At 66.2% G+C, this 54,452-nt stretch carries 62 protein-coding genes (1 of these 62 running past the window's edge); 17 read left to right on the top strand and 45 right to left on the bottom strand.

From position 1 onward, the window contains the following. The 13 genes from F615_RS18055 to F615_RS0108760 all read right to left on the bottom strand — a co-directional run. Positions 1-253: ParB/Srx family N-terminal domain-containing protein (locus tag F615_RS18055; protein ID WP_169452423.1), on the bottom strand; the 253-nt coding region annotated here is incomplete at its 3' end. 359 nt (positions 254-612) lie between these two features. Then, the gene (locus F615_RS0108705; protein ID WP_019560795.1) at positions 613-996 is read right to left on the bottom strand and encodes a DUF6362 family protein; all 384 of its coding nucleotides are present in this window, start codon (positions 994-996) and stop codon (positions 613-615) included. After that, on the bottom strand, positions 989-1,210 hold the full coding sequence (locus F615_RS0108710) for a hypothetical protein (RefSeq protein ID WP_019560796.1): 222 nt from the start codon (positions 1,208-1,210) through the stop codon (positions 989-991). The genes F615_RS0108705 and F615_RS0108710 overlap by 8 nt, the downstream gene beginning before the upstream one ends. Position 1,211: 1 nt before the next feature. Next, positions 1,212-1,688 (bottom strand): crossover junction endodeoxyribonuclease RuvC, encoded by a 477-nt coding sequence (locus F615_RS0108715; RefSeq protein ID WP_019560797.1) that lies wholly within the window; start codon positions 1,686-1,688, stop codon positions 1,212-1,214. Between the two features lie 129 nt (positions 1,689-1,817). Then, the gene (locus F615_RS0108720) at positions 1,818-4,088 is read right to left on the bottom strand and encodes a phage/plasmid primase, P4 family (RefSeq protein ID WP_019560798.1); all 2,271 of its coding nucleotides are present in this window, start codon (positions 4,086-4,088) and stop codon (positions 1,818-1,820) included. Next, complete coding sequence (locus tag F615_RS0108725) at positions 4,085-4,336, bottom strand: hypothetical protein (protein WP_019560799.1); 252 nt, start codon at positions 4,334-4,336, stop codon at positions 4,085-4,087. The genes F615_RS0108720 and F615_RS0108725 overlap by 4 nt, the downstream gene beginning before the upstream one ends. After that, on the bottom strand, positions 4,333-5,076 hold the full coding sequence (locus F615_RS0108730) for a hypothetical protein (RefSeq protein ID WP_019560800.1): 744 nt from the start codon (positions 5,074-5,076) through the stop codon (positions 4,333-4,335). The genes F615_RS0108725 and F615_RS0108730 overlap by 4 nt, the downstream gene beginning before the upstream one ends. Then, the gene (locus F615_RS0108735; protein ID WP_019560801.1) at positions 5,073-5,576 is read right to left on the bottom strand and encodes a DUF6511 domain-containing protein; all 504 of its coding nucleotides are present in this window, start codon (positions 5,574-5,576) and stop codon (positions 5,073-5,075) included. The genes F615_RS0108730 and F615_RS0108735 overlap by 4 nt, the downstream gene beginning before the upstream one ends. Next, a complete protein-coding gene (locus tag F615_RS0108740) occupies positions 5,573-6,430 on the bottom strand; it encodes a P63C domain-containing protein (RefSeq protein WP_026330166.1) in 858 nt (285 codons plus the stop codon). Before F615_RS0108740 ends, F615_RS0108735 begins: the two co-directional genes overlap by 4 nt. Before the next feature lie 11 nt (positions 6,431-6,441). Further along, on the bottom strand, positions 6,442-7,062 hold the full coding sequence (locus F615_RS0108745; protein ID WP_019560803.1) for a hypothetical protein: 621 nt from the start codon (positions 7,060-7,062) through the stop codon (positions 6,442-6,444). Positions 7,063-7,065: 3 nt separating this feature from the next. Further along, a complete protein-coding gene (locus F615_RS0108750) occupies positions 7,066-7,896 on the bottom strand; it encodes an ATP-binding protein (protein WP_019560804.1) in 831 nt (276 codons plus the stop codon). An 80-nt stretch (positions 7,897-7,976) separates the two neighbouring features. Further along, positions 7,977-8,456, bottom strand: coding sequence for a hypothetical protein (locus F615_RS0108755; protein WP_019560805.1), 480 nt, complete (start codon positions 8,454-8,456; stop codon positions 7,977-7,979). Between the two features lie 11 nt (positions 8,457-8,467). Continuing rightward, positions 8,468-8,731: a MerR family transcriptional regulator gene (locus tag F615_RS0108760; protein ID WP_019560806.1), complete on the bottom strand. Its 264-nt coding sequence runs from the start codon at positions 8,729-8,731 to the stop codon at positions 8,468-8,470. A gap of 225 nt (positions 8,732-8,956) precedes the next feature. Between F615_RS0108760 and F615_RS0108765 the strand changes: the two genes are divergently transcribed. From F615_RS0108765 to F615_RS0108800, 8 genes are all read left to right on the top strand, one after another. After that, on the top strand, positions 8,957-9,418 hold the full coding sequence (locus F615_RS0108765; protein ID WP_019560807.1) for a helix-turn-helix domain-containing protein: 462 nt from the start codon (positions 8,957-8,959) through the stop codon (positions 9,416-9,418). Positions 9,419-9,423: 5 nt separating this feature from the next. Next, positions 9,424-9,996, top strand: a complete 573-nt coding sequence (locus F615_RS0108770; protein ID WP_019560808.1) for a PIN domain-containing protein — start codon at positions 9,424-9,426, stop codon at positions 9,994-9,996. A 28-nt stretch (positions 9,997-10,024) separates the two neighbouring features. Then, a complete protein-coding gene (locus tag F615_RS0108775; RefSeq protein WP_019560809.1) occupies positions 10,025-12,280 on the top strand; it encodes a hypothetical protein in 2,256 nt (751 codons plus the stop codon). Positions 12,281-12,388: 108 nt separating this feature from the next. Beyond that, entirely contained in the window at positions 12,389-12,580 is a 192-nt protein-coding gene (locus tag F615_RS20410; RefSeq protein WP_019560810.1) for a hypothetical protein, read from the top strand. 8 nt (positions 12,581-12,588) lie between these two features. Continuing rightward, entirely contained in the window at positions 12,589-13,032 is a 444-nt protein-coding gene (locus F615_RS0108785) for a DUF2924 domain-containing protein (protein WP_026330167.1), read from the top strand. Further along, entirely contained in the window at positions 13,032-14,402 is a 1,371-nt protein-coding gene (locus F615_RS0108790; RefSeq protein ID WP_019560812.1) for a recombinase family protein, read from the top strand. The genes F615_RS0108785 and F615_RS0108790 overlap by 1 nt, the downstream gene beginning before the upstream one ends. Beyond that, on the top strand, positions 14,399-14,773 hold the full coding sequence (locus F615_RS0108795) for a hypothetical protein (protein ID WP_019560813.1): 375 nt from the start codon (positions 14,399-14,401) through the stop codon (positions 14,771-14,773). Before F615_RS0108790 ends, F615_RS0108795 begins: the two co-directional genes overlap by 4 nt. 8 nt (positions 14,774-14,781) lie before the next feature. After that, positions 14,782-15,252 carry a hypothetical protein gene (locus F615_RS0108800; protein WP_019560814.1) on the top strand — a complete coding sequence of 157 codons (471 nt, stop codon included), beginning with the start codon at positions 14,782-14,784 and terminating at the stop codon, positions 15,250-15,252. A 24-nt stretch (positions 15,253-15,276) separates the two neighbouring features. Here the strand turns inward: F615_RS0108800 and F615_RS0108805 are convergent, their stop codons facing one another. Next, positions 15,277-16,317: a DMT family transporter gene (locus F615_RS0108805; RefSeq protein ID WP_019560815.1), complete on the bottom strand. Its 1,041-nt coding sequence runs from the start codon at positions 16,315-16,317 to the stop codon at positions 15,277-15,279. Positions 16,318-16,623: 306 nt separating this feature from the next. Here F615_RS0108805 and F615_RS18060 point away from each other — a divergent pair, with 306 nt between their 5' ends. Together F615_RS18060 and F615_RS0108815 are read left to right on the top strand one after the other, a co-directional pair. After that, complete coding sequence (locus F615_RS18060) at positions 16,624-17,574, top strand: patatin-like phospholipase family protein (protein ID WP_019560816.1); 951 nt, start codon at positions 16,624-16,626, stop codon at positions 17,572-17,574. A gap of 20 nt (positions 17,575-17,594) precedes the next feature. Continuing rightward, positions 17,595-19,046, top strand: a complete 1,452-nt coding sequence (locus F615_RS0108815; RefSeq protein ID WP_019560817.1) for a GntP family permease — start codon at positions 17,595-17,597, stop codon at positions 19,044-19,046. A gap of 93 nt (positions 19,047-19,139) precedes the next feature. Here the strand turns inward: F615_RS0108815 and F615_RS0108820 are convergent, their stop codons facing one another. The 5 genes from F615_RS0108820 to F615_RS0108840 are packed head-to-tail and all read right to left on the bottom strand — an operon-like array spanning position 19,140 to position 23,258. Further along, positions 19,140-19,748 (bottom strand): SCO family protein, encoded by a 609-nt coding sequence (locus F615_RS0108820; RefSeq protein ID WP_033371139.1) that lies wholly within the window; start codon positions 19,746-19,748, stop codon positions 19,140-19,142. Between the two features lie 8 nt (positions 19,749-19,756). Beyond that, the gene (cyoE, locus tag F615_RS0108825; RefSeq protein WP_019560819.1) at positions 19,757-20,656 is read right to left on the bottom strand and encodes a heme o synthase; all 900 of its coding nucleotides are present in this window, start codon (positions 20,654-20,656) and stop codon (positions 19,757-19,759) included. A gap of 18 nt (positions 20,657-20,674) precedes the next feature. Next, positions 20,675-21,835 carry a COX15/CtaA family protein gene (locus F615_RS0108830; protein ID WP_019560820.1) on the bottom strand — a complete coding sequence of 387 codons (1,161 nt, stop codon included), beginning with the start codon at positions 21,833-21,835 and terminating at the stop codon, positions 20,675-20,677. A 9-nt stretch (positions 21,836-21,844) separates the two neighbouring features. After that, complete coding sequence (locus F615_RS0108835; protein WP_019560821.1) at positions 21,845-22,552, bottom strand: SCO family protein; 708 nt, start codon at positions 22,550-22,552, stop codon at positions 21,845-21,847. Then, positions 22,509-23,258 carry an SURF1 family protein gene (locus F615_RS0108840; protein ID WP_019560822.1) on the bottom strand — a complete coding sequence of 250 codons (750 nt, stop codon included), beginning with the start codon at positions 23,256-23,258 and terminating at the stop codon, positions 22,509-22,511. Before F615_RS0108840 ends, F615_RS0108835 begins: the two co-directional genes overlap by 44 nt. Before the next feature lie 29 nt (positions 23,259-23,287). On the opposite strand from F615_RS0108840, the gene F615_RS0108845 reads away from it, so the two are divergent. Then, positions 23,288-23,509, top strand: coding sequence for a twin transmembrane helix small protein (locus F615_RS0108845; protein WP_019560823.1), 222 nt, complete (start codon positions 23,288-23,290; stop codon positions 23,507-23,509). Between the two features lie 101 nt (positions 23,510-23,610). On the opposite strand, the gene F615_RS0108850 is transcribed toward F615_RS0108845, so the two are convergent. The 8 genes from F615_RS0108850 to F615_RS0108885 all read right to left on the bottom strand — a co-directional run bounded on the left by F615_RS0108850 (position 23,611) and on the right by F615_RS0108885 (position 30,059). Then, a complete protein-coding gene (locus F615_RS0108850) occupies positions 23,611-24,495 on the bottom strand; it encodes a cytochrome c oxidase subunit 3 (protein ID WP_019560824.1) in 885 nt (294 codons plus the stop codon). A gap of 66 nt (positions 24,496-24,561) precedes the next feature. Further along, positions 24,562-24,819, bottom strand: coding sequence for a DUF2970 domain-containing protein (locus F615_RS0108855; protein WP_019560825.1), 258 nt, complete (start codon positions 24,817-24,819; stop codon positions 24,562-24,564). Then, positions 24,816-25,445: a cytochrome c oxidase assembly protein gene (locus F615_RS0108860; RefSeq protein ID WP_019560826.1), complete on the bottom strand. Its 630-nt coding sequence runs from the start codon at positions 25,443-25,445 to the stop codon at positions 24,816-24,818. The genes F615_RS0108855 and F615_RS0108860 overlap by 4 nt, the downstream gene beginning before the upstream one ends. 4 nt (positions 25,446-25,449) lie before the next feature. Then, positions 25,450-25,560: a cytochrome oxidase small assembly protein gene (locus F615_RS20280; RefSeq protein ID WP_019560827.1), complete on the bottom strand. Its 111-nt coding sequence runs from the start codon at positions 25,558-25,560 to the stop codon at positions 25,450-25,452. A gap of 25 nt (positions 25,561-25,585) precedes the next feature. After that, the gene (ctaD, locus tag F615_RS0108870; protein WP_019560828.1) at positions 25,586-27,235 is read right to left on the bottom strand and encodes a cytochrome c oxidase subunit I; all 1,650 of its coding nucleotides are present in this window, start codon (positions 27,233-27,235) and stop codon (positions 25,586-25,588) included. 26 nt (positions 27,236-27,261) lie between these two features. Further along, a complete protein-coding gene (gene coxB / locus F615_RS0108875; RefSeq protein WP_371326090.1) occupies positions 27,262-28,434 on the bottom strand; it encodes a cytochrome c oxidase subunit II in 1,173 nt (390 codons plus the stop codon). 29 nt (positions 28,435-28,463) lie between these two features. Further along, entirely contained in the window at positions 28,464-28,928 is a 465-nt protein-coding gene (locus tag F615_RS0108880) for a DUF2244 domain-containing protein (protein WP_026330171.1), read from the bottom strand. Between the two features lie 219 nt (positions 28,929-29,147). Next, a complete protein-coding gene (locus F615_RS0108885) occupies positions 29,148-30,059 on the bottom strand; it encodes a class I SAM-dependent methyltransferase (protein WP_245558343.1) in 912 nt (303 codons plus the stop codon). Positions 30,060-30,083: 24 nt separating this feature from the next. Between F615_RS0108885 and F615_RS0108890 the strand changes: the two genes are divergently transcribed. After that, on the top strand, positions 30,084-30,809 hold the full coding sequence (locus F615_RS0108890) for a ComF family protein (RefSeq protein ID WP_019560832.1): 726 nt from the start codon (positions 30,084-30,086) through the stop codon (positions 30,807-30,809). Between the two features lie 34 nt (positions 30,810-30,843). Next, positions 30,844-31,314 carry a tRNA (cytidine(34)-2'-O)-methyltransferase gene (locus tag F615_RS0108895; protein WP_019560833.1) on the top strand — a complete coding sequence of 157 codons (471 nt, stop codon included), beginning with the start codon at positions 30,844-30,846 and terminating at the stop codon, positions 31,312-31,314. 13 nt (positions 31,315-31,327) lie between these two features. Here F615_RS0108895 and F615_RS0108900 read toward each other — a convergent pair whose 3' ends face one another. The 5 genes from F615_RS0108900 to F615_RS0108920 form a co-directional block, all read right to left on the bottom strand. Continuing rightward, a complete protein-coding gene (locus tag F615_RS0108900) occupies positions 31,328-32,299 on the bottom strand; it encodes a Bug family tripartite tricarboxylate transporter substrate binding protein (protein ID WP_026330173.1) in 972 nt (323 codons plus the stop codon). 50 nt (positions 32,300-32,349) lie between these two features. Then, positions 32,350-33,342, bottom strand: a complete 993-nt coding sequence (locus F615_RS0108905) for an NAD(P)H-dependent glycerol-3-phosphate dehydrogenase (protein ID WP_026330174.1) — start codon at positions 33,340-33,342, stop codon at positions 32,350-32,352. A gap of 21 nt (positions 33,343-33,363) precedes the next feature. Then, positions 33,364-33,834 (bottom strand): protein-export chaperone SecB, encoded by a 471-nt coding sequence (gene secB, locus F615_RS0108910; RefSeq protein ID WP_019560836.1) that lies wholly within the window; start codon positions 33,832-33,834, stop codon positions 33,364-33,366. 101 nt (positions 33,835-33,935) lie between these two features. Next, on the bottom strand, positions 33,936-34,205 hold the full coding sequence (gene grxC / locus F615_RS0108915) for a glutaredoxin 3 (protein WP_019560837.1): 270 nt from the start codon (positions 34,203-34,205) through the stop codon (positions 33,936-33,938). 10 nt (positions 34,206-34,215) lie between these two features. Beyond that, positions 34,216-34,626 (bottom strand): rhodanese-like domain-containing protein, encoded by a 411-nt coding sequence (locus tag F615_RS0108920; protein ID WP_019560838.1) that lies wholly within the window; start codon positions 34,624-34,626, stop codon positions 34,216-34,218. A 135-nt stretch (positions 34,627-34,761) separates the two neighbouring features. Between F615_RS0108920 and gpmA the strand changes: the two genes are divergently transcribed. Continuing rightward, complete coding sequence (gene gpmA, locus F615_RS0108925; RefSeq protein ID WP_019560839.1) at positions 34,762-35,505, top strand: 2,3-diphosphoglycerate-dependent phosphoglycerate mutase; 744 nt, start codon at positions 34,762-34,764, stop codon at positions 35,503-35,505. A 12-nt stretch (positions 35,506-35,517) separates the two neighbouring features. Here the strand turns inward: gpmA and F615_RS0108930 are convergent, their stop codons facing one another. From F615_RS0108930 to F615_RS0108955, 6 genes are read right to left on the bottom strand one after another with little or no spacing between them, the layout of a single operon-like run. Further along, entirely contained in the window at positions 35,518-36,252 is a 735-nt protein-coding gene (locus tag F615_RS0108930; protein WP_019560840.1) for a lysophospholipid acyltransferase family protein, read from the bottom strand. 2 nt (positions 36,253-36,254) lie between these two features. Continuing rightward, a complete protein-coding gene (locus F615_RS0108935; protein ID WP_019560841.1) occupies positions 36,255-37,574 on the bottom strand; it encodes a dihydroorotase in 1,320 nt (439 codons plus the stop codon). Next, the gene (locus F615_RS0108940) at positions 37,571-38,533 is read right to left on the bottom strand and encodes an aspartate carbamoyltransferase catalytic subunit (RefSeq protein WP_019560842.1); all 963 of its coding nucleotides are present in this window, start codon (positions 38,531-38,533) and stop codon (positions 37,571-37,573) included. Before F615_RS0108940 ends, F615_RS0108935 begins: the two co-directional genes overlap by 4 nt. 20 nt (positions 38,534-38,553) lie before the next feature. Then, on the bottom strand, positions 38,554-39,060 hold the full coding sequence (pyrR, locus tag F615_RS0108945; protein WP_019560843.1) for a bifunctional pyr operon transcriptional regulator/uracil phosphoribosyltransferase PyrR: 507 nt from the start codon (positions 39,058-39,060) through the stop codon (positions 38,554-38,556). Continuing rightward, the gene (gene ruvX, locus F615_RS0108950; RefSeq protein WP_019560844.1) at positions 39,057-39,464 is read right to left on the bottom strand and encodes a Holliday junction resolvase RuvX; all 408 of its coding nucleotides are present in this window, start codon (positions 39,462-39,464) and stop codon (positions 39,057-39,059) included. The genes pyrR and ruvX overlap by 4 nt, the downstream gene beginning before the upstream one ends. Continuing rightward, a complete protein-coding gene (locus F615_RS0108955) occupies positions 39,457-40,038 on the bottom strand; it encodes a YqgE/AlgH family protein (RefSeq protein ID WP_019560845.1) in 582 nt (193 codons plus the stop codon). Before F615_RS0108955 ends, ruvX begins: the two co-directional genes overlap by 8 nt. Before the next feature lie 36 nt (positions 40,039-40,074). Between F615_RS0108955 and F615_RS0108960 the strand changes: the two genes are divergently transcribed. Further along, positions 40,075-41,565 (top strand): cryptochrome/photolyase family protein, encoded by a 1,491-nt coding sequence (locus tag F615_RS0108960; protein ID WP_019560846.1) that lies wholly within the window; start codon positions 40,075-40,077, stop codon positions 41,563-41,565. Here F615_RS0108960 and F615_RS0108965 read toward each other — a convergent pair. From F615_RS0108965 to F615_RS0108995, 7 genes are all read right to left on the bottom strand, one after another. Continuing rightward, complete coding sequence (locus tag F615_RS0108965) at positions 41,562-42,623, bottom strand: GGDEF domain-containing protein (RefSeq protein WP_019560847.1); 1,062 nt, start codon at positions 42,621-42,623, stop codon at positions 41,562-41,564. The genes F615_RS0108960 and F615_RS0108965 overlap by 4 nt on opposite strands. Positions 42,624-42,645: 22 nt before the next feature. Continuing rightward, the gene (locus F615_RS0108970) at positions 42,646-48,771 is read right to left on the bottom strand and encodes a hybrid sensor histidine kinase/response regulator (protein ID WP_019560848.1); all 6,126 of its coding nucleotides are present in this window, start codon (positions 48,769-48,771) and stop codon (positions 42,646-42,648) included. Between the two features lie 17 nt (positions 48,772-48,788). Beyond that, on the bottom strand, positions 48,789-51,098 hold the full coding sequence (locus F615_RS0108975; protein ID WP_019560849.1) for a methyl-accepting chemotaxis protein: 2,310 nt from the start codon (positions 51,096-51,098) through the stop codon (positions 48,789-48,791). A 67-nt stretch (positions 51,099-51,165) separates the two neighbouring features. After that, positions 51,166-51,708, bottom strand: a complete 543-nt coding sequence (locus F615_RS0108980) for a chemotaxis protein CheW (RefSeq protein WP_019560850.1) — start codon at positions 51,706-51,708, stop codon at positions 51,166-51,168. Positions 51,709-51,774: 66 nt separating this feature from the next. Then, positions 51,775-52,140, bottom strand: coding sequence for a response regulator (locus tag F615_RS0108985; protein ID WP_019560851.1), 366 nt, complete (start codon positions 52,138-52,140; stop codon positions 51,775-51,777). A gap of 95 nt (positions 52,141-52,235) precedes the next feature. Then, the gene (locus tag F615_RS0108990) at positions 52,236-52,616 is read right to left on the bottom strand and encodes a response regulator (RefSeq protein ID WP_019560852.1); all 381 of its coding nucleotides are present in this window, start codon (positions 52,614-52,616) and stop codon (positions 52,236-52,238) included. 83 nt (positions 52,617-52,699) lie between these two features. Next, positions 52,700-52,852, bottom strand: coding sequence for a rubredoxin (locus F615_RS0108995; RefSeq protein ID WP_019560853.1), 153 nt, complete (start codon positions 52,850-52,852; stop codon positions 52,700-52,702). A 164-nt stretch (positions 52,853-53,016) separates the two neighbouring features. On the opposite strand from F615_RS0108995, the gene thiD reads away from it, so the two are divergent. Together thiD and hemL are read left to right on the top strand one after the other, a co-directional pair. Further along, complete coding sequence (thiD, locus tag F615_RS0109000) at positions 53,017-53,934, top strand: bifunctional hydroxymethylpyrimidine kinase/phosphomethylpyrimidine kinase (RefSeq protein WP_026330175.1); 918 nt, start codon at positions 53,017-53,019, stop codon at positions 53,932-53,934. Between the two features lie 52 nt (positions 53,935-53,986). Continuing rightward, positions 53,987-54,452: the beginning of a glutamate-1-semialdehyde 2,1-aminomutase gene (gene hemL, locus F615_RS0109005; protein WP_019560855.1), read on the top strand. It continues 836 nt past the right edge of the window; only the first 466 of its 1,302 coding nucleotides appear in the window; it begins with the start codon at positions 53,987-53,989; its stop codon lies off the right edge, out of view.

The raw sequence follows: 54,452 nt of genomic DNA on the forward strand, positions 1-54,452 counted from the left end.
GCTTCTGCGCAGGCGTCAGGTGCGCAAGCTCGATCACCGGCACCTCGGCGAGCCCCAGCTTGCGTGCGGCCAGCAGCCGGCCGTGACCGGCGATCACACCGTGCTCGCCATCGACCAGGATCGGGTTGGTCCAGCCGAACTCGGCGATGCTGGCGGCGATGCGCGCGATCTGCTCGTCGCTGTGCGTGCGCGGATTGCGGGCGTAGGGGATCAGCGTCTCGACCTTGCGGTACGTGACGGCGAGCGTGTCCAGAATCGGTGCCTCGGAAACGAAGAAGCCCGCCGACGGCGGACCGTGGGCGGGCTGGGGGTGTCGGGGAGAAGGTCTCGGGCTGGAGGGCTGCAAACCGCAAACCCTGCAAACCTCGGTTTGCACCCTGACGCTATCGAAGCGCCGCGCTCGCGCCCCCCGCATGGCTCAGTGCCCAGGAAGGACCCGTGGATGGCCGGGCGGCTTCCTCGACCGTCGCCGCTGTCCAGAAGTTAGCGGGAATACTACCCCTGATCGACCTGCTTTGTTGCACTTGGCGGCGCGCACCATTTTGCATCTAACCCAAAACCACGAGCCGATGCGGCACGCATTCATCGGCGTTGTGAAATGCTTTGGACTTCTCACCTATCGCCCGTGGCATTCAGCCGATCGACCACCACCCCCAGCGCCCGCTGCCACCGCCGCCAGGCCGTGGTGCGGTCGCAGCCAAAGCGCGCGCAGACGTCGCGCCAGCGGTGGCGCTCGGCGCGCATCCACACGAGGTGACGCTCCTCCTCCTGCAGCCACTGCACCCAACGCATGGCCTCGAGCATGCGCTCGATGGCCTCTGGCGCGGGCGGGAAGCGCCGGATCGGGGCCTCCGCCCCAAGCGTCTCCCAGGGCATGCGCCGAATCGCCGGCCAGGTGTTGAAGTAGCCCTGCACCCGAACGGGTGGCAGGCGGTGCGCGGTGATGGCCGCCTCCCGGAAGCGCTCGGCCACCTGCTCGATGGTCCACTCAGCCATGGCGCGCCTCCCGGGTTTCATTGCGTGATCCGTACAGCCGCTCGCCGATGCGGCGGATCAGCTCGCGCTCTGCCCAGTCGAGCCGTTCATCGTCCAGCCCGACGACGAGCACGCGCAGCTCGCGCCAGCCCTGGCGCTTGACGGCTTCCACGTCCATCGGCTCGGGCTGCAGGCGTGCCAGCGGGCCACGGTAGCGAGGGGTTGGGATGTGCATCTCAGACCTCCTGCACCGCGTCGTGGCGGTCGATGGCCCAATGCAGCAAGGCCAGCGCATCGGCCTCGTTGTCGTCGGCGGGGGTATGACCGCGGGCGCGGGCGGCGGCCAGCATCGCGTCTTTGCGGGCATTGCCACGGCCTGTGGCGTGCTTCTTGATCGTGCCCACTGGCACGCCCTGGTAGGGGATGCCGTGGTGCTCGCACCAGGCCGTGAGCGTGGCGAGGAACCCGCCGTAGGCGTGCGCGGCGTCGGTCGAAACGTGGCGGCGCACCTCCTCGAAGTACAAAAACTGAATTTCAGAAACCGATTGCTGAATTTCAGCAATCCAGCGGCGGAAGCGCAGGAAGCGCATGCCGCCGCCTTCGAAGCGCTGTGGGCGGAAGCAGACGGCGCCGCTGGTGATGTGGCCGGAGCCGTCGCGCAGCGCCCAGCCGGTGGTGGTGCCCAGGTCCAGGGCCAGGATCGTGGAGATCATCGGTTCATCCTTTCATCGGTGTCCGGTGACCGAAGGTGGCCGACGTGCCGTTAATTGGCTCTCACCTGCGCGCGCGCACGTGTAGAGGAATTACCGGCAAGCCAGTCACCTTCGGTCACCCTTGGGGCTTTAGTCGTCGCGGTATGGGAGCCGTGCGCCGTAGTCCTTCGGCTTGAGGGACAGTCCCGCCAGCCCCTTGGTGCCCCCGTGCAGCCGCGTGCGTTCGAAGCCGCGGTTGGCCAGTTGCTGTGCGAGCCAGCGGCTCGTGCCGACGTACTCGCCCCTGCGGCCGGCCCACTCTTGCCAGCGCTGGAACACGTCGGCCACGGCCACGCGGGCCTGCGGGTGGCGCTGCGCCTCCTCGTCAAGGAAGTCGCCGATCGCGTCCTCCTCCTCGAAATACTCGGCGGTGGCCGACATCACGCTGGCCGGGGGCTGTAACCCTTCGCGCTGCCAGGTCAGACACCCCTCGACCGCCCAGGCCATGATGCCGTCGCGCTCGGCCTGGAGCTTTTCGGTGAGCCGGCCATCGCGCTTGTCGGGCGGAATCGTCACCGTGAACGGGATCAGGTGCAGCCGCCGCTTCATCGCCTCGTCGATGTTGCGGATCGCAGGTTTGTGGTTGCCGACGATGACGGGCTTGAACTGGGGCGTGTAGGTGAAGAAGTCTTTGTGCATGAAGCGCGCGGCGATGCGGTCTCCGCCGGTGATGGCCTTGACCTTGGATTCGGCCCAGCGCCTCCCCTGCTCGGTCTCGATGGCGGAGACGAAGCGCGCCCCGCGCAGGCCCGCGAGGTCCGTGGGATGGCGCTCATGGCGTGTCTCGACGAACGTCTCCATCGAGGCGGTGGCCGCGTAGTCGCCCAGGATCGTGGCCAGGGTGTTGACGAACACGCTCTTGCCGTTGGCGCCGGTGCCGTAGAGGAAGAACAGCGCATGCGCCGCCGTCGAGCCGGTGAGGCAGTAGCCGACCATGCGTTGCAGATACGCTTGGAGTTCGGCGTCGCCGCCGGTCACGTCGGCCAAGAAGGCCCGCCAACGCGGACAGTCGCCGCGTGGCGTGGCGGTGGCGAGCTTGGTCATCCGATCGGCGCGCGCGTGCGGGCGCAGCCGCCCAGTGCGCAGATCGACCACGCCGCCCGGGGTGTTGAGCAGCCAGGGATCGGCATCCCACTCGTCGGCCGTGGAGGCATGCCGCCGGTCGGTGCGCGCCAGCCGCTCCACGCCGCCCACCGTGCTGCTCGCGGCGAGCTTGGCCGCGAGCCGATGCGAGTCGGCCTTGAGCGCGGCCTCGCGGCAGATCGCGCGGATGAGGTGGTGCACCAGCAGCGTCTCGTCCACCTGCCAGCGCCGGCCGTCCCACACCAGCCACTTGCCCCAGGCTGAGCAGTAGCGCCAGTCCTCGGCGTAACGGGCGGTGAAGGTGAGCGCCAGGGCGTCGTCGGTGGCCCAGACGGAGGGCTCTTGTGTGGACTGTCCGCTGGCGGGCTTGATGCTCATCCGTGGGCCCGCGGCGATGAAGGCGGCGACGTCGAAGCCTTCGGCCGCGGCGTCGGCCACATCCCACCCTAGGGGCTTGTCGTCGGGCGGCAGCAGCACGTCGCAGGTGGCGGCGCCGGCGGCGAGTGCGGCCTGCGCGGCGGCCATCGCATAGTCCCAGCCCGGCTTGTCGCGGTCGGGCCAGATCAGCACGGCCTTGTCTTTGAGCGGTGACCAGTCGGTTTTCTCGACCGGGGCGTTGGCACCGTTCATCGCCGTGGTGGCAGTGATGCCGGCGTCGATCAAGGCTTGGGCACACTTCTCGCCTTCGACGAGCACGACCTCAGTGGCATTCTTGATGCCTGGCTGGTTGTAGAGCGGGCGCGGCTCGGGCGGGGCCATCCTGCGGCGGCGCGCGTCCCAGGGACGGAACTCCTTCTTGCGCCCGGGTGGGTCGTAGCGGTAGACGACGGCAATGAGCCGCCCGTCGGCATCGAGGTAGTCCCACTTGGCGGTGGCGGGGCCCAGATCGTCGGTCGGGATTTCCTTCTTGCGGCGCTTGCGCGCCGCTGCGGTGGGGACGCGGCCGACGAGGTCTTCGGCCAGATCGAGGATGCGGGCAAAGTCGCGCTCGGCATCGAGGCCGTGGTGGGCGGCGATGAGGTCGAAGACGTCTCCGCCCTCGCCGGTGGCGCGGTCGGTCCACAGGCCCGCCTTCTCGCCTGCGAGCACCACTTCCAGGCTGTCGCCGGGGCTGCCCAGCACGTCGCCGATGAGGAACTTGCCGCGGCGGGTCCGACCGGCGGGCAACAGGGTGAACAGCAGCGGTTCGAGGCCGGCCAACAAGGCCGCACGGATCTGATCGCGCTCGGCATCGCGGTTGCGCTGCAGCACGGCAGTAGGGTCGTTGAAGTCGATCATTCGCTCCCCTCGACTTCGTCCTTTTGTAGCGCATCCCGCTTGTGCGCAGCCGTGCTGCAGGCCGCCCAAGCCGACAGTTCAGACAGCCGGTAGCGAACGAGACCGCCCAGCAGGTAGTGCGGGATGCGGTAGCGGTTGCGCATCGCCGGATCGGCAAACCAGTAGTACGGCAGCCGCAGCGATGCGGCCGCTTGCTTGGCGTCGATCATCGGTTCGACGCCACCCGTGAATGGCGCGACCTGGCTCATGCAGCCCTCCAACACCGGTCCTGCCAGGGGCACATCCGGCATTCGACGTGGGTGGGATCGGCGAAGCCGCGCTGCAGCAGTTCGCCGGCGTCGGTGGCCGAGATCACTTTGACGGCGCGATCCGACATGCGCTGCGCAAGCCCAGCGTCGAACGGGACCCGCTCGGCGTAGAGCTCCATCGTGTCGGCGTTGACCGCGGTGAACAGCGCCGGGTGCTCGTGCAGGCCAAGGTAGGCCTGGTAGACGGCCACCTGCGCGGCGTAGATGGGCTTGGCCGCGGCCAGGCGGTGCTTTTCGAGCTCCCGCCAGGACTTGGCGCTCAAGGCTTTGTTCTCCCACAGCGCGGGATAGCCAAAACCTGGGCCCAGATCCGGTCCGGCAACGAGGATTCCGTCGACATGCCCCTGCAGCCGCCCGTCCAGCGCCGAGAAGCCAAAGGGCTTGCCCGCGTCGTCGCGCGTGCGCAGATCGAAGCCCGCGGCGCGCAGCCAGGCGGCCATGCAGTCCTCCATCACATGGCCGCGCTCGAAGATGCGCAGCAGGCGGCCGTCGGTCTCGCGGCCCGGATCGACCGGCGCGTCCGCGAACTCGTACTGAAGTTGCCGCTCGCAAGCCGCCCCCAGGCGCGAAGCGCCCAGGTAGGTGCGGCGCGGCTGCGCCGAGCGGGCTTGCTGCAGCCCGGCGTCGATCAGCGCCGTGATCTGGCCCGAGAAGCTCTTGCAGGCGTTGAAGTCCATCATCGCCGCGCCTCCTTCCGTGGCGCTTTGGAGGTCGACTCCGGCTCCTCCCACGGCAGGTCGTCTTCCAGATCCGCGAAGGGATCGGACACGGGGTCTTTGAGCCCGCGCACCGGCGGGTACTTGCTCGCCTCGTGGTGCGCAACCATCGCCTCGGTGTAGCCGGTGACGATGGCGTCGATGACCTCGAGCGCCTCGGCCTCGGAATACGCGCCGAGGGGCTTGTCGAAGCCGATGGCCTCGGCGGCCGCGCCGAAGGCCTTGAGGCACTTTCGCATCGCGGCCCGTTCGACGTCAGACGGATCGATCATCGCGACCTCCCGCTTGTCGATGCGGCCTTCCTGCACCCGCAGCCAATGGCCGTAGAGCGCGTGAAACGCACCCTGGCAGCGCCGCGAGCAAAACACCCAGTCGATCGGATAGCGCCGGGCGTCGCCCACCGGATGGCGAAGGTCCGCGTGGCCGTAGCCACGCGCCTGTCGTTTGCAGACCCAGCATTTCACACCCCCTCCTCGAGCTCATCGAGCAGCAGGCCCAACTGCAGGGCAGCGCCAGCAAAGGCGGCCTCGCAGCGGCGCTTGAAGTCGGGATAGCTCATCGAGCTGCGCGCAATCGCCGTAACCGCGTGAATCTGCGATTCCAAATGCGCGAGTCCCTGATCGGACAGCCACTGGTGGTGCTTCTGCGAGATGCCCTTGCGATTGCGGATCTCATCCAGCAGCTCCTTTGGCAGCACCGGCCCATAGACCCAGCGCAGCGTGATCTGGCCAACGACGTGCGGTGGGTTCTGGTCGTGGCCCTGGTACTTCCAGCCGAACAACCGATAGATGGCGCGGTAGTAGTCCGGGTGGAAGCGGCGCTCCCACGATGCGCAGGACTGGCGCAGCAACTTGGAGATCAGCTCCTGCAGCGCGTGCGGCGCACGGTGGTGCTGGTAGCCCGTGGCCTCGTCGATGAGAGCGACTTCGCCGGTGGTGGCCAGCGCCGAGAGAATCTTTCGGCAGTTGGGGACGATGTGCTGCCGCTTGGCATGCAAACGCCCCTGCAGCGCTGCTTCGATGATGCCGAGCGCGACATCGCTCAGGATGCCAGCCGGGAAGAACGTGCCGATCTGGCCGGACGGCAAGCGCACCTTTGCGTACCCTTTTTTCTCGAATACTGACAATGAGTTAGCGGCGAATTCACGGATCAAGGAACCGATTTGCGTACCCGGGCTTTTGTCCCGCAGACCCAAGGCGCGAGCCAGTTGGCGCTGGACATAGCCGCGCTCGCCGGTGGTTAGCACGACCGCCTCGCAGTCGAGATCGCCAAAACGCACGACGCCGTAGTGGCTGGCCGTGAGCATGGATGCGTTCATAACGGCCTCCCTCACTGTGCCCAGGACGGTTTGCCCGTCACGGGTGCGCGTTGCCCCGCCGATTGGTAGGCGGGCACTGCCTGCGCCGGACTGCCAGAGGTACCGCCGCCTGGATTGCCCTTGGGGGCTACGCCCATGTGCCGCGTGTAGTCCGGGTGGTCGGGCTCGACGGCGCTCTTGACAACGTTCTTCAGTTCCCCGCGGCCGTCCTTCTCGATGTCGATGCGGGCGAGGAACTCGATACCGTCGAGCTCATGGAAGCCCTGGATGCGCCGTGCAGCCACCGCCTGCGGCCCGTTGTCCTGGGGATGGACGTGGCGGGCGCTGTTGAGCACGGCGCGGATGAAGCTGCGGCCCATCTGGCCCCAGGCCGGCCCCTTCGGGGAATGCAGGCCGATGTTGCTCCAGAGCTTGCGGCGGGCGTACTCGCCCTCCAGCACCACGAACTCGGCCGCCAGATACACCGAGCCGGTCTCGAAGCTCTGCGTGGCCCAGCCGCCCGTCCAGCCCTGCGCCGGGTCGTCGTAGCCCCCGGGCTTGAGGGTCATGCGCACATGGGCGAGCGTGCCCTTGGGGATGAGGTCGTAGCTTTGCTGCTGCTGCGCGTCGTTGAAATCGGTCCAGGTGGTCATGGATCACTCCTTGAAGGCGGTGGGGGATGGCGGGATTCGAGAGGCGGCGGCGCACTTGGCGATGAGCGCGGCCAGGTTCGGCGGCTCCAGCAGTTCGAGCTGGCCGCTTCTGTCCTTGGCGGGATAGCCGTACGGGTTGACGGTGTGGCAGACGAAGGCGCGGTAGCTGCTGCCGTCCTCGGCCTTGATCTCGGCCAAGGTGATGACTTCATCGACGATGCCGGGGAGTTCCGCCGCGGTCTTGGCGCCCTCGATCTGCGGCACGAAGGCTTTGCGGTTGAATTCATCCAGACGCTCGTCGAGGATGGCCACGAACACGACGTGCTTGCCGCGCGCGTGCTGCAGGTGGGTCAGCGCCCCGATGAGCTCCGAACCGAGCAGGCCGTAGGCGCCCCGGGTGTCGGGCTTGCCGGTGCGCTCGCTGTAGGCCTGCGGCTGGGTCTTGGCCCAGACGAGCGCCAGGCGTGCGAGCACGGTGATCGAGTCGACGAAGTAGGTGTCGTACTTGGCCAGTTGCCGGGGATCGCCGTAGCGCTCGCACACCGCCCGGTAGTGCGCCTCGGAGTACGGGGCGTCGGCAGGCAGCGCGGGGTTCGGGCCGGCGAGGAACACCACCAGGTCGCGAAACTCCGGCCAGGTGGCTGGCCGCACGCAGTCGCCACGCCAGTCCTTGACGGCCAGATCCCCGGCCTCGAGGTCGACGAACAGGGTCGATCCTTCCGACAGCGTCTTGAGCTGGCTGGTCTTGCCGATGCCGCTCTTGCCCAGCAGCACGAGCTTGACGCCCTGCTTCTCGGCAAGGCGCTGATCGGCGCTGATGATGGGAAGCGCCATCACGCCACCTCTTTCAGTTGCTTGGCGACAGGGGTCGGAATTGAATTCCGAGCCTTTTCCTTCGGTTCGGTGCGCATGGATCACTCCTCCGAGACGAGCGCCAGCCGAAACGCCGGCTTGCCGGGCTTGACGGTGCGCGCGGCCTCGAACTGCGCGCGCAGCGCTGCGGGCCAGGCGTTGAAGCGCGACTCGGATACCGAGTACTCGACGTCGAGGTAGTCCTCGACGCGCTCGCCGGCAGCGGCGATGCGCCGGGCCATCTCCGACAGGCGCGCCTGGTCCCAGGCCACGCGCTTGGGGAGATCGACCGTCACGCGAAGCGGCCCGTCGTTCAGATGCACGACGCCGAAGTCCTTGCCGGCCGCCAGGCGCTCGGCGCGGGCCTGCTCGCCGTAGGCGGCATCCAGCGCAGCGTCGAACTTCGCGCGCGCCTGCTTGAGCCATGCCAGCGCTTCGTCCAGGTGGCGGCTGATCTCGGCCTTTTGCTCGGGCGGCAAGGCCGCGAGCTGGCCGATGGACATCGCCGCGATGTCGGCGGGGTAGAGGGTGAGGTCGTTCATGGCCGCGCTCCTCACTGGTACGCCCGCAGCGAAGTCGAGTAGCGCGCCACGCGCCGCTCATAGGCCTCGATGTCTGCGATCAGGTAGGTGACCCGGGCGCCGACCTTGCAGAAGACTGGGCCCAGTTGCTCCTGCCGCCAGCGCCGCAGGGTGTGGACGGACAGTCGCCAGCGGGCGGCGAGTTCGAACTCGTTGAGCGCGACCGGTGTCGTGCCTTCGGGGGGTGCCGGATAGAAATTCCGGGTGGATCGAACAGATGCAGGGTCTTTCTGCATGGCGGGGCTCCTTTTGTTTGGGAGCCCTCATTGAATGGCCTGGCGCTTTAGGCTTGGGCGAGCGCTTTTTAGGCGTTCACTAGGCGCGGCCCGACCGGTGGCGGGCCGGAAACGCTACTTAAGTCATTGATGTTTATGAATTTCTCCACCGTGTTTCGATTATTGCGATTTCGTTTGTTTCGTATATAATGCCGCTGTCGCATCCGATCCGACCGGGAGAGCCCCATGACGACCCCTGCCATTCCCAAGGCGCTGCCATCGGCCGAGGACATCGCGCTGGCTCGGGAGTCCTCGCGCGTGCTGTCCACCGTCCTGCAGACGCGTGCGCAGATCCAGCAAATCGACTTTCACGACGACAAGGGCGCGGTGCGTTCGGTGACGCTGCCGACATCGGCACTGCGCCTGCTGCTGGACGTGCTGACCGAGATCGGCCAAGGCAACGCGGTCACCCTCATTCCCATCCACGCCGAGCTGACAACGCAAGAAGCGGCCGACCTGCTCAACGTCTCGCGGCCCTTCCTCGTGCAGCTGCTGGAAAAGGGTGAGATCCCGTTCCACAAGATCGGCACGCACCGGCGCGTGCGCTATCAGGACGTGATCGCCTACAAGCACCGGATCGATGCCGAGCGGCGCAAAGCCCTGGATGAACTGGCGGCCCAGGCCCAGGATCTCGGCATGGGGTATTGAGGCGGATGAGCTCGCACTTCACCGTCATTTACGACGCCTGTGTGCTCTATCCGGCGCCGCTGCGCGACCTGCTCATGCACCTGGCGCTGTCGGATCTGTACCGGGCGCGCTGGAGCGACATGATTCACGATGAGTGGACGCGCAACGTCCTGGCCAAGCGCCCCGATCTCACCCAAGACCAGCTCGAGCGGACACGCCGGCTGATGAACGCCCACGTCCGCGACTGCCTGGTCACCGGCTTCGAGTACCTGATTCCCTCGATCGATTTACCCGATCCGGATGACCGGCATGTGGTGGCGGCCGCCATCCACGCCGGCGCCAGCCTGATCGTGACCTTCAACCTGCAGCATTTCCCGGCCGAGGCGCTCAAGCCCTACAACCTGGCGGCTCAGCATCCGGATGATTTCATCGTCGATCTATTGGATCTGCAGCCGGCCCGGGTGCTGGAGGCCGCGGCCCGCCACCGGCGATCACTGAAGAACCCGCCCAAGACGGCGGACGAATATCTGGACACCCTGCTGGCGCAGGGGTTGACGCAAACCGTGGCGGTCATGCGCCCATGGATCATGGCCATGTGAGGGCCTGAGGCGTTTTTCGGGAGGGAGCGTGGGCAAGAAGACCCTGACCAACGTGCACTGCCTGCTGGAGTTGATGGACAAAGCGCCAGCCCATGTGCTGAAGTCCTTCAGTACCTTGCCGGAGTGCCAGGCACTGGCCCGAGGATTCGACTGGTCGCAGGACGCAGCCGGACTGCCACAGGCGCTCGCCGAACACATCAAGCACCTGCGCAAGGAGCAGTGCGCACCGGCCGAGCGCGAGGCACTGCGTGTGCTGCGCCTGTCCACGCCGCGCAGCGCGGCTGTGCTCTCAACGGTGGCCGAGCAGCTCTATGACGAGGACCTGATCGCGTGTTTTCGGGGACAGGACGGCGGCGAGGTCGGGCGTGCGGTCTGGATGCGCACCCACTCGGACGACACGGCCAAGCTGTTCGATACCGCCGAGTCCATCGTCAACACCCGCGACCTGCGCGGCAACAAACGCCTGCACGACGCTTTCGACGTGCCCGGCGAGGCGCCGCCCTTCCTGTGGAACGACGGCATCAAGAAGGCCTTGGAATCCCAGCTGACCTCGGCCATGCGGCTGGCCGAACCCTGCGAGGTCATCCACGTCGCGCTGGAGGAAGACCACAGCGGAACGCCCCACACCACGCACTACCTGGTCGTGCGCTTTGCCGGCGAGCAGGTGGCAGCGGTGGAGATGCGCAACCGCCAGCGCAAGAGCTTCTTCTACTTCCCAGCGCGCGACGCCACCCTCATCTACGCGCCGCACCGCAAGATGCTCGAGGTCTATGCCGCCACCTTGACCACCCGCGCGCCACTGGCCAATGTGCTGTCCAAGCACGGCTTCAAGGCGCCGCTGTCCAACCGGCCGCTGGACCGCTCACGCTACGATCTTTCCCGCTTTGCTCGACCACTCAAGGATGAGAAGCCTCGGCTGGACGGCGCGAAGGTCGAGCGGCTGTACCTGGCGGAAGCCAAGGCACTGCTCGGTCACGCCACGGATGCGGTATCGCTGCATATCGACAGCGGCGCGGAACTGCACGAAGTGATCGCGGCGTGCTGGGGCGACCATCCGTTTTCTCATCCGGGCATGCTGCTGGGCGTGACCTTGGTCGCCGAATTGGTGTTCGAGGGCGAGCTCCATGTCACCCCGTTGGCTATCGTGCTGGCCGACCCTGGGCGTTGCAGCCTCTCGGGCGAGAAGGATGAGCGCCTGCGCCGTGTGGGTTTTCAGCTGCTCGAAGCCCTTGGGGTGCGTCGGCCACTGCATCCCGGCTCCGGCCGGGACGACCCGGCCCTCCTTGCGCAAGTGGCCCGGCTCCTGGAGAACGCGACCAGTCCGATGGATGGCTTCGCGCTGGCCAAGCTCGGCATCGACATCACACGGCTCGAAGACGAGGGCATCCTCATCGAAGGCGACCGCATCACCGAGATGACCATCCCGTTGGACGATGGTCCGCCGATGACGTTGACGCTCGAGCGCTGCGTCGACGCCGACCAGGTTCGCTACCGTGACCCGCTCACTGGCAACGACGTTGTCTTGCCCGCCCGGCACGCCCGAAGCTGGAAGGTGCGGCTGGACTGGCTGCGCGAGGAACTGGTCACGGGGCTGGGATCTGCACTCAAGGCCGTTCGCGGCCAACAGTTCGACGCGGACGACCCGGTGTTTCTTGGCGAGATGGCGATCGATGGCCAGGCCGTCGCGATCTACTTCGCATCCCGATTGTCCCACCCGCGCAAGTTTGCCAAGGTGGACGCCGCGCTGCGCCTGCGCCCTCGGGGGGTGGCAGGGGTGGTCCTCACCACGGCTTCTGCGCCATATCCTTTCGCAGGAACCAACGTCGTGATCCCGATCGAGGACGTACTGGCCGATGGCAGCAGCAGGACGGCCATCGACCTCGAACGGCTGAAGGTCGCCTACCGCTACCAGCAGCAGGCGGCGATGGGAGGCACGGCGGTCGCCCTCAAACGCTCGCCTGACGGCCATTCGGCAACGCTGTATGTCCCGGGTAAGCCGCCCTGGCAGGTCACTGGCAAAGGACGAATCACCGTCTTGCAGCGGCTGGTGGAGGCATTCCTCAGTGGCTCGCCTCACGTCAATACGAAGCAGCTGATGGACGGCATCGGCTGCACGTCACCGGCCAACCTCTTCACCGGCAAGCACTCGCCGTGGCGCGACTACATCGAACGCGTGCCTGGAACGCGGGCATGGCAGCTCAAGCTAACGTCGCTCGATGTCGTGATCATCGATGACAGCGAGGCGGACGAGGCGACCGCCGAGGCCGTGAGCGAAGAAGCCTGACATCCGCAAGGCCACGCCACGCAACACCTGTCCGATTAATCGGCGTTGCGATCCGCTTCGGACATCTGCACTCATCATCCCTGACGGTTTCGATTCCTTGGAGCCGTCATGAAGAACCTCGAACTGCCTTCTCCCGCGGACATGAGCGCTGCCGCTCGCGCGGGTGAGATCACCTCCATCCTTGCGGCCGCCATCGTCCGCACTCGTGTCGCGTCAGCGCCAACGCAGCGAGAAGTTGACCTTGGCTGTCTGCCCGACCAGCGCGTTCATACAACCCCCTCTCTACAGGAGCCGTTGTGATGAACGACATGAACGACAAGCACGCCAGCGTCGCCGCACGGATTGCCGAACTGGGCCACCTGCCGATGGCCGAGCTCTGGACGCTCTGGGATCGGTACTTTGAACGCCGCCCGGAGTTTCCGAACCGCACGCACGTCGAGTCCCGCATCGCCTACAAGCTGCAAGAAGAAGCCTTCGGCGGACTTGCCCCCGAAACGCGCCAGCGCCTGGAGGCCATCGGCGCGAAGCACTCCAAAATCAAACTGCGCGCGCGCCCGCGCAAGTTCGACTTCGCGCCCGGTACTGTGCTGCTGCGCGAATGGGGCGAGCGCGAGCATCGGGTGACGGTCGACGCCGACGGTCACTTCGAATACGAAGGCCGCCGCTTCAAGAGCCTGACCGCCGTGGCGCGGCACATCACCGGCCAGCATTGGAGCGGCCCGCTGTTCTTCGGCCTGAAAGGAGGTGCGTGATGGCGGAGATCGCATCCCCGAAGCCGCGCAAGCGCTGCGCGGTCTACTGCCGGGTGTCTTCGGACGAGCGGCTCGACCAGGAGTTCAATTCCATCGACGCGCAGAAGGAAGCGGGCCATGCCTTCATCGCCAGCCAAAGGAGCGAGGGGTGGATCTCCGTCGCCGACGACTACGACGACCCGGGCTATTCCGGCGGCAACACCGAGCGCCCGGCCTTGAAGCGCCTGATGGCCGATATCCAGCGCGGCCAGATCGACATCGTGGTGGTCTACAAGATCGACCGCCTGACGCGCAGCTTGGCAGACTTCTCCAAGATGGTTGAAGTGTTCGAACGCCACGGGGTGTCTTTCGTCTCGGTCACCCAGCAGTTCAACACCACCACCTCGATGGGGCGGCTGACGCTCAACATCCTGCTGTCCTTCGCTCAGTTCGAGCGCGAGGTCACCGGCGAGCGCATCCGCGACAAGATCGCCGCCGCCAAGAAGAAGGGCCTGTGGATGGGCGGAGTGCCCACCATCGGCTACGACGTGGTCAACCGACAGTTGGTGGTCAACCCCGCCGAGGCGGCAGTGGTGCGGCGGATGTTCGAGGAGATGCTGACCATCGGCTCGCCTACTCAGATTGCGGCACGGCTTACGGCCGAGGGCATCACGACCAAGGCGTGGACGACGCAGGAGGGACGCGTGCGCACCGGCACGCGTATCGACAAGAAGTACATCCACAAGGTGCTGCGCAACCGCATCTACCTCGGGGAGTTGTCGAATCGGGGCCAGTGGTACCCCGGCGTGCATGAGCCGATCATCGAGCGCGAGCTGTGGGACCAGGTCCACGCCGTGCTGGCCCGCGACAGCCACGCACGCTCGGTGGACACCAAGATCCGGTCGCGCAACGACGCACTGCTGCGCGGACTGCTGTACGCGCCCTCGGGCGAACGGATGTACCCCACGTACTCGCGCAAGAACGGCCGCAAGTACCGCTACTACGTGTCGAAGTCGGAGGCGCGCTTCGGGGCGGCGGGCAAGACCTACGAACGCATCCCGGCCGACGAGGTTGAGGCCGCCACCGTCGCGCAGATCAAGACGGTGCTAAGCAGCCCCGAGGCCATCGCCTCGGTGTGCCTGTTCATCCGGAGAAACGGCGCGCCGATCAAGGAGGACGTCGCCGTGATGGCGATGCAGCGGCTGGGGGATGTCTGGGAGCAACTCTATCCGGCCGAGCGGCATCGCATCGCCAATCTGATGATCGAGCGTGTAGACATCGTGCCCGGCGGCCTCAAGGTGAAGTGGCGCGAGCTTGGGTGGAAGGAGCTGATCGGCGAGTTCGCGCCTGACAGCATCGGCGCGGAGCTGGTCGAGATGGAGACGGTATGAACGCGGAGGACACCGGCGCGCTGGAAACCTTTGTGCCGCTGGTGTTCCGGCGGCGCGGCATCCGGCGACTGGCGGTCACCGGCAAGGCCGTTCACGACCCGACGATCATCGAGGCGATTGGCCGTGCGCTTCATTGGCAGCATCTGCTGGACACCGGTGCGTTCGAAAGCGGCTCTGCCATCGCGCGGGCCGAAGGGTTGCACCACACCACGGTCAACGAACTGCTGCGCTTGACCCTGCTCGCCCCGGACATCGTCGAGCGGCTGATGGCGGGCCGCCAGCCACGGCTGCTGGCCCTGATCTGGTTCTTGCGCAATCCCATCCCGGTCGACTGGCAGGAGCAGCGCCGGGTGATCGAGAGTTTCGAGTAGGAGGCGAAATGGCCAAGAAGGACATCGGGAAAGTCACCGGCAAGCCGGTCACGTTCCAGATCCCGAGCCCCGCAGGCGGGGTGCAGATGGAGACGTTCATTCCCTGGACGCTGGTCAAGCGCGGCGTCCGACGTCGGGTGATCACGCCATTGGATGCGCCACAAGAATTCCTGTCAGAGGCCACCAGAGACCGGGAGGTGCGGGTGGCTGCACAGGACAGCGCCCTGATGCGGGCACTCGGACTGGCGCATCACTGGCAACGCCTGCTGGACGAACAGCGGGCAGCGTCGGTGGCCGAGATCGCCGAGGTCGAGGGCATGGACGTGACGCAGGTGCGCCGCCTGCTGCGGCTGACCCTGTTGGCCCCGGAGGTTGTCGAGCGGCTGGTGGGCTCGCCCGACGCCGTGCTGGAGAAGATGCTGCGCCGCCCTTGGCCGAGTAGTTGGGAAGATCAATCGACTTTGTTGAACTCCCTCTGATTGCGGTGAGTGGGGCAACCGCTGTCAATGCGCGTGCCGATGATGAACATCGGGGAAATGCGGGTGTTTGTGGGTCACCACCGCGTGGGAATGCTGGTGCGCATGAGGCTCCGACCCGTGCCAAGAGAAATCGTGTTCGTGTTCGTGATGTTCGTCGTGGCGATGGGGGTGACTGTGTACGAGCGGCTCGTGCGTGTGTGCGTGCTCGTGATTTTCAGTGAGATGTAGCCAGACGCCCCAGGCCATAAGCGCACTGGCCAGCCAGAACGTAGGGCCAGCAGGCTCGTCGAGAACCGTGAGAGCGATAAGAGCCCCAACGAACGGGGCCGTCGAGAAATAGGCCCCCGTTCGCGCCGTGCCCAGGCCACGGAGGGCCAACACGAACAGCACCAAACTCACGCCGTAACCCAAGAGCCCAAGGGTCATGATGGTCGCGGTCACGGCTGCGGCCGGGAACGTTAACCCCAAGGTGAGTGCGAGGGTGCAGTTGACCACGCCAGCGATCAAACCCTTGCTGCCGGCGATGAACAAAGCGTCCGACGCCGACACCTTGCGCGTCAGGTTGTTGTCGATTGCCCAGCACGCGCAGGCCAATGCAATCGCGAGTGGGCCGATCCCCCTGTCGCCGCCCGACGCTCCGACCGGCCAGGACAGGATCACGCCGCCAGCGACGATGGCGACCATACCCAGGACGATGCGCCGGTCGGCGTTCTCTTTGAAGACGAACCAGGCAATCAGCGCGGTCAGAACAGCTTCAAGGTTCAGAAGCAGCGATGCCGTAGATCCGCTGGCGTGGGACAGCCCGAACATCAGGGCGACGGGGCCCAAGATTCCCCCGAAGAAGATAGCGCCCAACAGCCACGGCCATTCGTGGCGCGCGACATCCGAGGGAGGCCAACCCCGGTCACGAATCGCCCGGGCAACCCCAAGGCCGATGCCGCTGCCCAGGTATAGCAGGCCGCCCAACAGCAACGGTGACGTTTCCCCAATGAGCAACTTGGCCAGTGGTGTGCTGGCACCGAACAGAACGGCAGCCGCCAAGGCGTAGAGAACGCTTCTATTCATAGGATGAGATTTTCGTCCCTCTTGCCGTCTGTTGACACCAGAATCGTCCACGGTGGCGTGTCTCGGTCGCCGCTGCACGGGAGTTTCCAACCACAACCGACCGCCTCTAAACCCGCGCCAGCAAAGGACGTGGCCTCAAGAACGCTCGCGTGACCACCAGAGAAAACGGAGAACAGAGAGGCGTCGTCGAGGGCGGAAACGCCGGACTGGAGGGGGAGGCGCTCGCGAGGCCATGCCGGGGAACCGCGCCAACATTGGGAGAACGGGCAAAAAAATCCCAACCGATAAGGGTTGGGATTTCGGTAAGTGGTGGAGGAAGAGCGCATCGAATTCGATGCCATCAGTGGCACCAGCGCTGGCGCGATGAACGCCGTGGTGTTGGCTGACGGCCTGATGGCCGGCGGCCGGGCCGGCGCGCGCGAGGCCCTGCGGCGCTTCTGGTCGCGCGTGAGCCGGGCCGGCGGCAGCACGCTGGCCGAGCCCTTCGCCGCCTTTTTCGGCGGCTGGACCCTGGCGGCGTCCCCTTTGCAAGGCTACCTCGACTGGCTGAGCCGCATGTTCTCGCCCCAGCAGCTCAACCCCCTGGACATCAACCCGCTGCGCGACATCGTCACCTCCGAGGTCGACTTCGAGCGCGTGCGCCGCTGCGACCGGGTGCAGCTGTTCATCTCGGCCACCCACGTGCGCACGGGGCGGCTGCGCGAGTTCCGCCAGCACGAGCTCACGCCCGATGTGGTGATGGCCTCGGCCTGCCTGCCCATGCTCTTTCGCGCCGTGGAGATCGACGGTGAGCCCTACTGGGATGGCGGCTACCTCGGCAACCCGTCGCTGCTGCCGCTCATCACCGAAAGCCCGGCGCACGATCTCGTCCTGGTGCAGATCAACCCCACGTGCCGCGAGACGGCGCCCACCACGGCGCAGCAAATCCTCGACCGGATCAACGAAATCACCTTCAACAGCAGCCTGGTCAAGGAGCTTCGATCGATCGCCCTGCTGCAGCAACTGCTCGCCCAGGAAGACCCTGCCACCGTCGCCACCCGTCAGCCCCTGTTCCGACAGCTTGCTGCACTGAAGCTGCATCGCATCGATGCGACCGAGGCGCTCGTGGACTTTGGCGCTGCGAGCAAGCTGCGCACCGGCTGGAGCTTTCTGCAGCAGCTCTATCGCCTCGGCCACGACACCGCCGACGCCTGGCTGGCGCGTCACTTCGGGCAGATTGGCCGCCGCTCGACGCTGGACCTGTCCAGCTATCGCTGAGAACTTTCCCTGGAGACCCCATGCTGAGCATCGCCGGGATCCTGTTGTCGCTGACGCTCCTGATGGTGCTGGCCTACCGCGGCATGAGCATCCTGGTGCTGGCGCCGCTGGCAGCGCTTGCGGCCGTGCTCTTCAGCCCCGGCACGCCGCTGCTGGCCAGCTACACCCAGGTGTTCATGCCAGCCCTGGGCCGCTTCATCGTGCTGTACTTCCCGCTCTTCCTGCTGGGCGCCCTGTTCGGCAAGCTCATGGAAGCCACCGGTGCGGCGCGGGCCATTGCCGAAGGCATCGTGGCGCGCCTGGGCGATGAGCGCGCCCTCATCGCCGTGGTGATGGCCTGCGCGTTGCTCACCTACGGGGGTGTCTCGCTCTTCGTGGTGGCCTTTGCGGTCTACCCCATTGCGGCAGAACTCTTCCGAGCCGCCTCCATCCCCAAGCGGCTCATTCCCGCCGCCATCGCGCTGGGCGCCTTCACCTTCACGATGACGGCCCTGCCCGGCACACCGGCCATCCAGAACGCGATTCCCATGCCCTACTTCGGCACCACGCCCTTTGCGGCGCCCGGCCTGGGGGTGATCGGTGGCGCGGTGATGCTGGGGCTGGGCCTGGCCTGGCTGCTGTGGCGTGCCGCCAGGGCCCGTGGCGCAGGCGAGCACTACGGCGATGATGCCCAGGCGCCGGTCACCGTGGACCGCAAGCTGCGCGAGCATGCCCAGGGCGAGGGCTATGACCTCGCCGAGGCCGCGCCCAGTGCTGCGGCGACGGCCCCGCCCGGCCTGGCCCTGGCGCTGTCGCCCATCGTGCTGGTCGTGGTGCTCAACTACATCCTGGCCGAACAACTGCTCCCGCGACTGGACACCGCCTATCTCGCCGAGGCGATGTATGGCAACACCTCGCTGGAAGCCGTGCGCGGCGTGTGGGCCATCATCGTGGCACTGGCCGTGTCCATCGTGTGGCTGCTGGCCACACTGGGCCGGCGCCTGCCTTCGTGGCGCGAGACGGTCGATACCGGCGCGTCGGCCGCCGTGCTGCCCATCTTCAACACCGCCTCGCAGGTGGGCTACGGCGCGGTGATCGCCTCCCTGGCCGGCTTCGCGCTGATCCGCGACGCGGTGCTGGGCCTGTCGCCCGGCAATCCGCTCATCTCGCTGTCGGTGGCCGTGAACGTGCTGGCCGGCATCACCGGATCGGCCTCGGGCGGCATGAGCATCGCGCTGAGCACACTGGGACAGACCTACCTGGAACTGGGTCAGGCGGCCGGCATCGCACCCGAGCTGCTGCATCGGGTCACGGCCATCGCCACCGGCGGGCTCGATGCCCTGCCCCACAACGGCGCGGTGATCACGCTGTTGTCCATTTGCGGGCTCACGCACCGCCAGTCCTACGCCGACATCTTCGTGGTGGCCGTGGCGGTGCCGCTGGTATCCTTGGCCGTGGTGGTGACCCTGGGCAGCCTCTTCGGCAGCTTCTGAGCGGGCTTCCGCCCACGCCCCACCCGCCCCTTGGCAGAACAGTCCTGCAACAGACGGCCCGCCGCGCCAGACCTGCACCCAGGGCGGGCCGACTCAGCCTGAGGCCAGCAGCCAACGGATGTCTTCGGTCAGTGCCTGTGCTCCCAGGCCGTGGCGTGCGAACAGACGCACGCGACCTTGGGCATCGAACACATACAAGCCGGCCGTGTGATCCATCGTGTAGCTATCGGGCGTCTTGCCCGGGACTTTGCTGTAGTAGACCTTGAACTCGCGGGCCACGGCCGCCGTCTGCTCGGGTGACCCGCGCAAAGCCACGAAACTGGGGTCGAACGCCTGCACATAGGCTTTGAGCACCTCGGGCGTGTCGCGCTCGGGGTCCACGGTGATGAACACCCCTTGCAAGCGATCGCCCTGGGCGCCCAAAGCCTGCTTGACCTGTGCCAGCTCGAGCAAAGCCGTGGGACACACATCGGGACACTGCGTGAAGCCGAAGAAGATCGCCACCACCTTGCCTTTGAAATCGGCCAAGGTGCGCTCGCGCCCCTGCGCATCGCTCAACGCGAAATTGCGAGCGTACTGCGCGCCGGTGATGTCGATGGCGTGGAATCGGTGGGCATCAACCCCCAACAGGCTCTTGACCTGGTCACAGCCGGCCATGGCCAAGGACGCTGCACCGAGCAGCAGCACAGATCGACGTCGCATTACCACCATCACCAAAGCCTCAGATAGTGATCGAGCAGCAAGGCCGCGAACAGCAGCGACAAGTGCACGATGGAAAAGCGAAAAGTGCGCCGCGCCAGCGCATCGGAATACGCCCGCCACAGGCGCCAGCCGTAAGCGATGAACCAGCCGCCAAGCACCAGCGCCGCCACGAGATAAATCCAGCCACTCATGCCATAGATGAAAGGAAGCAAGGAGGCCGACAACAGCATCAACGTGTACAGGAAGATGTGCAAGCGCGTCAGCTCGGCCCCGTGCGTGACCGGCAGCATCGGCAGTCCAGCCTTGCGGTAGTCTTCGGCACGGTACAACGCCAGAGCCCAGAAGTGCGGCGGTGTCCACAGAAAGATGATCAGACACAGCATCAGCGCCTCGGGGCCCACCTCGCCGCGCATGGCCGCCCAGCCCAGCACCGGCGGCATCGCTCCCGAGGCGCCACCGATCACGATGTTTTGCGGCGTCAACGGCTTGAGCACCACGGTGTAGATCACGGCATAGCCCACGAAGGTGCCGAAGGTCAGCCACATCGTCAACGGATTGACGGCCAGGTACAGCAAGCCCATGCCCGCCGCGCACAACAAGGCCGAAAACAGCAAGGTCTGCGCGTTGGTGAGCTCGCCTTTGGCCGTCGGACGCCACGCGGTGCGCTGCATGCGTGCATCGATGTGTTGTTCGACCAGGCAGTTGAACGCAGCCGCCGCACCCGCCACCAGCCAGATGCCCACCGTGGCAGCCAGCGCGACGCGCCAGTCGGGCAAGCCGGGCACGGCCAACAGCATGCCAATGACGGCACAGAAGACGATGAGCTGCACCACGCGCGGCTTGGTCAGCGCGTAGAACTGCAAGAACCGTGAGGTCACGGCTGCGGAAGTGGCAAGGGTTCCGGACATGAATGTCGCCTTGGGATTCTAGGTCGTGAGCCGGCGGCCGCCGTGCGCCAGGGCGGCGGCATGGGCCTGCGCCGCGCAGCGCTCATGCCGAGCCAGGTGCGCCCGGGTCAACAAGGCCGTGACCACGACCACCAAGCCCGCCGCACCGGCGGTGTGGGCCAGCGCGGCCACCAGCGGCCAGCCCAGCACCACATTGCTCAGACCACTGACGAATTGCCACACGGCACCGGCCAGCAGCCAGCCGGCCTGCCGGGCAAAGGCCCGACCTGCACGCCACAGCAGCGCCGCATAGGCCAGCAGCGCGGCCAGCACGACATAAGCCGCCAAGCGGTGCGTGTAATGGATCGCGGTCAACGCATCGAAGCTCAGATACCCGCCATCCCGACGCTCACCCAGCGGTCGCGCGATCTGAAACCCCTGTTGGAAGTCCATCGGTGGCCACCATTGACCATGGCAGGTGGGGAAATCAGGGCAGGCCAGCACGGCATAGTTGGTGCTGACCCAGCCGCCCAAGGCGATCTGAAGCCACAGCAGCGCAAACACCCCCCAGGCCAGGCGCCGCATGCCCGTCCCCAGGGCGAGTGGACGGGCCCGGTACACCTGATGCTGGGCCGTCAACAGCGCCAGCAGCAGCAAGCCGCCCAACAAATGAGCCGTCACGATGGCCGGGTACAGCTTCATGGTCACCGTCAGGGCCCCGAAGGCCCCCTGGATGCACACCCACACCAAAGTGGCCGTGGCCCACCAGGGCGACAACGCCAAACGCCGGCGCTCCACCCAGCTCGTGATGGCCATCACCACGATGAGCACCCCTACCCCGGTGGCCAGGTAGCGATGAATCATCTCGATCCACGCCTTTTTGTGGGTGACCGGCCCGGTGGGCATGGCCGTCTCGGCGGCGGTGATTTCGGCACGGGCTCCCACCGGGCTGGCGGCCCCATAGCAGCCCGGCCAGTCCGGGCAGCCCAAGCCCGAATCGGTGAGCCGAGTGAAAGCCCCGAAGACGACCAGGTCGAAAGTCAAGAACAGCGTCAAAGCCGTCAACGCGGCCAAGCGCACACCGGGCGTTGCGTCCCGGTTGCGCAGCCATACCCAGGTCAAGGGGCCCAGAGCGATCACGATGCCCAGCAAGGCCAGGCGCGCGATCGGAGTCAGGTCATAAAGCGCTTGTGTGTCCATGGTTGCCGCTCAGCGACCGGCCCGGTCCCAGTGTTGCGAGGCATTGAGCAAGCGGGTGAGATCGCGCTTGACGCGGGCCGGATCGGCCTGGGCGGGAAAGCGCATCATCCAATGCCCCAGCGGATCGACCAGGTACAGATGGTCTTCCAAGGCGTGCCCCGCCTCGGGCTCCAGCCAAGCGGCCACCTCCTCACGCGAGGCACGCAGCACCTGAGCCCCGGCAATCGCTTGCAGCAGTGCCGGTGCGATCGGCGCCTCATCGGTCACCAGCCACACCTTGTCGATGCGGTCTCGATCCTTGCCGGTCATCTCGCGCAATTGGCGCTGCAAATACAGGTTGCGCTCGCACACGGCATTACACGCACTGGAGCCGACCACGACGATCAACCATTGATGCCGCAAGCTGTCGGCCGCCACGGGCTGGCCGTGCAAGTCGCGCAAGTTCAGCGCAGGCAATGGCCGCTGCGGATCGATCAAATGGCCGTAGTTGGTGCGCCCTTCCGGCCGGATCACGTAGTAGGTGAAATACGAAGCGATCACCGGGGCGGCGCAAACCAGCAGCACCAGCAGCATTTTCAAGCGCCCCAGGCGCTTGCGTTCGTCCAGGCCCGGACGCGGCATGCTGTGCACCGTGAAACTCAAGGGCTCGAGCTCACGAGCCGCCACGGTGGCCTCAGCCGCGTCGGCGCCGGGGACGGAGGACTTGGAACCAGACATACAAACCTGCCATCAGTGCACACAGCGCGAACCACTGGAACGCATAGCCGTAGTGCTTGTGAACATCCACCGAGGGTTCGGGCCACTGGCGCAACAGGCCATCTGCAACGCCCGGTGCCGATTCGGTCTGGACGAGAGTGACCGGCCACACCGGCCGGCCGATTTCCTCAGCGTAGCGCTGAAGGTCGAGATTTTGCCGGATCACCCCCGAGGACTCCTGCGCGAATTGATAGAGCTTGGCCGGCGGGGGGGCAATCCGGCCGACCAGCTCGACCACTTCATGCTCGGGCGTCGGAATGCTGGGAATGCGTGTGCGATCGCGCCCGTCGCGCGGGACCCATCCGCGCTGCACGATCAGCACATCACCACGCCCTTGGACGACCAGGGCCGTCAGAACGAAGAAGCCCGGCTGCGGCCCGACCATCTGGCGATTGTCGAGAAACACCGTGTGGCCGCTCAGCCACTGCCCACGCACGAGCGCTCGGCGGTGCAGCCAATCCTCTGGCACCGGCGCTCCCGGCGTGAGCGTGTCCAGACGCACCGGTGGCAAACTGGCGCGCTCACGAAGCAGCGCCTGCAAAGCCTCCTTCTGCGCCGCCCGGTCGAGCTGCCATCGCCCGAGGGACGCCGTGACGGCCATGCCCACCAATGTGGCCGCCAGCACGACCCAGGCCCGCCAACGCCGCGATCCTGAGGACTCAGCCATGGTCGGCGGCTCGGCGCATAATGCCGTGTATGAAAGTCTTCATCGTCGTCGCCTTCGTGCTCATCCTGGCCAGCCTGGCCAGTGCTTTGGTGTTCATGATGCGAGACGGTCGCGACGGCAAGCCCAAGACCAACAACATGGTGCGCTCACTGAGCTTGCGCGTTGGCCTGTCCATCGCCCTGTTCCTGTGCATTCTGTTGGCCTACCAGCTCGGCTGGATTCAGCCCACTGGTGTGCCGCTGGTCAAGTAGCCCCCGGTCCCGACCGTCTGCCCTGATGGACAAACGCCGCTGCAAGCGCAGCGGCGTTTGTGCATTACAAGCCGCCCCTCGGATCCCGGGGCGCGCGTGGATCACATCCAGTACACCACGACGTACAGGCCCAGCCAGACCACGTCCACGAAGTGCCAATACCAGGCGGCCCCCTCGAAGCCGAAATGGCGCTCCGCGGTGAAATGACCCTTGTGCAGACGCAACGTGATGAACAACAGCATCAACATGCCCACGAACACGTGGAAGCCGTGGAAGCCAGTGAGCATGAAAAAGGTCGAACCGTAGATGCCCGAGGACAGCTTGAGGTTCAGGTCGCGGTAGGCATGCATGTATTCATACCCCTGCACGACCAGGAAGGTGGCGCCCAGCAAGATGGTCAGCCACATGAAGGCGATGGTCTTGCCCCGCTGGTTCTCGCGCAGGGCGTGATGCGCGATCGTCAGCGTCACACCGGAGGCCAGCAGCAAGGCGGTGTTGATCGTCGGCAGCGGCCAGGGCCCCATGGTTTGGAAGGGCTCGACGGTACCGGCCGGAGAGGCGGTCACACCCGGCTGCTGGCTGGGCCACAGGGCCTTGAAGTCGGGCCACAGGATCTGATGGTTCAAATCGGCCAGCATCGGCACGGCATGCACGCGCGCCCAGTACAAAGCCCCGAAGAAGGCCGCGAAGAACATGACCTCCGAGAAAATGAACCAGCTCATGCTCCAGCGGTAAGAGACATCGATCCGATCGCTGTACAAGCCGCTTTCGCTTTCACGGATGGCATCGCCAAACCACTGGAACAGCACCACCACCCACCACAGCAGACCGAAAAGCAGCGAGTAGGCGCCCCAGGTGTGGCCATTGACCCACTGTCCGGCGCCGAGGATCACGAAAAACAGGCCGATGGCGGCCATGACCGGGTGCCGCGAAGGCCCGGGAACGAAGTAGTAAGGCGTCTGGCCCTGATGTGTCGCTGCCGACATGTTTTCTCCTAAGAACTCTTCTCGATTCTTGGCTCCGCATCTTGGACGGAGCGTGTTCAATCGTCCTCAAACCCCGGCGGCCGCACCACTGCCGACCACCCAGTTCACCAGCGCGATGAGCCCCAGCACGAACAGCGCCGCCAGCACCAGGCCGACCAGCACCACATGCAAGGGATTGAGCGTGTTCACGTCCTGCGCATGGTCGGCCGAGCGACGCACGCCAAAGAACGACCAAGCGACGGCTTTGACCGTCTGCCACCACGAACCGCGGCGTCGCACGGCTTCGCGCAAATCGGCCCCCGGCCGTAGATCGGGCGCACTCACAGACGTGCCTCCTGCGCCACGGCCGCCGACTGCAAACGGTCCGACGCCATGCCTTTGCCCTTGACCTCGAAGAAGGTGTAGGACAAGGTGATCGTCGTCACATCACGAGGCAGCTTGGGGTCGATCACGAAAACCACCGGCCACTGCTTGGACTCCCCCGGCTGCAGGGTGTACTCGTTGAAGCAAAAGCACTCCAGCTTGTTGAAGTGGGCCGTGGCCTGTTTGGGGGCATAGCTCGGTATGGCTTGCGCCGCCATCGTACGGTTTTGCACGTTGCGAAACTCGTACATGACCGTGGCCAATTCCCCAGGGTGCACCGTGAGAGAACGCACCGCGGGCTTGAAGTCCCAAGGTCCGCGGGCGTTCGCGTCGAACTCCACCGTGATGGTGCGCGAAGTGTCGATTTGGGTGTTGACGGCCGCGCCTCGAGTGGAGGCAGTCCCGGGCACTTGCCGCTCGCTCAAGGACAACACATTGATGCCCAAGGCATCGCAAATGGCCCGATACATCGGCACCAGCGCATAGCCGAAGCCGAACATCACCACCGTGATGACCAGCAGCTTGCCCACCATGCGCCGGTTGTCCCGGCGGATGGCGCTGCGGTTTGCCTCGTGTTGCGCGGCCATGTCCTCAGCCACCGAAATAAACCATGCGCACGATGAAGCCGACGAAGAAGGCCACCACGACGCTCGCCAGGATCAAAGCCAGGCGAACGTTGCGCTTGCGCTGCTCAGGCGTCATGGTGCAAGTCCTCCGCGCCGTCGGCTCAGCCCACCACCTTGTTGGCTGCCGCATTCAGCTTGGGCGGCGTCTCGTAGGTGTGGAACGGCGCCGGCGAGGGCACCTCCCACTCCAGGCCCTCGGCCCCTTGGCCGTCCGGGTCGTTCCAGGGGCGCTGCGGCGCCTTCTCACCCTTGCCCTGCATGGCCGGCAGCACGATGAACAGGAAGAAGTAGACCTGCATCAGGCCGAACCCGAAGGCGCCGATCGAAGCGATCGCGTTGAAGTCGGCGAACTGCATCGGGTAGTCGGCATAGCGACGCGGCATACCGGCCAGGCCCAGGAAGTGCATCGGGAAGAAGGTGATGTTGAAGAAAATCAACGAGCCCCAGAAGTGGATCTTGCCGCGGGTCTCGGAATACATCACGCCGGTCCACTTGGGCGACCAGTAGTAGTAACCGGCAAACAAGGCATACAGCGAGCCGGCCACCAGCACATAGTGGAAGTGAGCCACCACGTAGTAGGTGTCTTGCAACTGGATGTCGATGGGGGCCATCGAGAGCATCAGACCGGTGAAGCCGCCCATCGTGAACACGAAGATGAAGCCCACGGCGAACAGCATCGGGGTCTCGAAGGTCATCGAACCCTTCCACATCGTGGCGATCCAGTTGAAGATCTTCACGCCCGTAGGCACGGCGATCAACATGGTCGCATACATGAAGAAGAGCTGACCCGTCACGGGCATGCCCGTCGTGAACATGTGGTGGGCCCACACGATGAACGACAGGATGGCGATCGAGGCCGTGGCATACACCATCGAGGTGTAACCGAACAGCCGCTTACGAGCGAAGGCCGGCACGATGTGGCTGATGATGCCGAAGGCCGGCAGGATCATGATGTAAACCTCGGGGTGGCCGAAGAACCAGAAGATGTGCTGATACATCACCGGGTCGCCGCCGCCGGCCGGATTGAAGAAGGCCGTACCGAAGTGACGATCGGTCAGCGTCATCGTGATGGCGCCGGCCAGCACGGGCATCACCGCGATCAGCAAGTAAGCGGTGATCAGCCACGTCCAGCAGAACATCGGCATCTTCATCAACGTCATGCCCGGGGCACGCATGTTGAGGATGGTCACGATGATGTTGATCGAGCCCATGATGGACGAGGCGCCCATGATGTGCATCGCGAAGATCGCAGCATCCATCGAGGGCCCCATCTGCAGCGTCAGCGGCGCATACAGCGTCCAGCCGGCCGCAGGCGCGCCGCCGGGCATGAAGAACGAGGCCACGAGCATGATGGCCGCGGGAATCATGAGCCAGAAGCTGAAGTTGTTCATCCGCGCAAAGGCCATGTCGGAGGCGCCGATCTGCAGCGGGATCATCCAGTTCGCAAATCCCACGAAGGCCGGCATGATGGCGCCAAAGACCATGATCAGGCCGTGCATCGTGGTGAGCTGGTTGAACAGCTCGGGGTTGACCACTTGCAGCCCAGGCTGGAAGAGCTCGGCACGGATGAGCAGGGCCAGCACACCACCGACCATCAGCATCGTGAAGCTGAACAGCAGGTACAGGGTGCCGATGTCTTTGTGGTTGGTGGCGAAGACCCAGCGGCGCCAGCCATGCGGATGGTCATGGGCGTGGTCGCCGTGGGCGTGACCGCCCACTGCATGACCGTGGTTGTCGAGAACAGCGCTCATGTTTCGTCGGTCCTTTCTTCAACTGCTCAGCGGGCGGCGGTAATTTCAGCCGGCTGCACGATCTGCCCGGTTCGGTTGGTCCAGGCATTCTTGGTATAGGTGATCACCGCGGCAATTTCAGTGTCGCTCAACTGTTTCCAGGACGGCATCGCACCGTTGCCGGCACCATTGAGCAAGATGTGGATTTGCTTGCTCTTGTCGGAGTCGAGCACCACCGCAGAGCCCACCAGGGCCTTGATCGGACCGGCACCAGACCCATCGGCCTTGTGGCAGGCCGCGCAGTTGGCGGCATAGACCTTCTCGCCACGGGCGATGAGGTCGGCCAGCTCCCACACCTTGGTGGGATCATCGGCCTTGGCTTGCATGAGCTTGCGTTGCTCGTCGACCCACTTGCCGTATTCCTCTTCGGTGACGACTTTGACATGGATGGGCATGTAGGCGTGCTCCTTGCCGCACAGCTCGGCGCACTGCCCGTAATAGTCGCCGGTCTTTTCGGCACGGAACCAGGTGTCGCGCACGAAGCCGGGAATGGCGTCTTGCTTGACCCCGAAGGCCGGCACCATCCAGGCATGGATCACGTCGTTGGCCGTGGTGATGATGCGGATTTTCTTGTTGACAGGCACCACCAACGGGTTGTCGACCTTGAGCAGGTAGTCGTCACCGGCGGGCTGGCCAGCGTCGGACATCTGGCGATGGGTGACGTCCAGGGTGGAGAGGAAAGAGATGCCCGCGCCTTCTCCGTTGAGGTAGTCATACCCCCACTTCCACTGGTAACCGGTGGCTTTGACGGTGATGTCGGCGTTGGTGGTGTCTTTCATCGCCACCACCACCTTGGTGGCCGGCAGGGCCATGCCAATCACGATGAGGAAGGGCACGATGGTCCAGATCACTTCGACCGTGGTGCTCTCATGGAAGCTGGCGGCCTTGGCGCCGACCGATTTGCGGTGCTTCAGGATGGAGTAGAACATCACCGAAAAGACACCGACGAAGATCACCAGACAGATGATCAGCATCATCCAATGCAGGAAGTGCTGCTCCTCGGCGATGCGCGTGACGGGCGGATGCAGGTTGAGCTGATTGACGGCCGGGCCGCCGGGCAGGCTGTTGACGGACGCCAGCGCGGCGCCAGAGGCCGCCCAGGCCCCGAGACCGAGGCCCAGACGCCGCGCCTGCTGCCAAAGAGCTTTCATGATCTTCATCGTGGTCATCTCAGTTTCCAAACCCCAGCTCACCCCTGCCCGTGCGGACCGCGCAGGGCTGCGCGCAATTCGTCGGCCAGTTGGGCTCGCCGCTCCGCTCGCAAGTGCCGCCCCACCGCCACTTCCCGGCCCGCGCTGGCCAGCTCGACCAGCGCCTGCGAACCACCGCGCTGCCCCACACGGACACGACGCGCCTCGAAAGTGACTTGGGTCACGCGGCCTGCCACTTCTTGTCGGACATGCACCCGCCCGCGCTCGATGACGATGCTTTCACGATCGAGCGCATGGCGCGCATAGACCCACAAGGCAAGCCCCAGGCCGGCCATCTCGAGCCAGGCAAACGGCAACACCAGACGAGCCCCAAAGGCCCAAAACACCAGCGCGATGCCGAATGACACCACGCACAACCCCGCATAGATCCTCAGCAGTTGGCGCGGCGTGAGGCAGCAGTTGCGTTTGAGCAGCCATTGCGGCGGGTCTTCGGACAATGCCAAGGCAGCTCCCGCTGCGGGGGCACTGTCGCGAGGGATCTTTGCCGAAATGGCCACCGCCATGGGTGCTACTGCTCCACTCACCTGGTTCGGAAGCGCCCGCACACGAAGCCGATGGGGAAGCCACCCAACCAAACTATGAGAGTTTAACTTACCGCAAACAACCCTCACAATGCCGTTTGAGGCAGCTCAAGGCCGCCGCAGCTCCACTGGCTGCGGCGTTCACCGGCCCACAGGGCGGGATCGACGCACCATGGCGCGCATGTCGTCCAAAGACACACGGGCTTGCGGCGCCATCTTCACGCTGGGCGCCGGCTTGAACGCATGTCCATAGACGATCTCGAAGGTCAATGACCAGCGACCGTCATGGCTGCGGGGCAGCTCGGCCAGCCAGCGCTCGCGCCAGCGCGGCGTGCGCAAGCCGGCGAAACGCTGCGGATGGAGATTGCGCCCGAGGCTGCGCAGCTCGGCCAGCATGCGCTGGCCGTCGTCCCAGGTCAGCGTGAGCGTTTCCATGTCCATCACGGGATCGGCAAAGCCGACGTGGACCAGCATGTCTCCCAGGTCGTGCATGTCGATGAAGTCCACGCCAGCCGGCCCCCAATCCAGGCGCTGAAAGACGGCGCGCACTTCGCGCAAGGTGTCCGGCCCGAAACAGGAAAACATCACGAAGCCGTCGATGTCCAGGGCCTCATGCCAGCGTTGCATCACCTCGACCGGATCGGCAGCCCAGTGGAGCATCATGTTGGCCCACAGCAACTGGGCCGAGCACGGCGGCACGGCATCGTCGGCCAGCACGGCATCGCGCCGCGCCCACCAGCGCTGCCACCAGGCCAATGACTGGGCCCGTCTGTGCAGCACGGCCGGGGTCTCGACCGCCTGCAGGCGTGCCGTCGGGGCATGGCGCCGCAGCAGCTCGTGGCTGCCGCCTCGAGCGGCCCACCAGTCGAGGATGCGTGCCGGCCGGGTTTTCACGATGTCCAAGCGCGAGGCCATGCGCCGCCCCACTTCCTCGTGCAGCCATGGTGCCGTGGGCCCCCATCGTCGACACGAGGCGGCCCAAGCCACGGGGTCGAGGTCACGCAAGCGGGGCGAAGTCGGCGCGGCGGCCGTCGGTGCAATCGGATCCGGCATGGGCCGGCAGTATATTGAGGGCCCATGTTCACCCGCTGGGTTCATGCCGCCGAACGTCTCGGGCGCCACCTGCCCAGCCAGTGCGCCATCTGTCGCAGCTGGCAGGAGGCCCGCATCTGTGGCGACTGTCTGCAGCGGTTTGCGCCTGCGCGTTGGCGCTGCCAGAGCTGCGCATTGCCTGCGCCCGAGGGCCAAGCCCGGTGCGGACGCTGTGTGACGCACCCACCGGCCTTCGAGCGCGCCGTGGCAGCCTGGGACCATGTCTATCCTTGGCAGGAATTGGTCGAGCGATTCAAATTCCACGATGCGCTGGACTTGGCCGACGCCTTGGCGCAACAGCTGCATGCAGCCCTGCGGCGACAAGAGCCGCCGGTGCAGGTGGACTGCATCGTGCCGGTCCCGCTGGCGCCGGCTCGTCTGGCCGAACGGGGCTACAACCAGGCCTGGGAACTGGCGCGGCGCCTGGGCGTCCTGTTGGGCTGCCCGGCGCGCAGCGATTTGCTGCAGCGCCAGCGCGAAACGCCCAGCCAGGTGGGGCTCGATCTGAGCCAGCGGCTGCGCAACCTGCGGGGGGCGTTCGCTGTGCCGATCCCCCGGCGCGCGGCGCTGCAGGGTTTGCGCGTGGCCGTGGTGGACGACGTGATGACCACCGGCGCCACGATGTCGGCAGTGGCGCAGGCCTTGCGTGCGGCCGGCGCACGTTCGGTGCAGGCCTGGGTGTTGACACGCACGCCCAGCCCGCGCGACTGAGCAGCCGGCCCCCGGGTGCCGGACAATGCACGCCATGTTTCACATCGTTTTGGTCGAGCCCGAGATTCCACCGAACACGGGCAATGTGATCCGCCTGGCCGCCAATACCGGATGCACCTTGCATCTGGTGGAGCCTTTGGGTTTCTCGATGGAAGACCGCCTGATGCGTCGCGCCGGGCTGGACTACCATGAGTACGCCAGCGTGCAGCGGCATGCCTCCTGGGAGGCTTTGCTCCAGGTCGCCAAGCCGCCGCCGGACCGTCTGTTCGCCTTCACCACCCGAGCCAGCCGGCTGCTGTCAACCATGCAGTGGCGGGCCGGGGACTGGCTGGTCTTTGGCTGCGAAACCCGCGGGCTCGACGCCGCCTTGCTCGAACGCTTCGCGCCCTCGCAACGCGTGCGCCTGCCCATGCGGCCCGGCCAACGCAGCCTGAACCTCAGCAATGCGGTGGCCGTGGCGGTCTTCGATGCCTGGCGTCAGCTCGGCTACGCCGGCGGGGTGTGAACGGCGGGTCGCCTCACTCGGGCTGGACGCCCGCGGCGCGGATCACCCGGCTCCAGTTCTCGCGCTCACTGCGCATGAGGTGCGCCAGAGCCTGCGGCGCGGTCCCCACCGCGCTGAAGTACTGACCGAGTATCTTGGTGCGCACCTCATCGCTCTTGAGGATGCGCACCAGCTCCGCGGCCACCCGATCGATGATGGGCTTGGGCGTGCCCGCCGGTGCCAGCACGGCTTGCCAGGAGATGGCCTCGAAGCCGGGATAGCCTTGCTCGGCCACGGTGGGCAGCTCCGGCAAGGCGCTGCTGCGACCCAGCGTGGTCACGCCCAGCGCTTTGAGCTTGCCGGCGCGCACCTGACCCATCGCCAACCCAGGCACCATGAAGCCGGCCTGCACTTGGCCCGCCAGAATGGCATTGATCACGGCCGGGAAGCCTTGATAAGGCACGTGCACGAGGTCGATGCCGGCGCGCGTCTTGAACAGCTCCATGGCCAGATGGGAGGCGCTGCCATTGCCGACCGAGCCATAGTTGAGCTGACCAGGCCGCGAGCGGGCCAAGCGCACGAAATCGTCCAGGGTCTCCACGCCCAGGCGCGGATCGACGACGAGCACATTGGGGCTGGTGGCCACCAGGGTGACCGGCGCCAGGTCGCGGACGGGGTCATAGGGCAGGCTCTTATTCAACATCGGGGCCGTGACCAGCGGCCCTTGGATGGTCAAGAGCAAGGTGTAGCCATCTGGCGCCGCCTTGGCCGCCAGCCCGGTGCCGATGTTGCCGCCCGCGCCCGGGCGGTTGTCGATCACGATGTTCTGACCCAGGGCGGCCCCCAGGGGTTCGCTGATCAGGCGAGCGATGAGGTCCGGCGAGGTGCCGGCAGGAAATGGCACGATCATGCGGATGGGACGTGCGGGCCAGTCTGCGGCGCGCGCGCTGAACGTGCCGGCAAGCGCGGCGGCAGCCGCCGCCTTCAAGAGCTGTCGTCTACGCATCGGTGTTTCCTGCTAGATCCTGCTAAAAATCGGCCGGCCCTCTGACAGGCTCAGGCCGGGGGTTTGAATTCTTCGGTGACGGCACGCGACATCAGCAGACGCACGGCCTGCGATGCCGTCAGCCGGGCATCGAGCAACTCGACCACGGCAGCCGAGATGGGCATGTCCACGCCGGCACGGCGGGCACGTTGGACCACCGTGCGCGCGCTATAGACCCCTTCGGCCACATGACCGAGTTCACGCAGGATGTCGGACAAGGCCTGCCCGCGGGCCAGGCGCAGGCCCACCTGACGATTGCGTGACAAATCGCCGGTGGCGGTGAGCACCAGATCGCCCAGGCCGGACAGTCCCATGAAGGTCTCGGCCCGCGCCCCCAGCGCCAGGCCCAGGCGCGTCATCTCGGCCAAGCCACGGGTGATGAGGGCCGCACGGGCATTGTGTCCCAGGCCCAAGCCGTCGCACACACCGGTGGCGATGGCCAGCACGTTCTTGACCGCGCCGCCAACTTCCACGCCCACCGGATCGGACGAGGGATAAATGCGCAAAGCCTCGCCATGGAAGGCTTCGATGGCCGCCTCTCGCAAGGCTTCGTCGGTGCTGGCGGCCACCAGCGCGGTGGGCTGAGCACGCGCCACTTCTTGCGCAAAGCTCGGGCCCGACAGGACACCCACGCTGACCTCGGGGCAGACCTCGCGCGCCACCTCGTGGCCCAACAAGCCGGTGCCCGCCTCGAAGCCTTTGCACAGCCACCAGGCCCGGGCCGTGCGTGGCAGCCGGGCCAGCGTCTCGCGCAAAGCCGCCATCGGCGTGGCAATCACCAGCAGCCCGCCTTCGGCATGCGCCAAAGCGGCCTCGAAATCCGCCGTGAGTTGCAAGCCCGGCGGAAAAGGCGCCTCGGGCAGATAGCGTGGGTTGCAGCGCTGCACCGACATCGCCTGGACCTGGGCCGCATCGCGCGCCCACAGCATCGTGGGGTGCCGTTCAGCCGCACGGATGGCCAGTGCCGTGCCCCAGGCACCGGCGCCGAGGATGCTCAGACTCAGGGCCATGGCGCACCCCGACGATCAGGCGCTGGTGATGATGGGCGAGCCGCCGCCGTTGGTCTGTGTTTGGGCCTGCTGGGCTTCGTACATGGCCTGGAAGTTCACCTCGGCCAGGTGCACCGGCGGAAAGCCGGCCCGGGTGATCGCATCGGCCACGACCGCACGCAAGTAGGGATAGACGATTTGCGGGCAGGCAATCCCGATGATCGGATTGAGCTGCTCTTGCGGAATGTTGCGGATTTCGAAGATGCCGGCTTCCTTGGCCTCGACCAGGAACAGGGTCTTGTCCTTGATCTTGGTGTGCACGGTGGCGGTGACGGCCACTTCGAAGATGCCTTCGACCACGGGGTTGGCATCGACGCCCAGGTTGATCTCGACCTGGGGTTGTTCCTGCTCCAGCAAGATCTGCGGCGAGTTGGGCTGCTCGAGCGAGAGGTCTTTCAGGTAGACGCGCTGGATTTGGAACACGGGGGTCTGGTCTTGCTCGGCCATGATGGGGTTCGTCCTCGGAAAGTGAAAAACCCGCAACCGACGGATGGTGTGCGGGCTGCAGACCGTCGATTATGGCCGAGGCCGCAGACGAATCGATCACCTCAAGCGGAGGTCTGCCCCCGCAGCAGGGGCTCCAGCCCGCCACGCTGGTCCAGGGCGTACAGATCATCGCAGCCACCGACGTGCACGTCGCCGATGAAGATCTGCGGCACCGTGCGCCGGCCGGTGCGCTCCATCATGCGCAGGCGTTCTTCGGGATGCAGATCCACACGGATTTCATGCAGTTCACGCACGCCGCGCTGCTGCAGCAATTGCTTGGCGCGAATGCAGTAAGGGCACACCTGAGTGGTGTACATCGTCACGATCGGCACGGACTGTTCCTCAGCTGGACTTTTCGACCGGCAGGTTGGCCTCACGCCAACCGGCCATGCCACCGGCCAACACATGGGTGTTCTGATAGCCGACTTTGCGAAGCGTAGCCGCAGCGCGCACAGCACGTGCACCGGTGGGGCATACCACGATCAGGGGCAGGGCCTTGTTCGAAGGCAGTTGCGTGCTCGATTCGAGCTGTCCGAAGGGAATGTGCTTGGCATCCTTGATGTGCCCTTGGGCGAACTCGGCCGGTTCGGACACGTCGATGACCACACCCTTCTCTCGGTTGATCAAGAGCACGGCCTGGCTGGGGCTGACCGTGCTGCCGGCCACACCGCGCGTGACCAGCGGCCACACGAGCATGCCCCCCGAGACGAAAGCCGCCAAGATGAGGATCCAGTTGTTGATGAAGAAGTCCACGGAAACGTCCGCCCTCGGTGACTAGGGGCGCGGCAAGCCGCGCCGGGTTGCAACGGGGGCGGATTATAGAATTTGCGGTTTTCCGGCCGCACCCACGGCCCGTTTCATCATCGTCTTGCCAAGGAGATTGCCCGCATGTACAAGCTCGTGCTCATCCGCCATGGCGAGTCCACCTGGAACCTGGAGAACCGCTTCACAGGCTGGACCGACGTGGAGCTCACGCCCACCGGCGTGGAGCAGGCCAAACAAGCGGGGCGACTCCTGAAGGAAGCCGGCTTCGATTTCGACGTGGCCCACACCTCGGTGCTCAAGCGAGCGATCTGGACGCTGTGGCATGTGCTGGACCAAATGGACCGCACCTGGCTGCCGGTGATGAAGTCTTGGCGCCTGAACGAGCGGCACTACGGTGCGTTGCAAGGGCTGAACAAGGCCGAGATGGCTCGCCAGTACGGCGACGAGCAGGTGCTGATCTGGCGCCGCAGCTACGACACGCCACCGCCGGCGCTGGACCCCGATGATCCGCGCGGCCAGCGCCACGACATCCGCTATGCGCGGCTGCGCCCACAGGACATTCCGCTGACCGAATGTCTCAAAGACACGGTGGCTCGTGTGCTGCCGTACTGGAACGAGACGCTCGCCCCCTCGATTCGCGCCGGCCGGCGTTTGGTGATTGCCGCTCATGGCAACAGCATCCGCGCGCTGGTGAAGTACCTGGACGGCATCTCTGACACCGACATCGTCGGTGTGAACATCCCCAACGGCATCCCCCTGGTCTATGAGCTCGATGCCGATCTGAAGCCGATCCGCCACTACTATCTGGGCGATGCCGAAGCCGCCGCCCAGGCCGCAGCAGCCGTGGCCAACCAGGGCAAAGGCTGAAGTCGCAGCGGCTCAAGCCGCCAAGGCTTGCTCGATCGCCTGGCGCGCCCGTTGCGCCAAGGCCCGCCGCTCGGCGTGGTGCGTGCCCAGCGGCTCGAGCAGATGGACCGTCACCTGCAGGCCGTCGGCACGGGCCACCCACCACAGCGACTGCACGATGGTGGTGTCGCCCACATAGGCCACCGCGCAGCTGATCGCCTCACGGCGGTCGCTGTAGCGCAGCGCAATGGGTTGCACCGGCACGCCAGTGGCGATGGCCGCCTGCAACAAATTGGCATGGAACGGCAGCAGTTGATGGCCCGTGCCCGTGGTGCCTTCCGGGAAGACGGCCACGGTATCGCCATGGTGCAAAGCCTGGGCGACTTGATGCACCACACGCAGGGCATCACGGCGCTTTTCGCGTTCCAGATAGAGGGTGCCGGCGGCCGTGACGAGCCGATGCAGCACGGGCCAATGGCGCACCTCGGCCTTCGAGACGAATCGCGCTGGCGCCGTGGCATTGATGGCCACGATGTCCAGCCAGGAGATGTGGTTGGCCACGAAGAGCTTGGCCCCTGGCCGGGGCGTCCCGCGCACGACCAGCGTGATGCCCAGATGCCGCAACAAGGCACGCGACCACCACTGCACGCGCTGCCGCCGTGCGGCCGCATCGAGCCGGCCGAACGTCCAATGAACGATGAGCAAGCCATGCAACACATGCACGGCCACCCGCAGCAGCCTTCCAAGGGCACGCAGCGAACGCAGCATGCTCAAGCGGTAGTCTGGGCGTGTCGTTCGGCCGCCTCGTAGGCCAGCTGTCCGCCCACCAGGGTGTAGCGCACCCGTCCGGGCAATTCGTAGCCATTGAAGGGCGTGTGCCGGCCTTGGCTGCGCAGCACCTCAGGACGCACCTGCCAGCGCGCCAGCGGATCGAAGATGCACACATCGGCCACGCCGCCCTCGACCAGGCGGCCGGTGCTGGAAGCCAGCGACCCCAGCGCCTCGCCCAGCACCCGCACCGGCTCGCTGGTGAGCACGGCCAGCGCCCGCATCAGCCCCGCACCACTATCCTCTGCCCATTGGAGCGCCAAGCCCAACAGCAACTCCAAGCCCGTGGCGCCGGGCTCGGCCTCGCCAAAGGGCAAGGTCTTCTGGTCGTCATCGACCGGGGTGTGGTCGCTCACCAGGGCGTCGATGGTACCGTCGGCCAGGCCCTGGCGGATGGCATCGCGGTCGCGCTGCTGGCGCAACGGGGGGGTCAGACGCATGTCGGCATTGAAGTAGCCGATGTCCACATCGGTGAGGTGCAGGTGATTGATGCTGACATCGCAAGTGATCGGCAGCCCCTCGTCTTTGGCGGCGCGCACCAAGGCAAGGCCCGCGGCGCTGCTCAGACGGCACAGGTGCACACGCGCACCCGTGGCCCGCACGAGCTCGAAGATGGTGTGCAAGGCGATGGTTTCGGCAACCACCGGCACGCCGGACAGGCCCAGCCGGGTGGCCACGGGCCCGCTGGCGGCCACGCCGCGGCCCAGGTAGGCGTCTTGCGGACGCAGCCACACGCTGTAGCCAAACGTGGCGGCGTACTGCAGAGCGCGCAGCAACACCTGGGTGTCGGCCAAGGCCACTTCGGCCTGGGAGAAGCCCACGCAGCCGGCCTCGGTGAGTTCCGCCATCTCGGTCAGCGTGGTGCCGGCCAATTGGCGCGTCAGTGCCCCCAGCGGATACACCCGGGCCTGGTTGAGGTTGCGGGCACGAAACTTGAGCATTTCCACCAAGCCGGGCTCGTCCAGCGGGGGGTCGGTGTCGGGTGGACAGACGAGGCTGGTGATGCCCCCGGCCACCGCCGCGGCCATTTCACTTTCGAGCATGCCTTCGTGTTCATGCCCGGGCTCGCGCAACCGTGCTGCCAGATCGACCAACCCCGGGGCGACCACCAGGCCCTGCGCGTCGATGGTGCGGTTGGGATGGAAGTCCGCACTGACGGCGCCCAACGCGACGATGCGACCCGCCGCGATGGCCAGGTCTCCCACGCGGTCGGTCTGGCTGGCCGGATCGAGCAGGCGGCCGTTCTTGATCAGAATCTTCATGCTTCGTTTCCGGCAATGATGGACATCACGGCCATACGCACGGCAATGCCGAAGGTGACTTGCGGCAAGATCACGCTTTGCGCCCCATCGGCCACGGCCGAGTCGATCTCGACCCCACGGTTGATGGGCCCAGGATGCATCACGATGGCATCGGGCGCCGCCCAGGCCAGCTTTTCAGGGGTCAGCCCGAAGTTTTTGAAGAACTCACCGGCACTGGGCAACATCGCGCCGCTCATGCGCTCGTTTTGCAGGCGCAGCATGATGATCACGTCGGCGCCTTTGAGGCCTTCCCTGAGGTCATGGCACACACGCACGCCCATCTCGCGCAAGTCACTGGGCACCAGGGTCTTGGGGCCGACGGCGCGAATCTCTGGCACTCCCAGGGTGGACAGCGCATGAATGTCCGAGCGCGCCACCCGTGAGTGCACGATGTCGCCCACGATGGCCACCGTCAGCTGGGTGAAATCGCGCTTGTAGTGCCGGATGGTGTACATGTCCAGCAGCCCCTGCGTGGGATGGGCATGGCGCCCGTCGCCGGCATTGACCACATGCACATGCGGTGCGCAGTGCTGAGCAATGAGATAGGGCGCGCCCGACTCGCTGTGACGCACGACGAACATGTCCGCATGCATCGCGCTGAGGTTGGCGATGGTATCGAGCAGGCTTTCGCCCTTGGCGGTGGACGAGCGGGCAATGTCGAGGTTGAGCACGTCGGCCGACAGGCGTTTGGCCGCGATTTCGAAGGTGGTGCGCGTGCGCGTGCTGTTCTCGAAAAAGAGGTTGAACACACTCTTGCCGCGCAGCAGCGGCACCTTCTTGACCTCGCGCTCGTTCACACTGAGGAAGGTGCCCGCGGTATCCAAGATGTGGTGGATCACGTCGCGCGGCAGCCCCTCGATGGACAGCAGGTGAATCAGCTCGCCGTTTTTGTTGAGCTGCGGGTTGCGTTTGTAGAGCATGGGCGGCGTCGTTGCTGGGCTCAGAGCTGGGCGGTCTGGAGGTCGAAACTGAAATGGCCGGCCGCGTCGCGGGCCAGGCGCAGGCGCTGAGTGGCCGGCAGCCTCACGCGAGCGGCGGAAAACGCCGGCTGGATGGGCAGTTCGCGTCCCCCCCGATCGACCAACACGGCCAAGGTCACGCTGGCCGGGCGGCCGAAGTCGAAGAGTTCGTTGAGCACGGCCCGGGTGGTGCGCCCGGTGTAGAGCACGTCATCGATCAACACGATGTGACGATCCTTGACCTCGAAGGGCAGCCGAGTGTGATCGGCCGCGCCGGACAAGCCACGCGAGCCGAAGTCGTCACGGTGCAAGGCGCTGGAAATCACGCCGTGCTCCCCGGGCAGGCCCAGGTCGCGCTGCAGGCGTTCGGCCAGCCAAGCCCCGCCCGACCACACGCCCACCAGCACGGCGTCGGAGCGCAGCAGGGACCGCACTCCCTGGCGCAATTCGAGATACAAGGCCTCGGCATCGAGGTGCAGCATGGTCATGGAGGGGTCTCCCGAGTGGCCTCGCGCAGATACTGCTCGAGGATGAGGCAGGCGGCCGCCGCATCGGCGTCACGCGCGCCGGCCGCCAGCGCCTCGGTGGTGGTGTAGCGCTCGTCGACCTCGTGCACCGGCAGACCGAAGCGGCCATGGAGCTGGCGCGCGAAGCGCCGCGCGCGACGGGTGTTCTCGTGTTCGGCCCCATCGGGGTGGAAGGGCACGCCCACCACCAGCGCCTCGGGCTGCCATTGTCGAATCAAGCGACCCAGGGCCTCGAAACGGGCCTCGCCCTGGGCCGTCACGGTGCCCAAGGGCTGAGCCAGACCCAGCAAGGTGTTGCCGCTGGCCACCCCGACGCGCTTCGTGCCGAAATCGAAGGCCAGGAACTGCCGAGCCCGCTCAGGCATGACCGGCCTCGCCGGTGAGCATGCCAGGGTCGATGCCCAGCAGAGACAGCGCGCGCTCGTAGCGGTGATGGACTGGGGTGTCGAAGATGATGGACGGCTCGGCCCGCACGGTGAGCCAGCCGTTGCGGGCGATTTCGTCTTCGAGCTGACCGGCGCCCCAGCCGCTGTAGCCCAGCGTGACGAGCACCTTTTTCGGACCTGCGCCGTGAGAAAGCGCTTCGAGCACGTCTTTGCTGGTGGTCATCTCCAAGCCGCCTGGAATCCGCAGCGAGGAGTTGTAGTGGCCGCCTTCGTCGCTCAGGGGTTCGTGCAAGACGAAGCCGCGCTCGGTCTGCACCGGACCGCCGAAATAGACCGGCTCGTCGACCAGATCCGGCCGATCGAGTGTGAGATCGACCTTCTCGAACAGGCTTTTGAGTTTGATGTCGATGGGCTTGTTGATCACCAAGCCGAGCGCCCCCTTGTCGGTATGCTCGCACAGGTAGACCACCGCACCGGCAAAGGTGTCGTCGGCCATGCCGGGCATGGCGATCAGGAACTGGTTGGTCAGGTCGATACGGTGGTCTGCAGCCATGGTCGGAATTCTATTCCTCTGCCAACATCGCACCCCATGGAAAAGTCCCTTGACACCGCACTCGTGTGGTTCCGCCGGGACCTGCGCTCGCAGGACCATGCCGCCTTGTACCATGCGCTGCGCTCGGCGCGGCAGGTGTGGTGTGCGTTCGTCTTCGACACGGACATCCTCGACCCCCTGCCCCGGACCGATCGCCGGGTCGAGTTCATTCGCGACAGCCTGGTCGATCTGGACGCTCAGCTGCGCGACTTGGCCCGCAGCCACGGCCGCGAAGACGGAGGGTTGATCGTGCGGCACGGACGCGCCAGCGAGGAAATCGTCGCACTGGCGCGCCAGCTCCAGGTCCAAGCGGTCTATGCCAACCACGACTACGAGCCTGCGGCACGCGAACGCGATGCCCGTGTGCGAGGCGCCCTGGCCGAGGCGGGAATCGCTTGGCATTCGAGCAAGGATCAGGTGGTGTTCGAGGCCGACGAACTGCTGACGGCTGCCGGCACGCCTTACGGCGTGTTCACGCCCTACAAAACCGCGTGGCTGAAGAAGCTCAGACCCGAGGACCTGTACGCCTATCCGGTGGCCCGTCATGCCGATGCGCTGGCCCCGCGCCCCGAAGCCCTGCGCACCGGCGTGCCGGAGCTGGCCGCGCTGGGCTTTGCCAGCAGCGGCTTACACGACTTGCCCATTCCCACCGGCAGCTGCGGTGCGCGCCGGCTGCTGGAGGATTTCCTGGGGCGCATCGACCATTACCACGAGAACCGGGATTTCCCAGCCATCAAAGGCCCCAGCTATCTCTCGGTGCATCTGCGCTTTGGCACGGTGTCGATTCGGGAGCTCGTCCGCCTGGCTTGGCAGCGTGCGCAGGCCGGCTCCCGGGGCGCCGAAGTCTGGCTGAGCGAGCTGATTTGGCGCGATTTCTATCATCAAATCCTGTACCACCATCCGCATGTGGTGAACCGTGCCTTCCACCCGGAATACGACCGCATCCGTTGGGAACAAGGCAAAGCCGCCCAGGCCTTGTTTCGCGCCTGGTGCGAGGGGCGAACCGGCTACCCGCTGGTGGACGCGGCCATGGCCCAGCTCAACCAGACCGGCTACATGCACAACCGCCTGCGCATGGTGACGGCCAGCTTCCTGGTCAAGGATCTGGGCATCGACTGGCGCTGGGGCGAACGCTACTTCGCCGAGAAGCTCAACGACTTCGACCTGGCGGCCAACAACGGCGGCTGGCAGTGGGCAGCCTCCACCGGCTGCGATGCGCAGCCGTGGTTTCGCATCTTCAATCCGGTGACCCAAAGCGAGAAGTTCGACGCAGCCGGCCGTTTCATTCGCCGCTACCTGCCGCAATTGGCACGACTGCCCGACGCGCTGGTGCATGCGCCGTGGAAGGCACGGCCCGTGGACCTGGCTGCCGCCGGCATCACGCTGGGCACCACCTACCCGGCACCGCTGGTCCAGCATGAACAGGCGCGCCAGCGCACGCTGGCTCGCTATGCCGTGGTGAAGGAAGTGGGACGCTCCAAGCCTTAGAACAGCTCGATGTCTCCGACCTTGCCACTGGGCGCAAGCACGCCACTGCGCACCAAGGCCTCGTGGTTGCAGACTTGGTTGCGGCCGTGTTGCTTGGCGTGATAGACGGCGCGGTCGGCCCGCTCGAACGCAGCGCTGGGCGCATCGCCGGGCTGGACTTCGGTGAAGCCGATGCTGACCGTCACCCGCCCCACTTGAGGGAAGGTGTAGGCCTCCATGTTGGCGCGCAGGCGCTCGAAGGCATGGGCCGCATCGGTCTCCTGGGGACAGCGCAGCAGCACGACGAATTCTTCGCCACCGAAACGGTAGAGCCGGTCGTGGAAGCGAAAGGTGTTGCGCAGGATGCGGGCCACCAACAGCAGCACCTCGTCACCGATGAGGTGGCCGAAGCGATCGTTCACATGCTTGAAGTGATCGATGTCCACGACCCCCAGCCAGTGCTTGGTCGGGCCCAGCCCGCCGTGGCGGCGATCGCCATCGGAGGCGGCCACCGCAGCGCCGCCTTGGTGGGCCGTCTTGAGGAAGGCCTCATCGAAGGTCTTGCGGTTGAGCAGGCCGGTCAGGGTGTCGCGCTCGCTGTAGTCGAGCAGACCATGGAAGTTGCGATAAATGCGCAGAATGCTGCCGACCATGCGCTTCATGGCGGCCGTCAAGCGTTGCGCCGTGCGCACTTCGATCACCCCCAAGCCTTCCCCGTCGGCCACCAGCGGGAAGATCGTCACTGCCATCGGCGGGTTCTGCTGAGGGTCTGGGCCGAGTTCCACGAGGGCCTGTCGGCGCAGGCTGGCCTCGTGCTGCGGCAGAGTGTCGCGCGGTGGCAGGGTCTCGAAAGCCACCCAGGGCGGATCGGACACTGCCGTCGGCTGCCCGGCATCGATCCGAGCACGCAAGAGCCAGCGTTGATCGACCTCATCCCCGACCAGCTTGTACACCGCCACGCTCAGTGGCGCCAGCAGGTCCATCAAGGCATGGGCCAGGGTCACGTCCAGCAAATCGCGGTCCCGGTAGCCCGTGAGGGCCGCCAGGTGGTCGATGGCCGACGGGACGGTGCGAGGCATGTGCGGCACCCTCCGTCCAGAGTCAGTGCACCGGCTCGGCGCTGGCCGCTTGAGCGACATATCGGCCGATCAATGCCAGCAGCTCCTCCTCGCTGTAGGGCTTGCCCAGGTAGTGATTGACCCCGAGCTCGGCGGCGTAGTCGCGGTGCTTCTGCGCGATGCGAGAGGTGATCATGATGACCGGCAAATCGGCCAGACGCGCATCGGCCCGCAGGTTGCGCACCAGGTCGAAGCCGTCCATGCGGGGCATCTCGATGTCGCTGAGCACCACCGCGGGACGCTCCTCGGCCAGCCGCTCCAGCGCCTCCAGGCCATCTTTGGCCAACGCCACGCGGTAGCCCTCGCGGGCCAGCAAGCGCTGAGTCACGCGGCGCACCGTGAGCGAGTCGTCCACCACCAGCACCAGCGGCGTGGTCGGCTCGCCAGCCGCAGCCCGTTGGCGTTCGACCGCGTCGGCCTGGCGCTGCGCCTCGGCCCCAGGCTGCATCGCCGCCGCGGTGAGGGCCCGGGCCTCCTCGCCGTACACCGTGGCCAGGGCCACGGGGTTGTAGATGAGCGCCACCGCCCCCGAGGCCAGCAGCGTCATGCCGGCCAGACCCGGCAGTCGCGACAGCTGGGGCCCCAGGTTCTTCACCACCACTTCCTGCGTGCCCAGCACCTCATCCACATGCAGGGCCACGCGCTGCTGGGCGCTGCGCACCACCACGATGGGCTGCGTGCGCCCCCCTTCCTGACCGCGACCGCTGGCTTGCAGCAAGGCACCCAGCCAGAAGAAGGGCAGCATCTGCTCACCCAGCAGATAGACCGAGGTCTCGTACGCCCGCTGAACCTCCTCGGGGGTGGCGCGCCGCACGATCTCGATGAGGTTGGCCGGCACACCCACCGTCACGGTGCCACAACGCAGCATCACGATCTGCGTGACCGCCGTGGTCAGCGGCAGCACCAGCTTGAAGCTCGTGCCTTGTCCGGGTGCCGTGGCGGTTTCGATACGGCCCCCCATGGCATGGACATCCGAGCGCACCACATCCATGCCCACGCCGCGGCCGGCCAGTTCGGTGACCGTCTCGGCCGTGGAGAAGCCCGGCGTGAAGATCAGGTTGGCCAGATCGGCATCGCTGGGGTCTTCATCCGGCCCGATCAGGCCCATGGCCCGGCCTCGCTCGCGGATGCGCGCCAGGTTCAGGCCGGCCCCATCGTCACGGAACTCGATGGCCACTTCGTTGCCTTCCTGGTGCAAAGCCACGACGATGGTTCCGACCGGGTCTTTGCCCGCCGCCACCCGATCTTGCGGAAGCTCGATGCCATGCGTGACGCAATTGCGCAACAAGTGTTCGAAAGACGCGGTCATGCGGTCGAGCACGCCGCGGTCGACTTCGATCGAGCCGCCCACGATGTCCAAGCGCACCTGCTTGCCGGTTTCTTTGGCCGCCAGCCGCACGACACGGTACAGACGTTCGGACAAGCCTTCGAATTCGACCATGCGGGTGCGCAGCAGGTCGTCTTGCAATTCACGTGTCAGACGGGCCTGGGCCGCCAGCTCATCCTCGGTGGTCTCCAGCGCACGCTGCAGCGCCCGCTGCACCGTGGCCACGTCGTTCACCGACTCGGCCATCATGCGAGTGATTTCCTGGAAGCGGGTGAAGCGGTCGAACTCCAGCGGGTCGAAAGCCAAGCCTTCGGCCTTGGCCTGCTCCATGCGCGAGGCCATCTGCGTTTCGGCTTGCAATTCGATGTCGCGCAGCTGCTGGCGCAGGCGCTCCAGGTTGTCGGTCAAGTCGTTCAGCGAGCCCTTGATCTGGCGCACCTCGGACTCCAGCCGGGCGCGCGTGATGCTCACCTCGCCGGCCTGGTTGACCAAGCGGTCGAGCAACTGGGCGCGCACCCGCACGGCCGCTTGGCCAGTGTGCACCGCGGCACGTGCCGTGGCCGTCTGGACGGCCCCTGCCCCAGAGGCCGTCTGCACGAACCGCGACCAGTCGATCTCCGGCTCGACATCGGACGCAGCAGCGTGCGCCGCCCCCCCTTCCGGCGCAGGGGCAGGACCGCGATCCGTCGCCGCCACGCTTTCGGCCGGCCGCTCCTCGATCGGCAGGTCCACGTGTTCCATCAAAGGCGAGGGCGAGGACGGGGCCTCCAGCACCGCCGCGTCCTCGGGGCTGGCCTGAATCGCCGCCGTGGCGTCGGCATAGGCCTGGGCATCTTGGCGACGCAGCGCTTCGAACACCGCCATGATCACGTCGGCGCGGGCCTGGAGCGGCTCCACCTCCTCGGCGGTCACATCCCCACGGGCCAGCAGGCGTTCGATCGAGGTCTCGAGGCGGTGGGCGAGTTCGCCCAAACGCATCGCCCCGGCCAGACGAGCGCCACCTTTGAAGGTGTGCAAGGTGCGCATGCAAGCCTGGCCCGCCTGGACATTGCCAGGCTGCTGCAGCCATTCGCGCAACTGGCTGGCCAGCTGAGGCAACAGTTCCTGGGCCTCTTCTTCGAAAATGGGGAACAGGTCGGCATCGACCGCATCGATGGCATCGATGTCGTCGTCGATGTCCAGCCCCTGGCCAGGCAGTCCGGTGACATGCTTGGCCTGGGTCTGGGCCCAGTTCGGCAAAGACGACAAGTCCCGCAGCTCGGCGCGCCCCAAGTCGGGCAGCGCATCCCACCGAGACGGCGGCTCGGCCGACGAGCTCGGCGCGGCCAATTCCCCGTCCGCCGGCCCGACAGCCTCACCGACCGATTCGGCTTCAGCCCGGGCAGTGGCTTGGTCACGCGGGAGCAAATCGCCCGGCGTGGAATCCTGGAGCACGCCCGGCGTGGAGTCCTGGAGCTCGCCCCCCGCCTGCATCGACTCCAGCGCATGGGCCAACTGCTGCTCATGCTCGTCCAAACGCGCCAGCAACTCCGGCGAGGGCTCCTTCAGGAAACCCGCGGCGAACTGATGCAGCAAGCGACGGATCTCGTCGGCCACATCGACGAACAGCCGGGCCTGTTCGGCATCGCCACGTCCGATGGCTTGCACGCGCATCAGCGCATGTTCCAAACGGCGCGCCAATTGCGACAGATCGGTAAAGCCCACGGTGGCCGAGGAACCCGCCAGCGAATGCGCGTGGGCGATGGCAGCCTCGCCGACCGGGCGGTCCAGCTCCAAGGCCCACTCGGCCAGTTCGGTACTCAGCCGGCGCGACAGCTCGTCGGCCTCGGTCAAATAGATGTTGAACAGCGGAATGCCGATACGCAAGGGCCCGACGATCTTGACCTGGTCGCTCACCGGTTCGGAACTCGGTTGCGCCGGGTGGGACGCTGGCTCGGCGCCTTCGGTCGGTGCCACGCTCTGCAAGGGCCCCGGCTGGGCGGACTGCGGCGCAGCGGCTGCAGGCTCGGAGGCTTCGATGAGCCCCAAATCCAGGTCCAGGCTGCCGAAGTCAAGACTCACCTCGGGCAAGGGTTCGCGCACCGGCTCGTCCTCGACCGCCAGCGGCAGCTCGGCAGCGGCCGGCTCGGAAGGCGCCACGGGCGCTGCGGCATCCTCGAACGCGGACAGGTCCAAGTGCAAGGCCGGCACGTCCACCGGCACGGCTTGCGGCGCCACCGGTTCGGCCGCGGGCAACTCCGCCGGCATCGATACCGCCGTCGGTCCACCCGGCGCATGCACGGGCAGACGCCGCCCCTCCAGACGCATCGCGTCGGCTGCCGCACGGACCGGGGCGCTGTGATGCGTGGGCTCCACCCGCGCAGCGACTTCACCGACCCAGGCGGCCAGATAATCGAGCACCTCGCCCGTGAAGGCCAACAAGTCCTCGGTGGCAGGCTTCTGATCGGCCAGCCAGGTGTTGTACAGCTGCTCGCAGGCCCAGGCCGCTTCGCCGAAGTCGTGCAGGCCCACCATGCGCGAGCTGCCCTTGAGCGTGTGGAACGAGCGACGCACCGTGGTCAGCTGCTCGATGTCGTCGGGCGCGCGGGTCAACAGGTCCAAGGCCGCCCCGGCCGTGGCCATGACCTCCTGGGCCTCCTCGAGGAAGACGGCTCGCATCTCGTCGTCGTCTTCCAGGCCCGAGCGCCCGTCAGGCGCCGGGGCGCTCGCCGCAGCAACGGGCTCGGCCGCCAGGGTCGCCGCATCGGAGGCGGTGGACACGAAATCGGTGACCGCCTGCACGATTTGCTCGCGCACCGTCTGCAGATCGGCCTGGCCGCGAGCGGCCTGCTCGACGGCGGCATGGGCCTGATTCAACGGCTCGACCAGGGACGGCTGGTCCGCCACCATGGCTTGGTCGGACAAGCGCTGCAGCTCGGCCGACAGGGCTTCGAGCGAGAGATCTTCACGCTCGACCTGGGCGGCCAAGGCCTGGGCCTGTTCGATCAGCCGGGGCTCCACCAGCGTCACTGCCGGCGCCGGCGGCTCGGTCGAGCGACCCATCACCGGGCGCAGCTCCCCCCGCTCGGCATCGAAGGTGAACAGCGACTTGGCCAGCTGTGGCTGGTAGCTGAGCATGTCGATCAGGAAGCCCAGCGCCCCAAGATTGCCGGCCAGTCGCTCGAAGGTGGCCACTGCCGACGGTGATTGCGGATCGACCTCGGTGGCCAACAACTCGTCGACCACGTCGCGCATGCGCAGCACGGCCTGCGAGGCTTGATCCATGCCCAGCACCGAAAGCACGCCACGCATGGCGGCCAGTTGGTCCGGCACCGGCGCCAGCACGGAGCGATCGGACGGATGGCGGAAGTACTGATCGATCTGCTTTTCGGCCTCGGCCAAAGAAGCGCGCAGCTCCTGAACCACGCTGCCCATGGTCTGGCGATCCGACACCCGGCGGTACAGATCCTCCATCCAGGGCTCCAGCGGCTGCGCGGGCTGCCCCTGACGTACCGACTCGATGCGTTCGGCCAAGCGATGGCTGCGCTCTGCAAGCCGTGGGTCATCGAAGTCCGCATCCTCGAGCGAGGCCTCCAGATACAGCACACTGGTGGCCACCTCCATGGCCAGTGCGGCCGCAGGCGCCGCGGCCGACTCCACCGTCTGCGCCGCCGCGCGCATCAGCGCTTCGGCCAAAGACTCACCGGCGGGGTAAATCTTGCGCAGGGAATCTCCCACGAGGCTGAACTGCTCGTTCAAGCCGGTCAGGCGATGCATCTCCCCACCGGCCACGGCCGACCAGGCATCCTTGGCGGCGGCCACACGCTTGCGCGCCTGCACCAACAACGCCGGATCGAAGCGGCCGAGGTGCGACACCTCGTAGTCCACCGGCTCATGGTCTTCCAGACCATAGGCGCGACGCACGGCCTGCACACGCGGGGCCGCCCCCTCCTGAGGACGGCACTGGGCACAGAAGAACAGCAGATCCTGCGCCAAGCGCTCGGAGACGGCCGACTCGCCGCGCTCGATCATGCCGAACTGCGCCAGAATGCGCGAAGCCACACGCTTGCTGTAGACGTCCAGCGGCAACAGGCCCTGAGCCAGGGCTTCGAAGAAGGCCGCCGCCAGCCGCCAGAACGTGGCCGCGTGCATCGTCGGCGCACTGTGCCCGAGGCCGGCGCACAAATCACTCATGCGTTGGGCCGTACGGGCCGTGGACCGTCCCCGCATCAACGTCAGCAGCAACGCCTCGAGTTCGCCTCGCGTGGTCGCATCGGGACTGCGCGGGCCAACCCCGGCGACATCGGCCACTTCGGTCCAATGCCAGTCGACGCTCCACAGGTCGGCCGGATGGATGCGATCGGCCCCGGCCAGCTCCTGCACCGCGCGGTACTGGGGGAACAACGACACGCTGGACACCTTGCGGCCCGCCAGCACGCGCGAGAGGTAGTCCAACAAGCCGAACGAAGCTTTCTCGAGGGTCTCGACCGCTGCGGCGTCGAGCTTTTGGGGCTTCTGGATGTAGCGCTGGATGGCCGCCTCGCTGGCCCGCAGCACATTGGCTGCAGCCGGCATCCCCACGAGTTCGAGCGCACCGACGCCCTGGTGGATCTGCTGGCGCGCGGTTCTCAGGACCGACGGATCGACCGCGTCGACGTCCGAGCCGGCAGCGCTGTGGGCCTCTTTGAGGAAACGGCGCAAGGCCTTGTGTGCATGGTCGAGCGACTTGCGCAACTCCTCCTGAACCCAGGCCAGGGCGCTGAGGTCGTCGCCGGTCCGACTGTCTCGGTTGCTGCTGTCCATCCAGTGCCCCACCCTGCTCAGCTGATCTTGAAGCGCGCCACCGACTGCTTCAGTTCTTCGGCGGTCTTGGACAGCTCACGCACCAGTTGCGCCGTCGAGCGTGTGCCCTCACCGGTTTGCTCGGTCACCGCGAAGATGTGCTGAATGTTGCCGGCCACGATGTTGGCCGATTCGGCTTCACGGGAGGCCTGGGCCGAAATCTCCTCGATCAGCTCGGCCAGCTGGCGCGACACGCGGTCGATCTCACCGAGCGCCGTGCCGGCGTGGTCCGACAGTTTGGCCCCTTCCACCACGCCCTGCGTGGAGCGCTCCATGGCCGCCACGGCATCGGCCGTGTCGGTCTGAATGGTTTTGACCAGCGCGGCGATCTGCTTGGTCGCATCGGCGGAACGCTCGGCCAGCCGCTGCACTTCCTCGGCCACCACCGAGAAGCCGCGCCCGGCTTCACCGGCCGAAGCCGCCTGGATGGCGGCGTTGAGCGCCAACACGTTGGTCTGTTCGGTAATGTCGGAAATCAGCTCGGTGATCTCACCGATCTCTTGCGAGGACTCGCCCAGCCGCTTGATCCGTTTGGAGGTTTCCTGGATCTGTTCACGAATGGCATTCATACCGCCGATGGCGTTTTGCACGGCCCGCAAGCCTTGCTCGGCAGCCAACAGCGACTGACGAGCCACTTGGGCCGATTGCTGGGCTCGTGCCGACACTTCGTTGATTCGGCTGGCCATCTGGAGCACCGACTCACCCGTGTCACGAATCTCACGCAGCTGCTCGGTCGAGGCTGCCAGCAGTTCGGTGGACGTGGCCTCGACCTGTTGCGTGGTCTCGGTCACCCGCGTCACCGTACCCTGCACCTGAGCCACGAGGGTGCGCAGTTCCTCCACCGTGTAGTTCACCGAGTCGGCAATGGCACCGGTGATGTCCTCGGTCACCGTGGCTTGTTGCGTCAGGTCGCCTTCGGCTACCGTCTGCAACTCGTTCATCAGCCTCAGAATGGCCGCCTGGTTGGCATCATTGATGCGCTTGGCTTCTTGCTCCTGCCGCTCGGCCTCCAAGCGCTGCTGCTCGGCCAGCAGCGCACGCGCACGTTCGGCTTGGAAGTACACATAGAGCAGCCCGAGAATGCCGACCAAGGCCAAGACGATGGAGGTCAACAACACGATCAGGTTGACGGTGCCGAAGCCGGTCTTTTCGGACAGCAGCGTCTGCACTTCTTGCAAGCCCTTACGCAAGGCCTCGGAGTCGTCGATGATCACCACCTGGGCTTCGCGGGCCGACACCAGCCCCTGGAGGTTGCCCAAGATGGCGCCGGCCTGAGTGCGGGTTTGCTCGTACAGCGCCTGCAAGGCCTGCAGGCGTTCCCTGGTCTGCTCGTCGCGCGTGGGTGGCAAGCGCAGTTCGGCGCTGCCCTCCAGCAAGCCTTGCGCGATTTCACGGAAAGAGTTCAAGTCCTTGCCGAGCAAGAACACGGCCTCGGGCGAGACGCCTTCCATCGTCAGGAACTCGTTGGCCGACTTTCCGATACGCTGCGTCAGCATCACCAGCTGCCCTGCGGCGGAGATTTCGGCCGGCGAGGCATTTTGCTGCAGCTTCAGCGAGGAGATGGTCTCGGCAATCTCCAGCAGGTCGGCCGACTGGCGGTTGATGGTGCGCAAGGCTTGCCCCACCTGCGTCAAGATCTCCTGCTGCGACAACACGATGCCGGCATTCTTCTCGGCGCGGTCGACCAGCGGCATGATGGGCTCGAGGGCCGGCTGCACATCCGGGGCCACCGGCACGAGATCCGCTCCACCGTTGCGCAGACCACGCACGCCAGCGGCCAGCACCGAGGCACTTTCGCGCACCTCGGCAAAGGCCTGCGGGTTGCCCACCAGGGCCTGAGACACTGACTTGGCCAATCGCTGCGACTGCATCAGCGCCTCACCGGTGGTGCGCACCTGCGCTGCCACGTTGTTGGCATTGTTCTGCGAAATGCCCACCACCGCCAGCAGGCCGACCACACCCAGCACGGTCAGCGCACCCAGGATCCGCTGCTGCTGGGCCACCGGCAAGTGGCCGATCAAGGGCAGCCGGGAACGGGACTCCACGGCCTCGCCGGCTTGCATGCGTGTTTGCGCAAACTCGCCAGGCAATTCCGAGGGCGCCACCTCGGAGATGATGGAGGAGTCCTTGTCGGTGGAGGACGCCCCGTTGGGCCGCGTCTCCAGGCTGATCGTCGCATCCGCCCCCGGCAAAGGCAGCTCGTCCGAGGCCCCGTCGTACGGCTTGCCCAGTGAGTCCTCGCCCGGCCCCTTCTTGCCTTTGCCGGTGATCTTGCTGATGAAACTCATATCCCCTCTAGCTTTCTGCTCGAACGTCACTCATAGCAGGCCGGTCGTCGCCGCGCGAGGCGCCCCGTCAGCCCACGATCCTCAGGAATGCCTCGTCACGCGCCAGCGCGGCCAGGTGCAACTCCTGCCATACGCGCCCCTGGGCGTCGCGCAGGCGTTGACCCACGAAGCCGGGCCGCGGCGCACGCTCATCGACCCCGTCGTCGGCCGGCTGGAGCTGCTCGCGGCTGCGCAGACCGGCCAGCCGCTCCACCAGCAAGGCGCAATTGACATCCAACGACGGATTGAGCGCGATCAATCGGGCCTGTTCACGCAAGCCGTCGGCGCTTGCCATGTTGGCGGCCCGCAAACCCAAAAAGGCCGCCAAGTCGACCACGCCATGCAGGCCGCCACGCAGATTGGCCACGCCCAGGAACCAGGGCGATGTATGCGGCACGCTCACGCAGGATGAAAACGGGAAGATCTCGCCGGCTTCTTGCAGCGGCAGCAGGAACCGCCGTCCTGCAGACTCCACCGCCAACCAGTTGGCCGTGCGCGCCTCGGTGCGAGCGGCCTGCAAACGCTCGGCCAACCGGGTTTGCAGCTCACGCAGCGCTTCTTTGTTCGCCATGGTGTATGTCTGTGCTTGCTCGGGTGCGGTCTGACACCTGCGTGCCGCCGTGCCCGCGACGTCTCATCAGTCGAAGGCGCGGATCTTGTTGATCAGTTCCTCGGCGTCCACGGGCTTGACCACATAGTCGCGCGCGCCTTGGCGCATGCCCCAGACTTTGTCGGTTTCTTGGTTCTTGCTCGTGCACATGATCACCGGCACGTCCGCATAGTTGGGGTCGCGCGTGATCGAACGCGTGAGCTGAAAGCCGTTCTGGCCGGGCATGACCACATCCATCAGGATCAGGTCGGGCTTGTCCTCGGCCAGACGCCGCCAAGCCTCCTCTCCGTTTTCGGCCGTACGCACGCTGTAGCCGCGCTTGGTCAGCAGTTCGGACAGATGATGCAGTTCGGTCTTCGAGTCGTCGACCAACAGGATCTTTTTGACTGGCATGGCGTTTTACCTCACTCGATCGGGGCTGACCCACAGGTGCCCCCGTGCAAACGGATGCAATGAGAAAGGGCGCCGGCAGTCGGGCGCCCCGGGATTCATGCGGTGCGGCGGTGCTGTTCCACGGCCTGGAGCAACTGGTCTTTGGTGAAGGGCTTGGTCAGGTAATCCTGCGAGCCGACCATGCGTCCGCGCGCCTTGTCGAACAAACCGTCTTTGGATGACAGCATGATCACCGGCACCGAAGAAAACTTGGGATTGCGCTTGATGATCGCGCAGGTCTGGTACCCATCGAGCCGCGGCATCAAGATGTCGCAAAAAATCAAATGCGGCTCATGGTCATTGACCTTGGCCAGCGCATCGAAGCCGTCCTCAGCCAGCACCACTTCGTAGCCGCCTTGCTTGAGGAAGATCTCGGCACTGCGGCGAATGGTGTTGCTGTCGTCGATGACAAGCACCTTGGTGGCCCCCGCAGGCATGGCCCGACCGTTCGAAGCAGCGGTATCGCTCACTGAAGCCCTCTCCTCAACGACTTGAACTGGCTGTCCTCGCGTCTGTCGCGCTAGATCTGCACCATTTCGAAGTCTTCCTTGCGAGCGCCGCATTCTGGGCAAACCCAGTTCATCGGCACATCGGCCCAGGCAGTCCCCGGGGCGATGCCATGCTCAGGGTCGCCGGCGGCCTCGTCATAGATCCATCCGCAAATCAGGCACATCCAGGTTCGAGACTCGCTCACTTTGTATCAGTTTCACTACAATGATGCGAGGCATTGTAGCCTTGTGAACACACAAAACCGCGAGGGTTTGTGCGAACTTACACGTGATTGTTCATGTGAAGTTCCCTGCCGACCGCCCTCGCCCACCGCACCGGCCCGCATCCATGTCCCAAACCCCCCAAGACCCGGCCCCCGACGCCCCCGAGGACGCCGCCGCCCCGCCGTGCGTGATGAGCTTCAACGCCAACGACCCCAGTGGCGCAGGCGGCTTGGGTGGCGACGTGGCCACCCTGTGCGCCATGGGAGCCCACCCCTTGCCGGTGGTCACGGCCATCTTGCTGCGAGACACCGCCGAAGTGTTCGATCACCACGTGCTCGACGATGAGGCGGTGGTCGAGCAGGCCCGCAGCATCCTCGAGGACACGCCGATCGCTGCCTGGAAAGTCGGTTTCCTCGGCAGCGCGGAAATCATCAGCGTGGTCGCCGAGGTGTTGTCCGACTACCCCGACGTGCCCCTGGTGGCCTACCTGCCCAGCCTGCCCTGGATGGAAGAATCCGCCCACGAGGCCTATCACGACGCGTTCCGCGAACTGGTGCTGCCGCAGGCCTCGGTGCTCGTGGGCAACCACAAGACCCTCACCGACTTTTTGTTGCCCGACTGGGATGCCGATCGGCCAGCCTCCCCGCGTGAGCTGGCCGTCGCGGCAGCCGAACATGGCACGCGCTTCGTGCTGGTCACCGGCATCCAACTGCCCGACCATTTCGTCGACAACGTCCTGGCCACGGCCGACGGGCCGATCAGCGGCGAACGTTTCGAGCGCTTCGACGCCGGGTTCGTCGGCGCGGGCGAAACCCTGTCGGCCGCCCTGACGGCCATGCTGGCCAACGGGGCGGACATCACCGCCGCAGCCGCCGAGGCCCTGGCCTTCCTGGACCAAACCCTGGATGCCGGCTTCCGGCCCGGCATGGGCGCGGTGATTCCCGACCGGTTCTTCTGGGCTTTGCCACCGGCCGAGGGCTCACCAGAGCCTGCCGACGAGGCCGAGGATGGCGCCCCGCCGGATCGGCGTCACGTCCACTGACACACAAAACCCCGCCGACGGGTGCGCCCGTCGGCTCCGACTCTCGCTTCGCATGGCCACCAACGAACAACTCTTCGAACGCGCACGTCGGGTCATCCCCGGCGGCGTCAACTCGCCGGTGCGCGCCTTCCGCGCCGTCGGGGGCACACCGCGCTTCATCACGCGGGCCCAGGGCGCGTATCTCTATGACGCCGAAGGCCGCCGCTACATCGATTACATCGGCTCTTGGGGCCCGATGATCCTCGGACACGGCCATCCCGCCGTGGTGGAGGCCGTGCAGCGCGCCGTGGCCGAGGGCTTGTCCTTCGGTGCGCCCACCGAGCGCGAGATCGAACTGGCCGAAGCCATCCTGGATCTGGTGCCCTCGGTGGAACAGGTGCGGCTGGTGAGTTCGGGCACCGAAGCCGCCATGAGCGCGATCCGCCTGGCGCGCGGAGCCACCGGCCGACCCAAGCTCATCAAATTCGAAGGCTGCTACCACGGTCATGCCGATGCCCTGCTGGTGAAGGCCGGCTCCG

This window comes from Caldimonas manganoxidans ATCC BAA-369, from assembly GCF_000381125.1.
GTDB lineage: Bacteria > Pseudomonadota > Gammaproteobacteria > Burkholderiales > Burkholderiaceae_C > Caldimonas > Caldimonas manganoxidans.

What these genes read in the sequence shown, in the direction of transcription:
- F615_RS0108705 (WP_019560795.1), bottom strand. Translation starts at nt 996, where the DNA reads ATGGCTGAGTGGACCATCGAGCAGGTGGCCGAGCGCTTCCGGGAGGCG.
- F615_RS0108710 (WP_019560796.1), bottom strand. Translation starts at nt 1,210, where the DNA reads ATGCACATCCCAACCCCTCGCTACCGTGGCCCGCTGGCACGCCTGCAG.
- F615_RS0108715 (WP_019560797.1), bottom strand. Translation starts at nt 1,688, where the DNA reads ATGATCTCCACGATCCTGGCCCTGGACCTGGGCACCACCACCGGCTGG.
- F615_RS0108720 (WP_019560798.1), bottom strand. Translation starts at nt 4,088, where the DNA reads ATGATCGACTTCAACGACCCTACTGCCGTGCTGCAGCGCAACCGCGAT.
- F615_RS0108725 (WP_019560799.1), bottom strand. Translation starts at nt 4,336, where the DNA reads ATGAGCCAGGTCGCGCCATTCACGGGTGGCGTCGAACCGATGATCGAC.
- F615_RS0108730 (WP_019560800.1), bottom strand. Translation starts at nt 5,076, where the DNA reads ATGATGGACTTCAACGCCTGCAAGAGCTTCTCGGGCCAGATCACGGCG.
- F615_RS0108740 (WP_026330166.1), bottom strand. Translation starts at nt 6,430, where the DNA reads ATGAACGCATCCATGCTCACGGCCAGCCACTACGGCGTCGTGCGTTTT.
- F615_RS0108745 (WP_019560803.1), bottom strand. Translation starts at nt 7,062, where the DNA reads ATGACCACCTGGACCGATTTCAACGACGCGCAGCAGCAGCAAAGCTAC.
- F615_RS0108750 (WP_019560804.1), bottom strand. Translation starts at nt 7,896, where the DNA reads ATGGCGCTTCCCATCATCAGCGCCGATCAGCGCCTTGCCGAGAAGCAG.
- F615_RS0108755 (WP_019560805.1), bottom strand. Translation starts at nt 8,456, where the DNA reads ATGAACGACCTCACCCTCTACCCCGCCGACATCGCGGCGATGTCCATC.
- F615_RS0108760 (WP_019560806.1), bottom strand. Translation starts at nt 8,731, where the DNA reads ATGCAGAAAGACCCTGCATCTGTTCGATCCACCCGGAATTTCTATCCG.
- F615_RS0108765 (WP_019560807.1), top strand. Translation starts at nt 8,957, where the DNA reads ATGACGACCCCTGCCATTCCCAAGGCGCTGCCATCGGCCGAGGACATC.
- F615_RS0108770 (WP_019560808.1), top strand. Translation starts at nt 9,424, where the DNA reads ATGAGCTCGCACTTCACCGTCATTTACGACGCCTGTGTGCTCTATCCG.
- F615_RS20410 (WP_019560810.1), top strand. Translation starts at nt 12,389, where the DNA reads ATGAAGAACCTCGAACTGCCTTCTCCCGCGGACATGAGCGCTGCCGCT.
- F615_RS0108785 (WP_026330167.1), top strand. Translation starts at nt 12,589, where the DNA reads ATGAACGACAAGCACGCCAGCGTCGCCGCACGGATTGCCGAACTGGGC.
- F615_RS0108790 (WP_019560812.1), top strand. Translation starts at nt 13,032, where the DNA reads ATGGCGGAGATCGCATCCCCGAAGCCGCGCAAGCGCTGCGCGGTCTAC.
- F615_RS0108795 (WP_019560813.1), top strand. Translation starts at nt 14,399, where the DNA reads ATGAACGCGGAGGACACCGGCGCGCTGGAAACCTTTGTGCCGCTGGTG.
- F615_RS0108800 (WP_019560814.1), top strand. Translation starts at nt 14,782, where the DNA reads ATGGCCAAGAAGGACATCGGGAAAGTCACCGGCAAGCCGGTCACGTTC.
- F615_RS0108805 (WP_019560815.1), bottom strand. Translation starts at nt 16,317, where the DNA reads ATGAATAGAAGCGTTCTCTACGCCTTGGCGGCTGCCGTTCTGTTCGGT.
- F615_RS0108815 (WP_019560817.1), top strand. Translation starts at nt 17,595, where the DNA reads ATGCTGAGCATCGCCGGGATCCTGTTGTCGCTGACGCTCCTGATGGTG.
- F615_RS0108820 (WP_033371139.1), bottom strand. Translation starts at nt 19,748, where the DNA reads ATGCGACGTCGATCTGTGCTGCTGCTCGGTGCAGCGTCCTTGGCCATG.
- cyoE (WP_019560819.1), bottom strand. Translation starts at nt 20,656, where the DNA reads ATGTCCGGAACCCTTGCCACTTCCGCAGCCGTGACCTCACGGTTCTTG.
- F615_RS0108830 (WP_019560820.1), bottom strand. Translation starts at nt 21,835, where the DNA reads ATGGACACACAAGCGCTTTATGACCTGACTCCGATCGCGCGCCTGGCC.
- F615_RS0108835 (WP_019560821.1), bottom strand. Translation starts at nt 22,552, where the DNA reads ATGTCTGGTTCCAAGTCCTCCGTCCCCGGCGCCGACGCGGCTGAGGCC.
- F615_RS0108840 (WP_019560822.1), bottom strand. Translation starts at nt 23,258, where the DNA reads ATGGCTGAGTCCTCAGGATCGCGGCGTTGGCGGGCCTGGGTCGTGCTG.
- F615_RS0108845 (WP_019560823.1), top strand. Translation starts at nt 23,288, where the DNA reads ATGAAAGTCTTCATCGTCGTCGCCTTCGTGCTCATCCTGGCCAGCCTG.
- F615_RS0108850 (WP_019560824.1), bottom strand. Translation starts at nt 24,495, where the DNA reads ATGTCGGCAGCGACACATCAGGGCCAGACGCCTTACTACTTCGTTCCC.
- F615_RS0108860 (WP_019560826.1), bottom strand. Translation starts at nt 25,445, where the DNA reads ATGGCCGCGCAACACGAGGCAAACCGCAGCGCCATCCGCCGGGACAAC.
- F615_RS20280 (WP_019560827.1), bottom strand. Translation starts at nt 25,560, where the DNA reads ATGACGCCTGAGCAGCGCAAGCGCAACGTTCGCCTGGCTTTGATCCTG.
- ctaD (WP_019560828.1), bottom strand. Translation starts at nt 27,235, where the DNA reads ATGAGCGCTGTTCTCGACAACCACGGTCATGCAGTGGGCGGTCACGCC.
- coxB (WP_371326090.1), bottom strand. Translation starts at nt 28,434, where the DNA reads ATGAAGATCATGAAAGCTCTTTGGCAGCAGGCGCGGCGTCTGGGCCTC.
- F615_RS0108885 (WP_245558343.1), bottom strand. Translation starts at nt 30,059, where the DNA reads ATGCCGGATCCGATTGCACCGACGGCCGCCGCGCCGACTTCGCCCCGC.
- F615_RS0108890 (WP_019560832.1), top strand. Translation starts at nt 30,084, where the DNA reads ATGTTCACCCGCTGGGTTCATGCCGCCGAACGTCTCGGGCGCCACCTG.
- F615_RS0108895 (WP_019560833.1), top strand. Translation starts at nt 30,844, where the DNA reads ATGTTTCACATCGTTTTGGTCGAGCCCGAGATTCCACCGAACACGGGC.
- F615_RS0108900 (WP_026330173.1), bottom strand. Translation starts at nt 32,299, where the DNA reads ATGCGTAGACGACAGCTCTTGAAGGCGGCGGCTGCCGCCGCGCTTGCC.
- secB (WP_019560836.1), bottom strand. Translation starts at nt 33,834, where the DNA reads ATGGCCGAGCAAGACCAGACCCCCGTGTTCCAAATCCAGCGCGTCTAC.
- gpmA (WP_019560839.1), top strand. Translation starts at nt 34,762, where the DNA reads ATGTACAAGCTCGTGCTCATCCGCCATGGCGAGTCCACCTGGAACCTG.
- F615_RS0108930 (WP_019560840.1), bottom strand. Translation starts at nt 36,252, where the DNA reads ATGCTGCGTTCGCTGCGTGCCCTTGGAAGGCTGCTGCGGGTGGCCGTG.
- F615_RS0108935 (WP_019560841.1), bottom strand. Translation starts at nt 37,574, where the DNA reads ATGAAGATTCTGATCAAGAACGGCCGCCTGCTCGATCCGGCCAGCCAG.
- F615_RS0108940 (WP_019560842.1), bottom strand. Translation starts at nt 38,533, where the DNA reads ATGCTCTACAAACGCAACCCGCAGCTCAACAAAAACGGCGAGCTGATT.
- pyrR (WP_019560843.1), bottom strand. Translation starts at nt 39,060, where the DNA reads ATGACCATGCTGCACCTCGATGCCGAGGCCTTGTATCTCGAATTGCGC.
- ruvX (WP_019560844.1), bottom strand. Translation starts at nt 39,464, where the DNA reads ATGCCTGAGCGGGCTCGGCAGTTCCTGGCCTTCGATTTCGGCACGAAG.
- F615_RS0108955 (WP_019560845.1), bottom strand. Translation starts at nt 40,038, where the DNA reads ATGGCTGCAGACCACCGTATCGACCTGACCAACCAGTTCCTGATCGCC.
- F615_RS0108960 (WP_019560846.1), top strand. Translation starts at nt 40,075, where the DNA reads ATGGAAAAGTCCCTTGACACCGCACTCGTGTGGTTCCGCCGGGACCTG.
- F615_RS0108965 (WP_019560847.1), bottom strand. Translation starts at nt 42,623, where the DNA reads ATGCCTCGCACCGTCCCGTCGGCCATCGACCACCTGGCGGCCCTCACG.
- F615_RS0108970 (WP_019560848.1), bottom strand. Translation starts at nt 48,771, where the DNA reads ATGGACAGCAGCAACCGAGACAGTCGGACCGGCGACGACCTCAGCGCC.
- F615_RS0108975 (WP_019560849.1), bottom strand. Translation starts at nt 51,098, where the DNA reads ATGAGTTTCATCAGCAAGATCACCGGCAAAGGCAAGAAGGGGCCGGGC.
- F615_RS0108980 (WP_019560850.1), bottom strand. Translation starts at nt 51,708, where the DNA reads ATGGCGAACAAAGAAGCGCTGCGTGAGCTGCAAACCCGGTTGGCCGAG.
- F615_RS0108985 (WP_019560851.1), bottom strand. Translation starts at nt 52,140, where the DNA reads ATGCCAGTCAAAAAGATCCTGTTGGTCGACGACTCGAAGACCGAACTG.
- F615_RS0108990 (WP_019560852.1), bottom strand. Translation starts at nt 52,616, where the DNA reads ATGCCTGCGGGGGCCACCAAGGTGCTTGTCATCGACGACAGCAACACC.
- F615_RS0108995 (WP_019560853.1), bottom strand. Translation starts at nt 52,852, where the DNA reads ATGTGCCTGATTTGCGGATGGATCTATGACGAGGCCGCCGGCGACCCT.
- thiD (WP_026330175.1), top strand. Translation starts at nt 53,017, where the DNA reads ATGTCCCAAACCCCCCAAGACCCGGCCCCCGACGCCCCCGAGGACGCC.